Source organism: Spirosoma spitsbergense DSM 19989 (genome assembly GCF_000374085.1).
GTDB classification, from domain to species: domain Bacteria; phylum Bacteroidota; class Bacteroidia; order Cytophagales; family Spirosomataceae; genus Spirosoma; species Spirosoma spitsbergense.
Map to the genome: position 1 here is coordinate 1 of NZ_KB893583.1, position 43,310 is coordinate 43,310.

Consider the following 43,310-nt stretch of genomic DNA (forward strand, 5'->3'; position numbering starts at 1 on the left):
AGTGAGCCATGAGCGGAAATAGAAGCTGCGAGCAAAACTACAAAATTTGTGTCACCTTATTTTATCAGCATTCCTTATAAGAAAGCCCAACTTGTTTAAATAATTATGGGTGGTAGAAAACAACTAAAATCCCGACGGCAGTTCCTGCGCAAAACCTTGCTGGGTATCACCGGAACGTCAGTTTTGCCGAACTTGGCAATGGCGACTTCCACCGGTACGACCGTCCCCGGCAAGGATAAACATCCAGCGGTTGCTCCCAATCCGGTTGCCGGAACGCACCGCAATCTGTTCAACGGGGATACCTGCGTATATTTTTACAATCCCGAATTGTGGTTGCCCGAGGACTTTACCCTGAAAACGGTGACTAACGCCCGAACGGGTAAACCAAATCCCAAACCCACCCCCGAAGGCGGACCGTTCTCTGCGAAAGCGATTCATCGCTATGTAGCGATGCTGGCCGGGAGTGGCATTGATACGTTTGTTATCAACGCCAACGCGTCCCGGGCCTGGTACCCTAGCCGCACCATGCCGAGCATTCTGGATGGTTACCAGCGGGGCGACCGGGAGTTTTTTCGTGGTCACGCCGTTTGTGTGGGGGCTAAGAAACCGGAAGAAGAAGAAGCGTTTATCGACTCGATTATGCCGTTCATGAACCAGTATCAGGATCTTATTGATGCCGGAGTAGACTGGTTAGCGGAAACGTCCATCGCCTGTCGGGAGCAGAAAATTGCGCCCTGGGTCAGCATTCGCATGAACGATATGCATGGTGCCACCAACGCGGCCGGTAGTTTTTACAACGTACCCCTGCTTAAACAGCCCGGGATGCGACTCAAAAACTATTCGTACGGGCTGTATAACCTGCCCACCCGGCAGGGACTTAACTACGAGAAGCAGGAAGTTCGTGACTTTATGTTCGCCCAGATTCGGGAAGTTGTCGAGGATTACGACTTCGAGGGGCTGGAACTGGACTGGTGGCGGAATCCGCTCTGCTGCGAACCGAATGCGTCGGCCCAGACGCTCGCCATGATGACCGACTGGTTCCGTCAGATTCGTGCCCTGACGGAACGAAAGGCCCAAAAAAAAGGGCGACCGTATCCATTGGGGCTGCACATCCCGGGCCGACTGGGCATCCTGAAAAGTATCGGGCTGGACGTTGCAACACTCTGCCAGGAAGGAATTATCGACTTTATCAGTCCGTCAGGTTTCTGGTGTACGACCTGGGATATGCCCCACGATGCGCTTCGGCAGCAGGTCGGAAACCGGGTTGCTATTTACGGCGTCATTGAAGACGGGGTAAATAACCTGCCGACGATGGACCCGGTACGCAACCAGGCCCTGCCGATGCGCTACCTGTCGGCCAGTCCTGAACTGATGCGGGCCAATGCCGCCGGTAAACTGGCGATGGGAGCCGATGGTATCGAGTGGTTCAATTTCTACAGTACGGATGCCCCCCGCATACCAGGACTGCGGGCCGATTATCCGTCGATGCGTAACATCGATAAACTGGATTTTTTACGGGGTCAGCCCAAACAGTATTCGGTTGGCATTGGCGGGCGGAATAGCAATATGATCCCGTATGATTTGCCGGCTCAACTCCCGGTTTCCCTGGAGTTTAACGCACACCATGCCTTCAACGTCGCGATGTGCGCCGAACCAGCTTCGTCGGGGCTGGAACTAACCATTCAGATTATCACGAACGCAGCCGATGACGTGACCATCTTAGCCGTTTCCTTTAATGGCACCTGGCCTCAGACAAAACGTAACTGCGTCGAAAAACTCCTTTTCCCCTGTGGGCCGCTCACGCAGTTTACCAACCAGCACGTTGGTTATAATTACCAATTTCCCGTAGCATTGATACGTGATGGCTGGAATGAAATCGTGGTAGAAAACGCAGGTAAGCAACCCATCACCGTGGCTTGTATTGAATTGGGAGTAGCCTAGCCGGAATTCTTCTGGCTCCCTAGCGAAACTGCCCGTAATTTGTTCGTCAATCGGTTAACTTGCGGCAACAATATGAACGGTTTAAAGACGAATAGCTGACCAGCAAAATGACAACCACCGTTTTTGATTCACCGCTCGGCCTGGTTCGGATTACGGGAGATGAAGATGGTGTATCGGAGATTTCCTGCACCGACACCCCTACGTACAGCGAGCTACTGGACATGTCGCCCGATAGCCTGCTCGACAAACCGGTGCGACAGGCGGTTGAGCAACTGATGGCGTATTTTGCCGGGACGCGTCAAACGTTCGATTTTAGACTGAATCCCGTAGGCACTACCTTCCAGCAAACGGTATGGCGGGCGTTGCTCGACGTGCCATACGGCACCACCGTATCGTACCTGACTCTATCCCGACAGATTGGCGACGAAAAAGCGATTCGGGCCGTGGCGGCTGCCAATGGCCGTAACCCGCTCTGGATTGTAGTGCCCTGCCACCGCATCATCGGCTCCGACGGGTCATTGACGGGCTATGCCGGTGGACTTTGGCGCAAACAGTGGCTGCTGGAACACGAAGGTGCCTTTGCCCGGTCAACGCAGCTAACGTTGTTTTGACCCCATGGGTTTTGCTCACCATAATAGAAAAAGCCTGCTGAATCATCCATTGACCCCTTCCCGGACCGCGGAAGGGTACGTTTCGGAAGTAGTACCCACATCGACCGAGACGATGTAAGCGCGTCCGCCTTCCCGTTCGATGGCTTCGGCCACCTGTTCGGCTTTTTGGGGGGCATAGGCAAACATGCAGCCCCCTCCGCCCGAACCGTTTATTTTGCCGCCTAAAGCCCCGGCTCCCAGGGCAGCATCCAGCATCCGGTCGATTTTTGGGGTCGAAATGCGTTGGGCATCGCGTAGGTTAGCGTGGTGTTCGGTGAGTAGTCGCCCGAACTGCGCATCATCCAGCAACGAGCCATTGGATGCCCGGAGTAACGTCAGGGCTTCGCGGAGTAAATCCCGGTTGGCCAGCGTTCCTTTCAGCAGGATATAATCATCTTTCGGCAACATATCCCTGTATTCTGAAATCGCGGTGATGGGCGTGGTTTGCAGGGAGAATGCCGGGGTAAGTTCGGTTAACTGTTTGGCAATTCGTAACATACCGTATTTTACCCGGCCCAGGATACCGATGGTGTCCTTAGGCTCCTGCGAATTTCCGAGAACGAACGTGCCGAGGGTAGGGCGGTAGGATTCGAGGTGGATAGCGGGTTGTGATTCCAGGTAGATAACCCCGCCAACGGCGGTTGAATAGTGGTCCATCATGCCACCCGGTTCACCAAACTCCAGCACCTCGGCCCGGTAGGCCAGTTCGGCCAGCTGTGCGGGGGGTAACAGCTGCGGGTTGTCGGCCAATTGGCTTAGTACACTGAGCCAGGTAATCAGCAGGGCCGATGAACTCGACGCGCCCGCATTGATAGGAATGTTTCCCCGTACCTCGCCGTCAATGCCCGTACTGAACCGAAACCCCGTACGGACCAGTACGTTGACCGCGCTGCGGAAGTAATCGCGGTCGTGCTGGTAGGGGAGGGGTAACGCTGTCAGATCAAACTCTTCGGAGTGACCAATATTCGGTAGCTTTACATGAACCCGCTGTCCGGCAGTTCGTTCGGCGGTTAGCTGAATGCGACAGGAGATGGCGGCCGCAATGATGGGTAGTCCCAGGTAATCCTGGTGTTCGCCGAACAGACAGATGCGCCCGGGTGTAGATGCCGTAATAGTAGGGGTAGTCATAGGGGTTGAAATACGCTAAACGTATGACGAACATACGGTTTTTACAACAAAAGGCCGTGTCTCATTAGGTAATCGGGCGGTTTAAGCGCAGAAATGACCGATGAGATACAAGTCGATTCGTTACTACGACAACCCCGGCGTTTTCTGCACGGTGAGTGCTTAGCCTATAGGACTACCACCCGCGCCCGGCTCAGGTTCTGAATCCGGGCATACGGTTTTTTTATCGCCTTTGCGAAATACCACGCAACGCAATACATGCCGGGTTTATCGAACGTATGGACTGTTTTGACAGTGACGGTCCAATCATCTCTACCCGTGGCGGTAAGCTTTCCGGTCATTGGAAACGTACCTGCGCCATCAAAACTCCACAACCTTGCCGGTGTGGGGAGGCACGGCAACCTCGGCTATGAACGTGACTGGTTTGCCAACTTTTACCTCCGCCCGTACTCTACCATTCGCCTTCAGCGTAACTACCGGCTGAATACCTTTGCACCCGGCGGCCGTAGCCGGGCAAATACGCCGGGCTATCCGAACGGAATAGAACAGGGTTCGGTTTAGAGATGGTAGTGGCGTACGGCCATAGATAGCTGGAGAACAATACTTAGCTCATTAATCCTATACCCCAACATTGTACTTACCCATTGGTTAGTAGTCGCTTGATTATGAAAAAGAATGTAACCGTATCGGTACTGATGGCTGTTTATAATACAGATTTTTCGTTGGTAAAACGAGCCATTGACTCAGTACTGAATCAGGACATGGCTGATTTTGAGTTGATTGTCATTGATGACGGCAGCCAAAACGATCCGAAACATCAGTTGCTGGATTATGTTCGGCAACACGAAGACCGGGCCATTTATCTGCGCCATGCCAACTGTGGCCAGTCCAGGTCAATTACGCGTGGGATTCAGAATAGTGCGGGGGAGTTTGTTACTATGCTGGATGCCGATGATGAATACAAACCGTATCATCTGCGGGCCTGCCTGGAACAGATGACCGATACAGATTTGCTGGCTTCGACCACCGAGACGGTTGTGGATACGGATGATGATTATTACGTGCCCGACCGGCATGACCCGTATCAGTTGGTACACGTTGACGACTGTATTCTGTTCGCAACACTCTTTGGGCGAAAAGAGGTGTTCACCAACATGAAATTTCAGGACCGATACGGGGCCGATGCGTATTTTTATGAGCACGTTGCCCAAAACTACCGCGTCAAAAAAGTGAACCTGCGAACGTATATCTACTACCGGAACATAGCAACCAGTATCTGCTCGGTGGTTAAACGAAGGCACACAACGGTGTTCACCTAACGCTACTATGACTCTTTTGCCAAAGCACCTCGTCATGGCCTGTCACATTACCGGCGTTCATGACGTAAACCGGAACCAGATACTGCCCAATGATGCGTATGATATCGTTGCCGACTGGGTAACATCCATCAGGCAGTTGAAACTACGGGGTGTACTGTTTCACAACAATTTTTCGGAAGCCACCTGTGCTGCCCATCAGAACGAACACGTCGAATTCGTTAGAATTACCTACGATTCCCGTTTCAATCCTAATGTGTACCGGTACATGGTCTATCTGGATTTTCTGCAAGCCCGTGCCAGCGAGATTGCGGGCCTGTTCATAACCGATGTATCGGATGTGGTAGCAGTCAACGACCCATTTGTTCAGCCCCTGTTTCAGCGTAATCCTGATGCGTTGTTTTGCGGGGATGAGCCAGCGCGGTTACGCAACGACTGGATGCTGGTGCACGGCCAACACCTGCGTGAACAGATGGCCGAATACGCCAGTTTTGAAACACAATTTGCCGACAGTACACTCCTCAATTGTGGTATTATTGGGGGAAGTACGGCAGTAATGCTGTCGTTTCTTGAACAACTTTGTCTCATTCACCAACGGTACAACACGATCAACGAAACTGGTTACACGGGCGATATGGGTGCATTTAACTACATAGCCCGTACCCGGTTTAACGATCACCTACGGCATGGTGAACCAGTCAACACAGTTTTCAAAGGGTATGAGCACGACCGCACCGACTGCTGGTTTCGGCACAAGTGACTGGTTCGTTAAGTCCAGCTTTTTATTTTTCTGAAACAGAACGTACTACAAAGGGTTTGTTGTGAGACAGGGTGAAAATCGCCTGGTTACTTAACCAATCATTTGATACAGTACGCGTATGATTGTTCATAACACCAGCAAAGGCTGGGAGATTATTCACCAACAGGCACATGGCCTGCTGGCCTTTGAAATTGCCACCCACTGGCAAATTGACCAACGGCCCGCCTACTGGTTTAAAACGCTGTCGGCCCTGCTCGAACATGATGATGGGCAGAAACCGTATAAGGGTAGAAACCACCTCTCCGAAGCAGGTGCACCGGTCCAGTTTGCGCCTTATTCGGTGGAACAGTGCCACCGGATGATTGAAATTGCCCTGCAGAAAAGTCGCTGGAATGCGCTCATGGTATCGCACCACGCCACATTTCTGTATGAGCCAAGACGGGGCGAAGACAAAGCATTGGACGCGTTTCTGGATCAGCAAAAGGATAATCAGAAGCAATGGCGCACCGACTACGGAGCCACCCAGAAAGAGGTAATGTACGCTTACGAATTTTTGCAGTGGTGCGATGCCCTGTCGCTGATTTTGTGCCGCAGTGAACTGCCACCCGAAGGCCGACAGCTCGAAGTCAGCAAAGGTCCCAACGGAAAGCCTTATTTCATCCAGCAACGAACCGAGGATACGTCGCTGTGTGTTAGTCCCTGGCCGTTTGACAGGGACGAATTCAGAGTTAACATTGAGGTCTACCCCGTAAATCAGTTGACGTTTAAGAACGATAATGAGTTGTATAACGCCATCAACGATGCCCAAATCGAACTGCGGGAGTGGGTATTTAAAAAGTGACTACCGACTGCGTCAACTCCAGTTGTGACGTTGGGTTGATGTCGACACCAGGCCCCTTTGCTGAAGCGTTAACTCTCGTCCGCTCCCGGCACCCGTTACGACAACCGTTCTGTTGGCTATCTGCATATTTTTTTGATTTTAAACCTATTGAAAAGGCAGCAAGCGTCCGCTTTCCGTCTGCCAGAGGCAGGGGCGCGCAACGCAGCAGGGAATGAGGGGAACTTGGGCAGGAAGGCGGTTTTTATGCCCCCCTCCTGCGTTGAAAGCTAACAGTAACGAACAGGCTGTTACTGACTATTTTACCCGTTTGGCAACTGCGTCGAAGTTGTACACTTCGCCTTTGAGGGTATCCGCATCGACCTTCGCCAGGTTAAGGGCTAAGCCAGCCGCCTGCGGGGAGTCAAAATGGATAACCAGTTTATCGCCGTCCTCATCTATCTTGTCGATGGCCATTTTCGGCTTGGTCGCATCGACTGCATCGGTCAGTTCGCCGGTGAGCTTGCCATCTTTTCGGACCAGATCGGTTAGCAGCTTAACATCGCCACTGGGGGTTCCGGCAATCGAAATTTCCCATTTCCCGGCATAAAAGTCGGTGGGTGCAGCCGTCTGAGCAAATCCATTGACCACAAGACCCAGAAATAGAACGAAGAGAAGCATACCTGTTTTTTTCATTGTTGTACGTGATTAAGTATGAAATTTTATTGGTTTGACGAGTAGTTCACCGACTCAAAGCTGGTCAGGCGAATTAACCCGATAAAGGTAACAATGCATTTATATTGTCTGGTTTTCAGACAATATAAACGTTGCTAATCTATATGTTGCCGCATGACCAGATTTCTAGGAGACTGTACCGCCATTCCACACAGCGTCGGGTGGGGCAATGAGGGCGAGTTTCCCATCGCGGTCCTCGGCCATCAGGATCATCCCCTGCGACTCATGGCCCATCATTTTGCGGGGAGCAAGGTTAGCCAGAAACGTTACCTGTTTACCAATGACTTCCTCCGGCGTGAAGTGTTTGGCAATACCGCTCAGAATCTGCCGCCCGCCCATGCCATCGTCTACTTTCAGCTTCAGCAGTTTATCGCTTTTGGGTACGCGTTCGGCTTCGGTGATGGTTCCGATACGAATATCCATTTTGGCAAAGTCATCATAAGTGATCTCATCCCGAACGGCCGGGACAGATTTAATCTCTAGTTCATTCATGCGTTTGGCGTCCAGTAATTTCTGAATTTGTTTATTGATTTCGTCGTCTTCCAGTTTGGCAAAGAGCAGGTCGGCAGGCCCGGCAGGTGCCTTGCCAAGGACGTGGCCTTCGGTCAGCAGGTCGGCGCGTCCAGCGTTTGTCCAGTTAAAATCTTCCGTGATGTTAAGCTGGGTGCGTAGCTTTTCCGCCGTAAACGGCAGAAACGGTTCGCAGACGATGCTCAGGTTAGCCGAAATTTGCAGCGCTATGTTCAGGATAGTATTCGCCCGGAGCGGATCTGTTTTGATGGCTTTCCATGGTTCGGTTTCGGCCAGATATTTATTGCCCAGTCGCGCCAAATCGATCAGATAGCCCAGTGCCTCCCGGAACCGGTACTGTCCGATAGATTGCCCGATGCGGTCGGGGAACAGGGCCAGTTCATCCAGTACCTGCTGGTCATAGTCGGTTAGGCCGCAGATGGGCGGAACGTGGCCGTCCGTCATTTTGTGGGTCAGCACTACGGCCCGGTTTACGAAATTGCCGAAAATGCCGACCAGTTCGGCGTTGTTCCGGGTCTGGAAATCTTTCCAGGTAAACTCGCTGTCTTTGGTTTCGGGCGCGTTGGCCGCCAGCACATACCGCAGTACATCCTGCTTATCGGGCATTTCCTCCAGGTACTCGTGCAGCCAGACCGCCCAGTTGCGCGAGGTACTTATTTTGTCACCCTCCAGGTTCATGAACTCATTGGCGGGCACATTATCGGCCAGGATAAAGCTACCTTCGGCCATCAGCATGGCCGGGAAGATGATGCAATGAAAAACGATGTTGTCCTTGCCGATAAAATGAACCAGTTTGGTGTGTTGGTCGCGCCAGTACAGCTCCCAGTCGCGGCCCTGCTCGGCGGCCCACTCTTTGGTCATGGAAATATAGCCGATGGGGGCATCGAACCAGACGTAGAGCACTTTGCCGTCGGCATTGGGCAACGGTACGTTGATACCCCAGTCAAGGTCGCGGGTCATGGCGCGGGGGCGCAGGCCCTCTTTCAGCCACGACTGGCACTGACCAGCCACGTTGGTTTTCCACTCTGGATGGCTGTTGACGTATTTTTCAATGTCGGGCTGCATCCGGTCGAGGGGCAGAAACCAGTTTTTGGTCGAGCGCATCACGGGTTTCGAGCCGGACAGTGTGGAGTGCGGTTCAAGCAGTTCCGTGGGACTAAGGGCTGTGCCGCAGCGTTCGCACTGGTCGCCATACGCGTTCGGGTTGCCGCAGACGGGGCAGGTGCCCACAATGTAGCGGTCGGCCAGAAACTGCCCGGCCACCTCGTCATAGTACTGTTCGGTCACTTCCTCATCGAAATCACCTTTTTCGTAGAGTTTTAGAAAGAACTCCTGCGAGGTTTCGTGGTGAACCGGGCTGGATGTCCGCGAATAAACATCGAACGAGATGCCGAACCGGCTAAACGACTCTTTTATCTGCCCGTAGTATTTATCGACAACCTCCTGCGGAGTTATGCCTTCTTTTTTAGCTTTAATGGTAATGGGTACGCCATGCTCATCGGTGCCACTGATAAAAGCAACATCCTTACCCGTTGAGCGAAGGTAGCGTACGTAAATGTCGGCGGGCAGGTAGCATCCGGCTAGGTGCCCGATGTGAATGGGGCCATTGGCGTAGATAAGAGCCGCCGTAACGGTATAGCGTTGGGGATTTTCCAGCATCGGTTTGATGTTCATAGGTGAGGCCAGGCGTTAAGTGAGTTGGTAACGCCTGTCTCAAATTTGGGCAAAATTAGCAATTCAGGCCCGAACCTTGTTATGTTTACACAAAGAGAACCGCCGGGCCGCTATGGAGAACAACGCACCGAATACGAATAATTTCCTGAACTGGGTTGATATTAAAAACTTCAAGTCTATCAAAGACCTGCACCTCGACTGCAAACGGGTAAACGTCTTCATCGGCAAGCCAAACGTCGGAAAATCGAATATTCTGGAAGGGTTGGGGTTGTTGGGGGTTGATTATAAGGGTAGAAACTTCTTCAATGATTTTATTAGATATAAGGAGATAAGGGAATTGTTTTACGACAGTAATACTGCGTTTGACATTCAGATCAATACGGATAATAACTTATTATTGATTCGTAGCCGAGATATTGCTAATCATACAAGATTTGATTGCTTAAGCGGCCCCCAAAGTTTTGTCAGCACTCTCGAAAATGAGATAAAGACAGTCTATGATTTTTCGAATTTTGATCAAATACAAGAAAAGATTGCTCCCCTGTTTGGAGGTAAGCCATCCGGAAAAAATATCGCCTATTCTTATTCAATTGTTGATTCAATAGGAAAACAACTGTGGGGCATTTTTAGTCCAAACGAGATTAAAACTAAGAAATATGATTATTCCGAAGGTGAATATAATTCTTTGTACTTCAATGGCTATTTGATGCCACCAACCGGTAGCAATTTGTTTTACATGGTTGAGCAGAACCGTGAGTTAAGAAAGGAGATAGGGTCTTTATTTGAAGCACATGGTCTAGACTTTGTTATATCAACTCAAAAGAAAGAGTTTGAAATTCAGAGACGGGATGATGGATATGTATTTAACTATCCGTATTACACTATCGCCGACACCTTCCGGCGGTTCATATTCTACATCACGGCCATCGAGTCCAATAAAAACTCCGTCATTATTTTTGAAGAACCGGAAGTGCATTCCTTTCCGCCCTATACGCAGGATGTGGCTTATCGAATGATTTACAGCGAAGAGAACCAATTCTTTGTGTCAACCCACAGTCCCTATCTGCTACAGACGCTAGTGTCTAACCTGCCCGACGACCAACTGAATGTATTTGTCACGTACTATGAGAACTACGAGACCAAAGCAAAAGCGTTGACGCCCGAAGAACTCAGTTTTGTGCAGGAATACAGTACCGATGTATTTTTTAACCTTGACCGCTTTGTTCCTAATGCCCAATCTGCAAATCCTGCCTGAGTGTTACGCAGATACGGCTTTAGTGTCACAGTTTGTTAAAGACCGCCAGCGTGTTGTTCATATTTTTGGTATTCCCAACGTAGCAAAAGAAATGCAACAGGCAGCTACTCGTGATGATAAAAGCATACGAATTGGCTTCGTTGACAATGATAAACGAGTACCACCTTATCTGCTTACGTTCAACACTGTTTTTGAGCAGGACAAAGTTTTACTGAAGCGAAACGAGCAGACCAATCAGCATCTGATAGTGATTGATAAAGCCATCGAGTCGTTTCTACTTTGGAATACCAGACAGGTTGAATTGAACGTGGCGGATTATGGTTTCATACACGACGTTAAAGCGTTTGGCAAAGCGTTGAAAACGTCATCTATCGGCAGTAGTGCCAACTACCTCCGCTTACTCACCGACCTGCACATGCGCCGGGCACCCGGCTTCCTCACGCTCGAACGTATTTTGAATGACCTTATCACAATCAACTAAATCTGTATTTATTACCGGAGCCACCGGGTTCATCGGCTCCCATATTGCCCGGTGGTATCTGGCCGAAGGGTACACGGTTTCGGCTTTGTACCGGCCAGCCAGTGGCTATGGGCTATTGGCCGATGTAGCTGAACGTATCAACTGGCAGGAGGGCGATGTATTGGATATTCCATCGCTGGAAATCGCTATTACGCCAAACACCGACGTTATCCATGCGGCTGCGGTGGTCTCTTTCTTCCCCAAAGACCGCAACCGGATGGAGCGTATCAATGTGGAAGGGACAGCGAACGTGGTGAATGTGTGTTTGAAGGCTGGCGTTCGAAAACTGGGTTACGTTAGCTCGGTAGCGGCCATTGGTAGACCAGTTGATAAGACAGGAAAGCCGGATAAGCCCATGGTGCTCGATGAGGAGCAGAAGTGGGAAGAGTCCCCTAATAATTCGGGGTATGCCATCACCAAATACCAGGCTGAGCTGGAGGTATGGCGGGGCGTGACCGAAGGACTGAATGCCGTAATGATCAGTCCGTCGGTGGTGCTGGGCGTTGGCGACTGGAGTCGCAGCAGCCTGCAACTCATCAAATACGTCTACGATGAAAAACCGTTTTATCCGGCTGGTCTGGTCAATTACGTTGATGTGCTGGATGTAGCGGATGTATTGGCCCGGTTAATGCAGTCCGACATAACGGCTGAGCGTTACATCCTGAATGGGGGCACCATTCCCTACCGGTCTTTGTTAGAACAGATAGCCGGTGCCCTAAAAAAACGACCACCCGGCATACGGGTTGCTCCGGCATTAACGCGGCTTCTATGGCCATTTGAAGCCATTCGGGCGTGGGTGACGGGGAAGAATCCGCTGATTACGCGGGAAACTGCCCGGTCGTCGGGCGCGCTGTATGCGTATGATGGGCACAGGATAGAGCAGGTGCTTGATTTTCAGTACCGGCCACTAAGCGACACCCTGGGGCGGGTGTCGGATGCCTTTGGCAGGGGGAAACCGGGTTCGTAAATTTTCGGGCATTCGGTTGGAGGTTTGATTTTTTGAGTATATATTGAATGGCCAAAGGATAAATCGCGCCATTGGCGCGGCCCCTATCCGCCAAAACTTTTAAGGCAATAGCATGGAGCAAGAGTTCGAAGAACGAGAAGGCGATATCAAGGAAGCAATCCGGCGTTTTGAGCAAATGCTGGACCAACAGCAAAGCCAGTTTTTCGACCTGGATGTCTACGAGCAAATGGTTGAGCATTACCTCAACCAGGGCAACCTAGACAAGGCATTTAAAGCCGCCGAATCCGGTCTGGAAAACTTTCCTTATGCGTTGGAGTTGATGCTCGATAAGGCCCAGATTCTGGCTAATTTTCAACGATTCGACGAATCGCTGGATTTGCTGGAACGGGCTTCATTGTTTAATCCTGGTGACCTCGACGTGCCGTTCATGCAAGGCTCTGTGCTGAACATGGCCGGGCGATATGAGGAATCCATTCAGGTGCTGGAAGAACTGCTCGACCGGGCTGAAGACAAGGACGATATCCTGTTTCAGTTGGGTCAGAGCTACCAGAACTGGGGGAAATTCGATGAAGCCATCACGCAATACAAGAAGTCTATTGCGCTGAACATTAACAATGAAAATGCCCTGTATGAACTGGCTTTCTGCCTGGATATCACGGGTGAACTGGAAAACAGTCTGTCGTATTATCAGCAGTTGATTGACGCAGACCCGTATTCGTACAATGCCTGGTATAATATCGGTATTGCGTACAGCAAACTGGCGCGTTTTACCGAAGCGGCCGAGGCCTACGATTACGCGGTTATTATCAAGTCTGATTTTGCATCGGCGCACTTCAATCTGGGCAATACCTACATGAATCTGGGTTTGTTCGAGAAGGCTGAAGTCTGCTACCGGGAAACCCTGAAATACGAAGAAGCTACCGCCGATACGTATTGTCATCTGGGTGCCAGTCTGGAAAAACAGGACCGCGTTCCCGAAGCGATCAAGGAGTACCGTGAAGCGATTAAACTGGATCCCATGTGGGATGAAGCCTGGTACGGACTGGGTGTTTGTCTGAGCGAATCGGGGGAGTGGTATCAGGCCCTGCCTTTTCTGCAAAAAGCCGTAAAGCTGAACGACCAGAATGGCGAATATTACATTGCCATTGCCGAAACGGAGTACAAGATTGGGAACGTATTATCGAGCGTAGAGGCTTTCGAGAAAGCCGCCGAAGTGGACGCCGAAAACCCCGATGTGTACCTGACATGGTCATTGGTACCGTTTGATCAGGGCGATTTCCTGCGTGCCAACGATATCATTCAGGCGGGTATAAACGATATGCCTGCCGATGCCGATTTGTATTATCGCTCGGCGGTTTATCTGATTCATGCCGGTCATTACCGCGAGGCACTCATTCAGCTGGAAGCCGCTCTTTCGCTGGATTACGACGCACACGTTCAACTGTTTGAGTTCTTCCCGGAGCTGGAAAAGCAGAAGGCGCTGTACAAAATCATTCAGCAGTACAAGAAGGAAGAAACCGAAGGCGAGGAAGAATAAACGCATGCGTTTTCCCCGAATAAAGACCACCCATTTGGCCCGGCCGGATGGGTGGTCTTTGTTAAAGGGGGTTACCCGTACTAATCGTGATGGGGCTTTTTTGTCGGCGAAGTTGGGGCACACCGGTTGGGCATTCCCGTTGATTGAACGGAACAGCGTAAGAATGGGTTAGTCAGCAAATAAATCGGGGTGGTACATACTTATTACGCTACAAGGTCAAATGCCAACATGAACCCGTCGGGTCTTTCCTGCTTCCTGTTTTTGGGCTTCATCGGCACGCTGCTGGTTGTGCTTATCTCGCACAGCAGCTATGGTCAGCAACCTGACCCGGCCCGCATACCTGACCCAAAAACGGTTGTTCTGCAAACGGATACATCCGCGGATGTATGGGATGTTTATTACCGGTTTATCAACAGAAAAGGGTACCGTCGGGTAGAAAGTCAGGAGGCCGGATTCCAGCCTTTTGTGTACCCGGAAGTGGCCTATTCGCTGCAAACGGGCTTCGCCGTCGGTATAAATGCTAACCTGTCCTTTACGAGTAAAAACCCGGAACAGACTATTTCGACCATTGTCTCGACGCCCCAGTACACCCAGTATAAGCAGGTTATCATTCCGGTTGTGGCCAATATCTGGACTAAAGGGAATCGCTACAACATTCTGGGCGACTGGCGTTACTTCGATTACTCGGCGGATAATTATGGACTTGGCGGAAACTCCCGTTCCGATATAGACGACCGGCTGACGTATTCCTTTCTGCGATTGTACCAGTCCGTTTTGCGGCAGGTGACCCCCAACTTTTCGGCCGGTCTTGGGTACGCACTCGATTACCACTGGAACATTCAGGAAGTGAATGCGACGCCCCTGCTCAATGACGATTTTCATCAGTACAGCTCAGGAACCCGGTCGGTATCATCGGGGCCAACGGTCAGTCTTCAATTTAGCAACCGGCGCAATCCCAACAACCCACAAAGCGGATTTTACGGTAATGTGATGCTGCGGCCTAACCTGAGCTGGCTGGGCAGCGACCAGAACTGGCAGTCTGTTATCGCCGATATTCGCAAATACATCCCTCTATCGTCCGATTCCCGGCATATTCTGGCTTTCTGGAACCTGACCTGGCTGAGTTTCGGTAATCAGGCCCCGTATCTGGATTTGCCCAGCACGGGTTGGGATACCTATGCCAATATGGGCCGGGGTTACACGCAGGGTCGATTCCGGGGTAGGAACCTGGTGTACCTGGAGACAGAATACCGGGCTGCACTCCTCCCAAATGGTTTACTGGGCGCGGTTGTATTTGCCAATATGCAAACCTACAGCGATTACCCAAATGCCAGCCAGTTTGGCCGGCTGCTGCCCGGTGGTGGTGTTGGGCTGCGTATCAAAGTAAACAAACAATCAAACCTAAACCTGGCCATCGACTATGGCATTGGTATCGGCGGGTCGAAAGGGCTGTTTATCAATCTAGGCGAGGTTTTCTAGGCCACTGTTTTGTCTGGTTGATTTGTTTGTTGCTGGTCGGTCATTTTCTGTTTCAGGTCGAAGGTATAAGGTGGAAACATGAACAGAATGTGATTTTGCTCGAAAGTGCGTTTCAGGGCTATCATGGCTTCACTTTGTGCGAATAAGGCGTTGGTAGTGGCCGGATTAATCCAGAACCAGAGGATAAACTGGACGCTGTTATCCCCAAAATTCCGGTAGTGCAGGTCGACCGATTTGTTCGGCACCAGAAACGGCAGGCTGGAAATAGTGGCTTTGGCTACCCGCTGAACCGTTGCCAGATTATCCAGATACGACACCCCGGCAGTAATTTCGATGCGTCGCTGCCCCATCCGGGAGTAGTTGGTGATGGGTTTCTGAAATACATCTTTACTCGGGATTTCTACTGTTTGCCCTTTTCCATTATCAATCACGATGGAGCGCAGCTTGATGTCCAGCACGTTGCCCATAAACCCGTTTGTTTCGACCAGGTCGCCCACCTGAACCGGGCGGGCCAGTGCAATCATCGTTCCCGAAATAAAGTTGGCTGTCAGGTCCTGAAAAGCAAATCCAACGGCCAGCGCAATAACCCCGGCACCCGCCAGCAAGGAGGTAAGCGCTTTATCCAGCCCCAGTACACCCAACGCCACAAATAACCCCACGGCTATAATCAGGACGCGGATGAGTGCCCCCGACAAGTTTATCAGTGAGGCATTGTGACTGAACCGGTCAAATCCGCGCACGACCTGACGACTAACCAGGCGGGCCAGAAACGTAAAGACGACCAGAACCAGAATGGCGACGGCCAGATTGGGTAAGTAACGGACGGCGGTACGAATCCAGGTAGTGAGTTCGGCATAGATAAGGCCGGTAGCTTGCGTGAAATTCATTCTGGCAGGTGAAATAGCGATTGTGAATAGAACGATACCAACCTGATTGTGTTTCATCAATAAGCCGATTGGCTGTACCTTTGCACGCTATACAAACTCGATTAATCGATGACACCTCCTGCTGCCGTTTATCTTGATAACGCTGCCACTACCCAGCTTGACCCCCAGGTGCTGGAAGCCATGATGCCGCTCATGACGGCACAGTTTGGGAATCCATCCTCCATTCATAGCCACGGTCGGGCGGTGCGGACGGCCATCGAGAAAGCGCGTAAAGCAGTAGCGTCGTTACTGAACACATCCCCCGCCGAAATTTTCTTTACCTCGGGAGGGACCGAAGCGGATAACACGGCCATCCAGTGCAGTATCGAAACCTATGGACTGACGCACGCTATTTCCTCACCGCTGGAGCACCATGCCGTTCTGCATATGCTGCAGCATCTGGAAAAGCAGGGGAAAATTCAATTGAGTCTGGTCGACATAGACGAAAAAGGTCATATAAACCTGGCTCACCTTGAAGAACTGTTAGCGCAAAATAAACGGGTAGGTGCATCCCGCTCGCTGGTGTCGCTGATGCATGGCAATAACGAAATTGGGAATCTGCTGAATTTGAATCGGGTAGGGGAACTGTGCCGGTCATACGACGCTATCTTTCACTCCGACACGGTGCAGACGATGGGACACTTTCGGCACGACTTGCAGAAACTGCCGGTAGATTTCATGGTGGGAGCGGGCCACAAATTTCACGGTCCCAAAGGTGTCGGTTTTCTGTACGTCAACGCCAGTCAGGTGAAAATTCATCCGTACATCTACGGTGGTTCGCAGGAACGGAATATGCGGGGAGGCACCGAAAATGTGTACGGTATCGTTGGTCTGGCGAAGGCACTCGAAATCGCTTACCGCGACATGGAAGAACACCAACAGCACATTACGACGCTGAAACGCCGGATGATTGAGCGGCTGGTCGAAAAGATGCCGGAGGTACGATTCAATGGGGATTCCGCCGATGTCGATAATAGTTTATACACCGTGTTGAACGTAAGCCTGCCCGCGTCGGATATCAGCGATATGCTGCTGTTTAGCCTGGATATTGCCAAAATTTCGGCGTCGGGCGGGTCGGCCTGTTCGAGTGGGTCCGATGTGGGTTCGCACGTACTGGCCGCGCTGCCCGGTCTGGACGCTACTCGTGGCTATGTTCGATTCTCGTTTGGTAAGTACAATACGACCGAAGAAATTGACTACGCAGTCGATACGCTGGTGGGATTATACCAGAAAGAACTGGTGAAGTAGGGGCCTGATTTTCGACGAAAATCCCGATTTGTCGTCCCGTTAAAACAGGCCCTGACCCAGGAGGTACTCCAGCGAAACGGGCTTGTTGTTCAGGATGAAGAAGTAGACCAAACCGGCCAGCACGACGTAGCTGATAGCCAGCCATTTTTTCTTCTGGGCAAATTCAGTCGGGTTATGATAGTAGTCGTAAATCATGGAAGTCGATAGCGCCATCACCATCAGAAAGAACGAGAACACCCCGAAATCTGTTCGGTAAATGCGTACCGATTGCATAAAACGGGCACCCGAAACGATATAAAGTAACCAGGCCCCAAAGCCAGCCCGGTACAGATAAACGCTGAGCCGCCGGTCGTTTTTGAGGTCGAAGATATCGTCGGTGAATTTTTCAGACATGGCTTGTATACGATTGGGCAGATACACTGCCTGAGTGAAAATTAGCGATTCTTTTCTATAAACGCAAAAAAGACAATGATTGATTCACAACCAGTTGAAACAGTTCAGGAATATAAAACGATGCAGGTTGAGCTTGCCCGCGTCGATGATGCGTTCCATTTTGAAGCAGTGGGCATGTCGGGTGTGACGCAGCATATCGATGCGGCTACCGATATTGGTGGGCATAATGCCGGAGCAAGACCCATGGAACTATTACTGATGGGACTGGCTGGCTGTTCGGCTATCGACATCGTTTTGATTCTGAAAAAACAAAAGCAGGTAGTCGATGATTTTCGGATGAAAGTAGATGGCCTGCGGGAGAAGGATGCTATGCCGTCGCCCTTCAAAAAAATTCATATTACGTACCTGTTGACAGGGCAACTGGACCCGGAAAAAGTAAAACGGGCCATTGATCTGTCGATGGATAAATATTGCTCGGCAACGGCTCAGTTCCGCCCATCAGCCGATATTACGTATTCGTTTGAGATTAATGCAACTAGTTGACCTCCTTGTTTTACCGCGGAGAACGCCGAGTTTAAACGCAAAGGTCGCCAGGGGTAACTCCTTTCGCGACCTTTGCGTAAAATCTTTGCGTGCTTCGCGGTAGAAGTCAGGTGAAACCCATGATAAAGAAAGGTATGAACAGCGTCAATGGCAGCGCTTGCTGGTAAATTCCTGTCGTTTTACATTGTCCATTCTTCGTTGAATAAATTCTATGCAACAATACCACAACCTGCTCCGCCATATACTTCAGCATGGCACCCGCAAAACCGACCGCACCGGCACCGGCACCATCAGTGTATTTGGCTATCAGATGCGCTTTGACTTACAGGCTGGCTTCCCGCTCCTGACGACTAAAAAAGTGCATACCCGCTCTATTATTCACGAATTACTGTGGTTTATCAAGGGCGATACGAACATCAAATACCTGAAAGATAACGGGGTATCAATCTGGGATGAGTGGGCCGACGAAAATGGCGATCTGGGGCCAGTATATGGTAAACAGTGGCGTAGCTGGGCGGCTCCCAACGGGATTGTCATTGACCAGTTGACCGATGTGTTGAACCAGCTCAAAAAAACGCCCGATTCACGCCGGATGATTATATCGGCCTGGAACCCGGCCGATGTGCCGAACATGGCCTTGCCTCCGTGTCATTTATTGATGCAGTTTTACGTGGCAGATGGTAAACTGTCCTGCCAGTTATATCAGCGCAGCGCCGACGTATTTCTGGGCGTACCCTTCAATATTGCCAGCTACGCCCTGCTGACCATGATGATTGCGCAGGAATGCGGCTACACGGCGCATGAGTTTATCTGGACCGGTGGTGATACGCACCTGTATCTGAATCACCTGGAGCAGGTGGATACCCAACTGGCCCGTCAGCCCCGCCCACTGCCAACCATGCGGTTGAACCCCGACGTGAAATCGGTTTTTGATTTCACTTATGCCGATTTTACGCTCGAAAACTACGAGCCATACCCGGCAATTAAAGCACCCGTGGCCGTATAGGTAGTAGCAATGGAGTATTATAACCAGATTTTCGATCAGACGTTTCCGGCACAATGGACAGGTCAGGAATTTGAGGAATGTACGTTCCGAAAGCTGGATTTGTCCCGAACCGCATTTACGAATGCCAACTTCGTCAACTGCCACTTTGAGGCCTGTAATCTGACGCGGGCCGAACTAAAAAATACGAAGTTATACGACGTCCGCTTTTCCGGCTGTAAACTGGCGCATGTGGATTTCAGTCCCTGCAATGCTTTTGGGTTTTACATCAGTTGCCAGGAGTGCCAGCTCGACTACACCATTTTTATTGACCGTAAGCTAAAGAAAGCGCAGTTTGTCGACTGCTCTATCAAAGAGGCGCAGTTTATCAAATGCGACCTTACCGGAACGGTGTTCAGGCACTGTAATCTGGAATTATCCCGTTTTGAGGGCAACAATCTGAGTCAGGCAGACTTCACCAGTTCGTATAATCTGGAACTGAATCCTGACGATAACAAGGTAAAAAAGGCCCGGTTCTCGCTCCACAACTTACCCGGTCTTTTAACCAAATACGACCTCATAATTAGTCAGTGAGTGGATTGTTTGCCGGATTACAAGATAGGTTACCCTAATTCAGCTTTGAAAAGACGTAAGAAGGGCGATGTAAGATGTTGATCTTATGTCTCCCCTCTTCCGTCTTTTTGATCCCATTATTGCTGCTGATTGACAAGCTTCTGGTACTCGTTTTCAACCATATTTCGTTCGACACCACCCCGGTAAACGGCGAAGTAATGCGATACCAGGCCAATGCCCCAGCCAATCATGGGGAAAAGTGGCCACGGAAAAATCCCCCTGAAATGGGTTGAGGAGAAAAAGGCGTAGCTACTTAAGGCCCATATAAGCCAGAAACCGGCATTGACAATCAGATACGTACGCAGGTGCATTTTAAAGCCAACGCAGGCTTTGGCCTGCTTCCAAAGATAAGGGTCACGGTTGGGGGTGGTTGGGGTGAGCTCCATAGACTTTTTCTTATTTTTAAGGGTTAATTGATACCGTTTGTCGGCTGATGGGATAAAGGTATAATTACCCGTAGCCGACTTCCACGAAAATCTGACCGATTGCCTAACTTGCCGCGTAAACTGCCATTTTTCCATGACCAATGCTGATATCGTTGACCTGCTCGAACAAACGGGCCGGTTAATGGAACTCCACGAACGGGATGCGTTTAAAATCCGTACGTTCCAGAATGCCGCTTTTACCCTCGATAAATCTACTGTTGATATAGCCAGCCTTTCCGTCGACGAACTGGTCAAGCTTCCCGGTATCGGGAAGTCCATTGCCCAGAAGATCCGCGAAATTATTGACACCGGTCACCTGACCGAACTCGATGAACTACTGGCGCAAACGCCTGCCGGGGTGCTCGACATGTTTCGTATCAAAGGGCTTGGTGTTAAAAAGGTACATACCCTTTGGCGGGAATCCGGCATTGATAACCTCAATGGCCTTCGTTTGGCGGGTGAGCAGGGCGAGATTGCAAAGATTAAGGGGTTTGGAGCCAGTACGCAGGAGAAAATTCTGGCTGCGCTGGACTTTCTGCAGGAGCAGCAGGGTAAAGTACGGATGGATAAAGGGGCCATGATTGCTACACTCCTGCATGATGAACTTAAAAAGCATTTCGACCGGGTTGAAATCAGCGGACAGGTTCGCCGGAAAGCGCAGGAGGTCGATACCATACAATTACTTATCCAAACCAGTAACCCCGTTTCTGCCATGCTGACCATCAATCAGGTTTCCAGTCTGGAGCAGAACGGGCAGGAATCGTCACCGTTCATCTGGCGGGGCCGGTTAACCGGTTTCGATGTGCTGGTGGAGCTGTTGCTCTACCCGGCCGAGCAGATAAACCGGCAGTTATTTATTCATACCGCTACTGATGCCCACCTGCAACAAGTGACCGACGGGGGCGCGCCGTTGATGCAGGTCGCGTACACCAGCGTTGTTTCGGAGACTGCCGATGCGCCAACGGAGGAAATTGAACAGGCCATCTACGCCAGGGCGGGTTTGCCTTATATCGTGCCCGAAATGCGGGAGGACACCTTTGCCTTCCAGTGGGCAAGTCAGCACCAAAACGACGAACTGGTAACCTGGGATGACCTTCGGGGTACGCTCCACAACCATAGTACCTGGTCGGATGGGAAAAAATCGGTGGCCGAAATGGCCGCGTACAGTCGCGAACTGGGCCTGACATATTTCGGTATTGCCGACCACTCCAAAACGGCGTCCTACGCCAATGGTCTCGACGCCGACCGGGTACGCCAGCAACAGATTGAAATTGACCAGATCAACGCTGGTTTTGGTGATGACTTTCGGATTTTTAAAGGCATTGAGTCCGACATCCTGGGTGACGGTTCGCTGGATTACGACGATGCTACGCTCGCTACCTTCGATTATGTAGTGGCGTCCGTTCACCAAACCCTCACCATGTCGCTGGAGAAAGCCACTACACGTTTGCTAAAGGCTATCGAAAACCCGTATACCACCATTCTGGGCCACCCAACGGGCCGGTTGCTGCTAGCTCGTGAAGGCTATCCCATCGACCATCGTGCCATTATTAATGCCTGCGCCAAACACAACGTCGTTATCGAAATCAACGCCAGTCCCTACCGGCTCGACATCGACTGGCGGTGGATTGACTACGCCATGCAACAGGGCGTTTTGTTAAGCATCAATCCCGATGCCCACGACCTGCCCGGCTTGCTGGACATGCACTACGGGGTAGCCATCGGCCGTAAGGGCGGTCTGACCAAAGCCATGACCTTCAACGCTCTGACACTGGCAGAAATGACGGCGTACCTGCAACAGCGCCGGGGGCTTATTCGTACTACTGAATAGCAGGAAATTAATTATCGGTTAATGAATACCGTCTGGTAGGGTAAATAGGGCTGCTTACCCCTTTATAGTATTAACTCATAATCTTGCCAGTCGTTGTGATTTACTTCCAAATCCACTCTATGCGCTTATACGGTGTACTGTTATTGTCATTTTGTCTACTCAACGGTGTAATAGCTCAACAGAAAATCAACCCGACTGGCCCTACGTATTCCGCAACGGGGTACGTGAAGGATGCTAAAACCGGCAAACCCATTCAGGGGGTCAATATCGTTGTGCTGGATGTGTCGAAAGGATACATAACTGCTAAAGATGGTTTTTACATTGTCCAGTTACCACCCGGTAATTATGTACTCCGGTTTTCCCACGTAGGGTACCGCTCCCGGCAGGATACCATATCCCTGCAAAAAACACTCTTCCGCGAAATAACGATGGAAGACGATTCCAAAGATTTAGAAGAAGTTGTGGTTACAAGCGAAGCCCCAGACCGCAACGTCCGTAAAATTGAGATTGGCGTATCACAGTTGAGTATCCGCAGTATCCGGCGCATTCCGCCGTTGATGGGTGAGGTCGATGTTATACGTAGTCTATTGCTCCTACCGGGGGTAACAACGGTAGGAGAGGGGGCACCGGGTTTCAACGTTCGGGGGGGGAGTACGGATCAGAACCTGATTTTATTCGATGAGGCTCCCGTTTTTAATGCGAGCCACCTGCTGGGTTTTTTCTCCGTTTTCAACCCCGACGTAGTGCGCGACGTAACCCTGAACCGGGGGGGCGTCGCGGCAGCGTATGGGGGCCGGGCCTCGTCGGTGCTGGACGTGAAGATTAAAGAGCCGGATGCCGAGAAATGGGGTATCAATGGGGGCGTTGGCATCATATCGAGTCGGCTGGGGGTCGAAGGACCAATCATCAAAAATAAGTTGTCTTTTCTGCTGGCAGCGCGGGCCTCGTTCAACGATTTCCTGTTTAAGCTGGCTCCTCCAAAGCTACGCGGTACAACCGCCAACTTTTATGATCTGACCACCAAGTTCAAATACCAGCCTAACGAAAAAAATACAATTACGTTAACGGGTTACCTAAGTACAGACGTGTTCAAACTGGCCTCCGATTCGCTGTCGGGGCAGGAAATAAATGCCTCGTCAACCAAGTTCAATTACCAGACCATGAATGGCGTTTTGCATTGGAACTACTTCATGAGCAAGCGGGTAAACCTGGCTACTGCCCTTATTCTGAGTCGCTACCGGGCCGACCTGTCTTCGCCCGATTCGTCCAATGCCTTCCAGCTGGAGTCAGGCATCCTGCATCGGCAGATAAAATCAGACCTGACGTATACGCCCAGCGAAATACATCAGTGGCAGGGCGGCATTAGTGCTATCGATTACCTGGTTCAGCCCAATACCCGTACGCCCGGCCCTTATTCCAACATACTCCCGGTGGATCTTGCCCGCGAACGGGCGTATGAACTGGCCGCTTATGTGCAGGATGAGTGGAAGCTGAATGCCGATGTCGCCATTATTGCCGGATTACGGTATTCGATGCTGCTCAACCGGGGGCCGGCAACCGTAAGGACGTATCAGGAAAATGGACCCCGTCAGGACGAAACCGTTTCCGCTACCCAACCCTACGGAGCGGGGACTATTTACCATACGGCGGGTGGGCTGGAACCTCGTTTGGCCATCCGCTGGTCGGTGGGAGAAGGGAGTGCCATCAAGGCTGGCTACAGCCGGTTGCGCCAGTATCTGTTGCAGGTGACGAATACTACGGCGGCACTGCCTACTTCGCGCTGGCACCTGAGCGATATGTATACCAAACCAACCATTGCCGACCAGTGGTCGCTGGGCTATTTCCGGAATACCGCCGATAATGCCATCGAAGCATCGGGTGAGGTATATTACAAAACGCTTATCAACGCCATCGACTACCGCGATGGGGCCGAACTGCAACTGGCGCAGGCTGTTGAAACCCAAATCGTGCAGGGTAGTGGTCAGGCGTATGGTTTTGAAGGATTGCTACGGAAAAACAAAGGCCGCTGGACGGGATTCATGAGCTATACCTACGCCCGCACGTTCCTGACTATGAACAGCCCGTATGCCGATGAGCGGGTAAACAACGGGAATCCGTACCCGGCCAACTACGATAAACCCCATACGCTGAACGTGCTGGCTACCCACCGCCCCGCAACCTGGTTTAGTATGTCGCTCAATTTTACGTATAGCACGGGGCGGCCAACGACCCAGCCATCAGCCATTGCCCGCGTGGCCGGCGTAGCGGTGCCCATCTACCTCGACCGGAATCAGCAGCGCGTTCCCGATTACCACCGGCTCGACTTCTCGATGACCTTCGAGCAGAATGCACTCACGCGAAAACGGAAAAATGAGAGCAGCTGGGTCTTCTCTATCTATAACGTGTATGCCCGGAAAAATGCGTATTCCGTCTTTTACAAACTAAGCCCGGCCTCCGCAACTGATGCGTACAAACTGTCTATTTTTGGCACGGCCTTTCCGTCTCTAACCTATAATTTTAAATTCTGATGAAAGGACGGAGCTGGCTATATGCCCAGGTATTGTTGTATGGATTACTGGTTGTTTCGTGCGTAACGGAGTTTGAGCCAGGCAGCGTCAGTATTCCCCCTTCGCTCATTGTAGAAGGGAACATCACGGACGCACCGGGTCCCTACGTGGTCAAATTGACACGTACGGCCGATTATTCGTTCAAAAGCCTGAACCTGCTCGAAACGGGCGCTACGGTTGTTATCCTGGATAACCTGGGTAATCAGGAAACGCTGAAGGAACAGGCATCCGGCGGAGTCTACCAGACCGCATCGACGGGTATTCGGGGGGTGGCAGGCCGCACGTATAAACTGATCATTCAAACCAAAGCGGGCAAGCGGTACGAGTCCCAGCCCGAAGCCCTGCAGGCCGCACCACCCATTCTGGATCTGTACTACACGTATACGAAAGAGCAGGGGAATGGTAGTTCGGCAAAAAACCAGGGATGGAACGTGTACCTGGATACCAAAGACCCGGAAACACCGGGCAACTACTACCGCTGGATCTGGACCCACTACCAGTTTACGGAGGTATGTTCCCAACGGGAACTGCCCAACGGGACCATTACGGGGCTGGGGTGCTGCTCCAACTGCTGGAATATCTCGCGTTGTTACAACTGCATCAGCGTTAGTTCCGATGTGAACATCAACGGGCAGGCTATCAGCGGACAGTTCATTGCCCGGGTGCCGTACAAATCAACGAGCATATATTATCTGGAAGTGCAGCAACAGGCACTCAGTAAGGGCGCTTATGCCTTCTGGAAAAGCGTGAAAGGACTGGTTAGCAACACTGGGGGGCTTTTCGATGCGGCTCCCGCTACCGTGCGGGGTAACCTGCGTTGCGTGAGTGATTCAACGGCCTACGTGTACGGCTACTTCGGGGCAACCGGCGTATCGGAACAATATATCAACGTAGACCGCAGAAACGGTGAGGGCGCGCCGGATCTGGACCCTCCTGTAGTTGTTCCCCAGCCTTCGGCCTGCGTGGTGTGCGAAAACAGTATCTATCGAACCCCCAACAAACCCCGATGGTGGCAGTTCTGATTTGTTTGGTGAGTTGATGTAAATGGGATATTTTTGTATAAATGATCATACCATGACTCGTGCGGTAAAAATATTGGTTTTGCAATTTGCGTCTATCGGCGATGTGGTGCTGACTACACCGGTCCTGCGCTGTTTAAAGCAGCAAATGCCGAACGCGCTTGTCTGCTATTGCACAAAAGGAGTTTATCAGCCAATCATTGATGCCAATCCATACATTACGAAGGCGTATTACCAGGACGGAAGTGTGTACCAACTGATCCGCCAGCTTCAGGCCGAGTCGTTCGATTACGTCATTGACCTGCAGAACACATTTACAACCGGGTTGATTAAGGCCGTTCTTGGCGTTCGTTCGTACAGTGTCGACAGGCAACATCTGCGGCAGTGGGCTTATATCCGGTGGAAACTGAACGCCATGACCGATCAGCACATTGTTGACCGGTTTATGGCCACGGTTGCACCATTGGGTGTTGAAAACGATGGGCGGGGACTGGATTATTTCATTCCCTACCGGGATGAAGTAGAAACGGACTGGCTTCCCGAAACGCACCAGCAGAATTTTGTAGCCTATGCCATTGGCGGGCAGAGCCTGACCCGTCGGCTACCCGTATTACGGATGATTGAGTTATGCCTTAAGATAAACTACCCGATCGTGCTACTGGGGGATAAGGATGACCGCAAGACCGGCGACGAAATCGTGCGGGCCGTTGGCGAACGGCACATTTATAATGCCTGTGGCCACTATAACATCAACCAGTCGGCCTCCCTGCTCCGGCGGGCGCGGGTCGTGTTCAGCCACGATACCGGGCTCATGCACATTGCAGCCGCTTTCCACCGGAAAATATACTCTATCTGGGGCAGTACCACGCCCCAATTCGGCTTTTATCCCTACAAAACCCCGCACGTTCGGCTCGAAACACCCGGCCTGGGGTGTCGGCCCTGCTCGGTAACCCCAACCGGTAGTTGCCCCATGAACCACTTCAAGTGCATGAATAACCTCCCGTTCGACTTTGAAGTAAAAGAATTAAGGACGAAGAAGAAGTTTGACTGATTCGTTCGTTAACGGGCTGTACTATGCCCAAAAAACGACGAGTCAGTACAGGCTGGATCATTGGGAAAACAGGTTTTTGATGCTGTCGAACAGGCGTTCAAGCACCCGGATATCGTTTGTAATCACTTCCGCAGTTCCTTCCAGTCCATACCGAAACGGTAGCTTCTTGTTGACCGTAGTGGTCAGTCCTTTAGGTAGCGCCACGTACAGCTTATAGGCGGTCTGGGGCTGGCCACCCGCGGTTAGCGTAGTGCTGATGTCGGCTACGGTAGCCACTTGTCCCCGCAGCATCCCAAACTCTTTTTTGCTAAAACTCAGGAGAGTAATAGTAACGGCCTGCCCCACCGCTACCTTTCCGGACCCGGAGGGTTCAATGAATAACTCCCCTACGTAGGGGCCAGCCAGTTCCGGCACGGCCCTTCCCCGTCCGCCTGGGTTGGTATCCGGATTAGGAACAATCCCGGCTATCTCCTGACCCGCCACCAACACGGAATTCTCGTGCAGAAAATTGAGGTAGTTTAACCGGCCGGCAATGGGAGCTTTCAGCACATAGCTGTTTTCCCAGGCGGTAATGGCGTTCAATAAACCCGTAAAGGCATCGCGCAGACCGTTGCGGGTGGCCAGTTGCCGGTCGGTCTGGTCAAAATCATATTCAGCCTTCTGACTGCGAAGGGAAATAATCCGATTGTCGTTTTCGGCAATAGCCGCACGGGCGGCTTCAATGGTCTTGGACTTGCTGATTAACTCGTCGCGTTTGGTTTCGAGTTGTTCAATTGAAATACTGCCCGATCTCTGGAGGGGTTTATACCGGGTTTCGTAGGTTCGGAGCAGTAGCCCATACTCCTGCTCAAGCAAGTCTATTTGCCGGTTCAACCGGTTGCCAACCTGATTCAAACCGCTGATCTGCTCATTAACGATCCCCTTTCGCTGCTGATTGCTGTTACCGCGTACCGCCAGTGCCTGCCATTCCTTCCAGCGCAGCAAAAGTACGTTATAGGGCGCCTGCAACTCGCCAAGTTCCAGCCCGTCGGGGAGCAGGAGTGTGGAGGATTGGTTGGTTTCCAGGGCGGGCTGGAACAGGTCCAGGGCTTGCCGCAGGGCCAGCACGTCGGTATAACGGGCTGTGCCGCCAATGGTAGCGAATACTTCATCGGCCACCAGCATGGATTTGTCTGCGCTTAGCAGATGAATAGGGCCGCCGGTTCTGGCCACTACCGTTGCAGGCGGGGTGTTTGTCGTTATTGTGATTTTACCTTTAATGACATCGGGGTATTTGATAAACCAGGCCAGCCCCAGCATCAGCACAACAACGCCAAATAGCAGACTGATGCCCCAGCGCAGGGGCCAGCCGGGCATTTGAGCCAGCAATTCGTCAACATCATCCGAGTGGTATGTAGAGGTTATTGGCTGAGGCATACTACGGTTAGTTTAGGTTACCCACCAGTTGTTTGGCGTCGGCTTCAATGAGTTTGAGCGCATATAAGGCCTGTAACTGGTTCAGTTTTGCTTCCGTATAGGCCAGTTGTACGGAGCGGTATTCGATTAGATTGGAAAAGCCGTTTTGCAGCCGATTGCGGGCAATGACCAGGCTGCGGGATGCATTGGTCGTTAATAAAGCCGACAGTGCTACAATTTTTGCCTGTGTCTGGTACGAGCTGGCCAACAGTTCCGCTTCGACCTGCAACTGGCGCTCGGTGCCTTTCAGCGCGATTTCCGTCAAGCCCCGTTCCAGTTCACTTTGCCGAATGGACCGTTTTGTTTCACGACTCCGTACCAGGGGCATGGATACGGATAAACCCGTCAAGAGCAAATTTGTCGAATTGCCATTGATCCGTGGACTATCACTGAATTTTGTCCCTGTGAAACTCTGGTAAAGAGACGAATTGAGTCGTACTGTAGGGCTGAAAGCTGTCTTTTGTATTCGTATACTATTATCAGACACCAATAAGCCCATTCGCTGACTTCGGAGGTCGTAGTTCAGACTCATCAGTTTACCATTCAGGTTAGCAAATGCTGGTGGTTGTGGGCCTGGCACCAGGCTATCCGTCAGGATTAAGGGCTCGAAGCGATTCCATCCTATGGTCGTATGGAGCTGGCTCTGAGCAATTTGAACGTCGATTTCCTGCTGAAGATAGGTAGTCGAATCCGTGAGAAACAGGTTTTCGGCCTGTAGCACATCAAAGGTGCTGGCTTTGCCCAGCCGTTCCTGCTCTCTAAAATCGGTAAACCGGGACCTGGAAAGTCCTACTCCTTCTGCTCTGACCGTTAACCTGGCCAGCTCCACCACAACGCGGTAATAAGCGGCTACCAGTGCCCGGCTCACGCGCTGGCGTACTGCCTGTCTTTCCAGGGTTGCCTGCTGGGCTAACTGATCGAGTCTGGTCTGACTCAGGCCTACCCGACCGCCGTTATACAGGAGCCAGCTACCGAAGATACCTCCATTAAGAGCGTTATCCTGATATACGCCCCGCACATAGCTGGTAGGAGAATTGTATTGATTGAAATAGTTATTCTGACTGATACTCAGATCAAGGGAGGGTAGCCGGTCTGGTACGCCAATATGACGGTTGCTGGTGGCAATGGATTCGCGCTGAATGGCCGTTTGCAGGTCGGTATTGTAGAGCATACCCAATCGCAGGGTTTCGGCTAACGACAGGGAAATTTGTGCCTGACCCGTATGCCCGGCCAGCAATACACTCAGCAGTAGCCACCACCGGCCTGTATGGTACAAGCCGAAGGTTGCGCGTACGTGCCGATATATACAGCCGATTCCTGAAAAGAGGTAACTATACACCATGCCGCTAACTGCTAAGTTCCAACTGGTTATGCACCAGGGTATAATAGTAGCCCTGTTTGTTCACGAGTTCGAAATGCGTACCCGTTTCCACAATCTCACCCTGGTGCAGTACCACAATCTGGTCCGCATTGCGCACGGTGCTGAGCCGGTGAGCAATCACCAGGACCGTGCGCCCCCGGGTAAACTCGGATAGATTGTTCATGATAATCTTTTCATTATTGGCATCAAGGGCACTTGTCGCTTCATCGAAAAATAAAAACGTTGGATTTTTATAAATAGCTCTTGCCAGCAGAACCCGTTGTTTCTGACCAACGCTCAGTCCAACGCCCTCGCCCCCGATTTTGGTAGATAAACCACGGGACAGGTTCTGAATAAGGTCAGACAGGTTGGCGGCATAGATCGCGTAATTAAGTCGTTCCTCGTCGGGAGTTTCGTCGCTGGCAATAATATTTTGCCGGAGGGTGTCCGAGAAAATGAACCCTTCTTGCATAACCACGCCACACTGTCCACGCCACCAGCCACTGTGAAGGGCCTGTAGATTCTGGGTGCCAATCAAAATCTGACCATTGCCGGGGGTATGAAATTTGAGCAGCAGCTTCATCAGCGTCGTTTTGCCACTACCACTGGCACCGACCAGCGCTGTCGTTTTGCCACGCGGTAAAAACAGGTTGATGGATTTTAAAACCGGGGGTGTACTGGGACCACCGTAGGAAAAACTAAGATTCTGAAACGTAATACCTGACCAGGCACCCAGTTTGGTGATTCGATCCGCTTGCACCGGGTCTTCGTCTTCTTTTTTATTAACCTCCCCCAGGCGGTCCAGGCTAATTTTGGCATCCTGGGCCGACCGCATAAAGCTCAGCAGATTACCCAGTGGTGAATTGATTTGCCCCACAATAGCCTGAATGGAGAGCATCGTACCCAACGTAATCTGTCCGTCAATAACCAGCTTGGCCGATAAGTAGGTGATTAGAATATCTTTTAGCTGACCGATAAAGAACGTGCCCATCTGCTGCACCTGCATCAGCTTCATATCTTCGACGTTGATTTTAAACAGCCGCGCCTGCACCTGCTCCCATTTCCACCGTTTCTGATTTTCGATGTTCTGGAGTTTGATTTCCGTAATGCCCGCTACAATTTCCAGCAACGATCCCTGATTATCGGCCATGCGGTCAAACCGGCGCAGATTGATGCGTTTGCGCGCGCCCATGAAGGCCCACGTCCAGCCAATGTACGCCAGGGCACTGATGAAAAACACCGTGAAAATAGCCCCATTATATAGCCCTAGTACCAGACCAAATACCAGCATATTAAACAGGGAAAAAACCACCTTGAGTGACGAACTGGTTAAAAAGCGTTCGATAATTTCGTGATCTTCAATACGCTGGAGGATGTCGCCTGTGTTACGCGTTTCGAAGAACGAAATGGGCAGTCGCATGAGTTTGGTCAGAAAATCCGAAATCAGCCGAATACTGATTCGGCTGCTGATGTGCATCAGAATCCACTGCTCAACGAAGTCGGTAATAAGCTGGCATAAGAAGATAGTGAGCTGGCCAATGAGTAGCAGGTTCACAAAACCGATATCCTGATATTCAATGCCCCGATCCACAATGGACTGCATTATAAACGGGATAATAAAGGTCAGGACAGCGCTTAGCAGGACGCCAATGCCAATTTGTACCAGATACCGACGGTAAGGACGCAGATACCCCCAGAAATAACGTAGCCGAAGCCCCTCCTGCTGGTCGTCGGGATCGGTATAAAATGTCTGGTCCGGTTCCAGCAGCAACACAATGCCGGGTACATCAGCCTGTGTCGGTTGCCCGGTCCAGCCCTCTAAAAACTCCGCGTGCGTATATTTAACCAGACCCTGAGCCGGATCAGCCACAAAAATGTGTTGATTGGTGCTGGCATACACTACTACAAAGTGCCGTTGACGCCAGTAAGCAATTAGTGGTTTGGGTGCTTCGGTAAGCAGAATCTGGAGCGTTATTCGAACAGAAATAGTCCTAAAGCCAACGGCCTGTGCGCCGTCACTGATACCCGCAACGCTCACGCCGGTTTTTCGGATAAAACAAACATCGCGCAGGTGTTCGAGTGACAGCGTTTTGCCGTAATACTTGCCAATCATCCGCAGGCAGGTTGGCCCACAGTCAACTAAATCTAACTGGCGATAAACCGGAAATTTTTTGATCACGCAAAACGGTGCCTGGCCCCGGCCTGTGTAGCCGCCGAACCACAGCCATTATAAGAGGTTTTTTTTAATTGCTCAGGGGCTGGAATACTGCCCACTTTGCTAGCATTCCGGATGCTGCGCATGTCGTTTAGACGCCTGTTTTTCCAGACCGTCACCAATTTTCTGTCCAGTTTTAACCAGGTATCTCCCTATTCAGCGAGTGCCCAAAAACTTCATGAAGTTTGCCAAGTGTAGAATATGACGCTTTTAGTGACTATATTTTTGTTAACGTAAACATTTTATTTGCACTAATACTATATCAAATTAACCGGGCTACCGTATAATAAATATTTAATAAATAAACGACATTTTCATATGTCAGATTAAAATGAGATACTAGTTTAGCATCATTCTAAGAAGAAATTTTTAGAATAATCTTATATTTTTTTATCTAACCCAATTAAATGTCATGATGAATCTGCAAACATTCCAAGCGCGCTTAGGCCAGCTGGACATTCTGTCTGTTGCCGAAGCAAATGCCGCCATCGGTGGCGGTGGCTGCAATCCGAAGTCGAACAAGCAAAAGTCGAACAAGCAGAAGTCGAATAAGCAAAAGTCGAACAAGTCGAACAAAGGTGGCTATTGCCCACCACCACCATGCTGGTAGTCGGTAAGTAGTCTACGTGATATGGCAGCCAGTTGACATCAACTGGCTGCTGTTTTTTCACCGCATCCTATTTTCCTTCTATGGAGATTGTTTACAGCCTTTCCGCCAACGTTGAATTTATAGAACGTACTTCCCTGACGAATACTGATTTCGATGCGGGGTTACTCAATAAATCGTCGGGTACCGTATTGCTGCTCAATACAGAGTTGACCGCTTTGCTGACTTTATTTCGGGAGCCTGCTTCCGTGGCCGCTGCCGCTGCACTTTTCGCACACCAACTGGATGCGCCTATCACCGACGTACAGGCGGTTATCCAGCACTCCGTTGATACGTTTGTGCAACAGGGTATTCTGGTAGACGCTGAACAACGTCAGCAGACAGTAACCCATTCCTTTCCGACCCTACAGCCCGGCACCCGCATTGGGGACTATACCGTTCTGAAAGAGTTGTCTGCCACCCCCCCGGTGGGCATTTATCTGGTCCGGAATCAGGCGGGTAAACGATTCGTACTAAAGAAACTATTCAGTCATCCTAAAGCGTCCAGGGACGTAATTCGCTCCCAGAAGAAGGAGTTTGCCTATGAGTTTCGGATACTTGAGAAACTCCGGGACTGCCCTCTGGTGAGCAGACTCGTTGCGTATGTTCCCCGCGAAGGTATTGGGGTAATTGATTACTTTGCCGGTGTCAGCCTACGCCGTTTTGTCAGCACGCACCACGACACGTTGTTGCCTGACGACCGGATTGCCCTGTTTAATCAGTTGCTGGACGGAGTGGCTAGTCTGCATAGCCGGAACGTACTCCACGGCGACCTGCATTCCAGTAATGTACTGGTGAACAAAAAGAAACGAATACTGCTCATTGATTTCGACCTGGCCTTTCTCTGGCGCGACCGAAACAAAAGAAGCATCAGGTATGGCGGTATAACGGAATTTATACCCCCCGAACGGTTAACAGACAATGTTTTTCATCAATCGGTTGGTCCCCCTGATTTTCGGGCTGAGGTGTATCAGATTGGGGTACTGGGCTATTTCATATTCCACGGGACACTGCCGTTTGATGGTCATACCTGGCGGGAACAGATTGAGGCCATCCGGCATGTCAGCCCTGTTTGGAACGCAACGGCTCCGGACCCGGTTCGACACCTTATCGAAACGGCACTGCACAAAATACCGGCTCAGCGTTTTGCCTCTGCAATGGCAATGAAGGCGGTCAGCGCACAGGCAGTGTAACTTGCCAGTACAAATCTATATGTCGTTAACAGCTGTCACGGGAGTAGTCTTGCCCGATAATGACCTGATGCCCGGCCGGAGGGTAACGATTGGAAATCGTTATCTTTGTTGTATGAACGAGCGATTCAAATTGTGGCTTAAACGCGTGGGGTGGCTGGGTTTTCTTTTCTTTCTTGTCAAAGGCCTGCTCTGGCTGTTGATCCCTTACCTGATTGCCAAAGGTTTTCTGTCGAAATAAACTTCATCCGGTCGACGCGTTTTTTGAAACAATGATATCCTTTTTGCCGTAAAGTAATAGACTGGGTCGGCCTGACCAACTATTTTGTAAATCTGCGTATAGTCAATTGAGTGTCAAGCATACGTATTGAATCTGGTACTGGTATCATGCATTTGGGGAGGAGAGGAGTATTCCGTCGGTTTGGCGTAGGCCTGTTGCTAGTCATGGCCTGGTTACTCTCACTGGAGGGTCGGGCAAACCACATTATCGGAGGTGATGTAAGCATGCGGGCTGTTGGCACAACGCCGGGCCTGTTTACGCTGTCATTAAATCAATATTGGGATGCAACCAAAACGTCCGTTGGCAATCAGGATCCTACGGTAACGCTGCTGGTGTATCGAAAAAATAACCCCGTTCTGGTTGAACGGATTACGCTTCTCCTCCGGGAAATTGTGCCGCTCACGTTCGGGAATGCCGCCTGTGCTTCCCTGCGTCAATTGAGTTTTACGCAGGGGCGTTACTATGCCGACTACCAGTTTGACACAAAGTTGTATACCGACCCCGGCGGCTATTATATGGTTTGGGAGCGGTGCTGTCGGAATGATGCGCTCACCAATGTCGATAGTTTTATTGCCAACGGGGTGGCTATGGCGTTTTACCTCGAATTTCCGGCCATGCTCAAAAATGGGACGAATTTTTACAACTCGTCGCCTGATTTTCGCCTGCCAAATGGCGACTACATCTGCATTAATAAACCCTTTACGTTTGATGTGGGCGCAACCGATGCGGATGGTGACCAGCTTCGTTACTCCCTGGTAACTCCCCTCAATGGGTACACAACAAGAACATCGCCTACCGTTACAGACGAGTCGCCCAGGAGTAGTTATCCAACCATTAACTGGAAGTCGGGGTATACTTTAAGCAGCATTATTCCGGGAAATCCACCCCTGAGTATTAACCCGGCAACGGGTGTTTTGAGTGTTCGGGCTACGGAGGTTGGCCTGTATCTCTTTACCGTACAGTGCGAAGAGTTTCGAAATGGGGTACGCATTGGCGTTGTCAGGCGGGATTTTCAGCTCCCGGTAGTCGACTGCTCTAAAAATACCCCGCCACCGGCCGTGGTAACGGCAAATGGCAAAGTATCCAATGACGTTATCTGGTGTGCCAGCCAGCCGCTGGTGCTGTCGGTCGATAAAAATCCGCTCTGGGCCTACCAATGGCAAAGGGACGGGGCCAACCTGCGCGGGTCTACCAGCGATACGCTACAGGTACGTACACCGGGCACATATACGGTCATTAAAAGTCTGGCTAATCAATGTGCCAGTGATACCGCTTCGCAGGGGGTGAAAGTGACATTTGTAACGGCTCCGCTGGTTACCTTATCGCTGGCCAAACCAACCCCCTACTGTGCCGGTGATACCCTCACGTTACAGGCCAAAGGACAGCGTGATTATCAATATCACTGGCGACGCGATGGGAAGGATATAATGGGCGAGCAGCAATCGTCCCTCCGGGTATATCAGTCGGGGGTATATGAAGTACTGGCCCGGCCTTCGCTGGCCCTCTGCGATGGGCAGGACAGTGTTCGGGTGGTAATAAACCCCAAACCGGCCGCTCAGATACAGCCGGCCTCGTTAACCTTCTGTCCCGATGAATCTGTTTCGCTGATAGCCCAGGATATGGTCGGGAATCGGTACCGGTGGATTCGGGATGGAGTAGCACTCAGCGATACCGTCAGTCAGGTAGTGGCGAAGCAGGGTGGTACCTATCAGGTTACGGTAACAGGAGCGACGGGCTGTACGGCCCTGTCGCCGGGTGTTTTGCTGACGCAGGCCGCCCGGCCCGTCATACAACTGGATTCCATTGCTCCCATCTGCCTTTCTGCGGGCGTGTCTGTATCGCTAACCGGGCAGCCGACGGGTGGTATATATACCGGGCCGGGGGTGCTGGGAACTCAATTCAGTCCCGAAAGGGCGGGGGTAGGCAAACATCAGCTAACCTATACCGTTGTATCGAACAATGGTTGCCGGGCCGAAAAAAAACAGTGGGTCGAGGTGTGGGATTCGCCCCGGCTAACTGGCTCAACAACGTATTTTCTGGTGAAAGGCAAAAGCGTTCAGTTGGTGACCCAGGCCAGTGGACCCATTAGTCAATACCAGTGGGAACCGCCAGCGTCATTAAACCAGGCGGATATAGCCAGTCCGCTTGCCAGTCCGGAAAGTACGACTCCTTACTCCCTAACGGCTACCAATGCCGCCGGTTGTACGGCTACGCTGGCCGTGTTGGTGGAGGTAACCGAACTGCTCTTTATACCATCGGCCTTTTCGCCCAATTCGGATGGGCTGAACGATTCCTGGATCATACCGAATATCCGCCTGTTCCCGAACAATAAAGTAACTATTTACAATCGTTGGGGTGAGTTGGTTTTTTCCTCTCAGGGATATGCTACTCCCTGGGACGGCACCTATCGGCAGGAACGCGTCCCGCCCGGTTTATACACCTACCAGATTCGTACGGGCGATGGCCCGCTGGATACAGTTTATCGGGGGCAGTTGATGGTTGTTCATTAACGGGGGCCGGGCCATTCGCTCAAATTCATGTCCACAAGGCAATTTTTACGGGCCTGACTACCGTTTAATCAATGCGATGAAGCGGTAGCTTCAGGCTCGTCGGCACGACGGGCCGTATGTTCCATTTTTAACAATACGCAAAATGAACAGGAAATTTCGGTTAAGCTCGGCACTGGCATTCGTGCTTCTTGCCGGTACGAGTGCATCGGTTTTTGCCCAGAACCAGAACGCAGGTACGCAAACCCCGACAACCACCAATGCAGACATGAATGCTGCCGCCCCTACCCTCAATACTACGGGCAAAGACCTGGCTATCAGTGCTGCGAAGTCGGCAAACCATACCATTCTGTTTCGGGCATTGCGGGTATCCGGTCTTACAGAGCAAGCCAGTGGAAAGGGACCTTACACCGTATTCGCCCCCACAAACGAAGCCTTCGATAAATTACCAACCGGTACGCTGGATGAGTTGCTGAAACCAGCCGCCAAAGCGAAACTGCAAAAACTGCTGGCCTACCATGTGGTGAAGGGCGAGTACACGGCCGACAAGCTTCAGGACGGACAAAAGCTTAAAACCGTAACAGGTGGAACGCTGACTATCAGCAAACAGGGCGATACCATGACCGTTACGGATGGGGCTGGTAATAGCGCTGCCATGAGCCCGGAGGGAGCGGAAGCTACCAACGGAATCATCTATTCGATCGATATCGTGATGATGCCAACCAGCAAATAGGAACCGGGCGGAAAAGGAAAAGTCTGGGTCTCATGGAGTTGTATCGATGGATTGAGCCGGTCGCAAACATTTACTTCTACAGCGGGTTTAAGTACGTGTAGCCTACTTAAACAAAAACGTTATGGAAAAGCAAGGAAAAGACGCGATTGATATGGATGAGTCGAACCGGGAAGATATAATTCGTGCCAAGCAGGCTATATCACCCGATGGGCTGGAGGATCAATCCGTTGAAGGAAACAGTGGCGTCGGTAGTGAGGTGATAACGAAAAAGTTACCCCCCGATGAACTCGAAGACAAATACATGGATGGCGACGAAACTGCTGCTAACGTTCGGGTGAACAACCCGAACCGAAACCCGGATTCTAAACCGGATATTGATAAACCGGCGTATAGCTAATCGAAAAAGGCAACTCGTTCAGGGTTGCCTTTTTCATGGATACGTGTCAACAGGGTTCAGCACCGAATCAAAAACAACACCCGATCTGGCGGGTTAGTATAACCGGAAAGACTGCTTACACTACACATGGATAACGAGAGTAAAAAGAAAATTGGCATTGGAGTGGCTATCACAGCCGGTATAGTGCTTTTGTTTTTTGTTGGAAAGTGGTTCATCACACGGCAGGCGGGTGAACCGACAACAACCGCCGGGAACGATGAAAAGAAGGTCGAACAGGCGCAGTTTAGCCTTCATGCCCTCTGTCGGTATGCCGACTCGGTTGGCATCGATACCGCGCGCTACAGTGTTAAACCAACCAGTACGGACGCCGAAATTGACGATAAACGGGCTGATCTATTGATGGAGATTCGCTACGGTAAAAAACCATCGCGACTAACTTTTAGCGGTCTCAAAGAAAAAGTAGACTCGGCCTGGGCACCAAAAGCTGACGCCACCGACATGGTAGAATCCGTGGCTAAACTAACCACTTTCGGGCCTTACAATCAGTTGGTTGGTCATTATAATCGAATTCGCCGGGGAGGTCGGTCAAACTCGCTCACTGCCGATACACTGCGTTTGATTCGGCAAACACTCAACTTCTATCGGTACACCAACCGGTTCGATGCCGATCAGTTTGTGGTGGTCAATATACCGGCGGCCGAACTGAACGTGTTTGACCGGAAAGGTACCCGATTACTGCCCATGGACGTGATTGTAGGGAAACCGGACCGACAAACGCCCTGCATGACTACATACGTACAAAATGTGGTTGCTTACCCGTACTGGAACGTGCCCCGCAAGATAGCGCTGGAGGAAGTATTACCCCGTATGCAAAAGAATATTGCGTATGTGTACAACCAGAATTTCCAGATTATAGATGAGAAGGAACAGGAAGTTGACCCGGAGGAAGTGGACTGGAACAGCTTGTCTGCTACTAATTTTCCGTACCGTATCCGGCAGGCATCGGGTTGCGAGAACTCGCTGGGTTTGCTAAAGTTTGTGCTGGCCAATCCACTGGCTATCTACCTGCACGATACCAACAGCCGGGATTTGTTTACGCAGTCGGCCAATCGCTGGCGCAGCCACGGGTGTGTACGGGTACAGAAACCGGTCGAACTGGCAAATCTGGTACTCGGAGCTAAGACCTTTACGCCCGATTTTATGAATAAATGCCTGATTGACCAGAAACCGCGGCAACTGGACATCCCAAAAAAGTTTCCTGTATTCATTGCCTACAACATTGCTGATGTTGATGCGGGCGGAAAACTGACGTTTTATAAGGATGTGTATTCGCTCGATAAATAAGCGGAACGCTTGAGGTAATCCAAATTAGGGGCGTATACAAACAGACAGGAACCACCCTTAACCGCCTGAATTATCCCCTTCGATTCGGCGTACGGAACGGCCGGGCAACCCTGGCTGCGACCCAAACGGCCGTTTTTACGAATGAACTCCTCGCAGGCATAATCGGCTCCGTGCAGAACAATGTTTCGATTGTAGACGTTGTCGTTGAAACCCTTCTCCAACCCTTTCAGTTGAAGGGAAAGGCCATGTTTGCCCATATACGTATTCAGCGTTTTGTAGAAACCAAGGCTGGTTTGAAAGGAGGACTGTGTATTGGAAAACTGGTTGGGGACCAGATCGCCGGATTTCTGACCGTGTGCTACGTAGGTATTGAAAAGAAGCTTCTTATTCGCCAAATCAACGACATACAGGCGTTTATGCGTGGAGGGCTGGCTAAAGTCGACAATGGTCAACATCGATTTAGCAGTATCTATTTTCTGCCAGCCGTGCAGGGCATAGTCAAAAATGTTTTTCTTCAAACCAGCCTGTTCCAGGTTCAACTGATCGTACAATGAAGGCCGACCAACTGAACTGTGCAGATGGGTTGCTGAATCAGGGGAGACAACGGGAGTAACGGTTCGGGAGGCTCTATAGCCGGTGCTGGCAAAGTAAACGAAGACCAGAGCGAACAAAAGAAAAAGGACATTCTTCATACCGGCAACTGCCATTGGAGGTTTAGGAGGATGTAGGCTATGAACACCCTTTGAGCTTTTTTAATTCGATGAAGATACAGGTTTTTCGCTAAAAATAGACTCGTCCATGACTCCTTATAAACAAGCCGTCCAAACGGAACTGATGCGGTGGCAACAGGCTATGCAAAAGCCACCATCCAGATTTGGAAAGCTATCCACGTCGATACAGCATCGAATAAACCGGTTTATTCCCAATCGGATTCATGCCGTTATTACGGCTACAATCAAGCAAATGACCAGGGCTGTCCTGTTCGGGGCTGGCTATCTGACCAGTGCTCCTACGGAGGGTAAAACCCTTGTTCAGCGGGATGCTGCTGTAGCAAAACGCATTGAATTCTACAAAAAAACGAGTGCCGCCGAGGGGGGCGTTACGGGGGCGGGAGGCTTTCTGCTTGGTCTGGCCGACTTCCCCATCCTGCTGGGCCTGAAAATGAAAATGCTCTTCGAGATTGCTTCGCTGTACGGTTTTCCGGTCAGCGATTACCGCGAACGGGTCTACATTCTCTACGTTTTTCAACTCGCCTTTTCCAGTCAGGAGCGTCGTCAGATCGTGTATCAGCACGTGGTCAACTGGGAGGAACACAGCCGCCAGTTACCGGATGATATCAACCAGTTTGATTGGCTGACTTTTCAGCAGGAGTACCGCGATTATATCGATCTGGCCAAGATGGCGCAATTGATTCCGGGCATCGGGGCGGCTGTGGGTGTCGTGGTCAATTACCGGCTGGTCAACCAACTGGGTCGCACGGCCATGAACGCCTACCGAATGCGGCTATTGCAGGAGAAACCCTCCCTGTTTATTGATTAATACTGACAGGGTGTCTGCCCATTGAGCAACGACTATTACGTTATATCCAGGTCTATTCGGACACAAACGGGGGTACGGGAATCAAACGCCGGATACGGTAACTGCCTTTTTTAGCTGCGCTGCCCGAGATACCACAAAACGCCGTTAACCAAGGCCATTTCCAAAACCCGGGCTTTAAGGTTCTATGTCAATTACACCCTACCAATCATCCGGTTGTGGCTCCTTATCATGATTGATCAAGATAATTGGGTAGGGTAGATGGGGGTTCACTATACGCACCCGCCAAACAACAATGGCTGTCCTTATGCGGGACAGCCGTTGTTGATAAAAGGGAGGAACCAAGTGTTACTTCTTTGCCGAAGCAATCAGGTCATTGGCCATTTTTACATAGTCTGCATTTTTGGCTTCCGTTGCCAGGGTAACGGTTTTTTCAGCGCTGGCAATGGCATTGTCTTTTTGGTTTAATTTCAATTCAATCCTGGATTTCAGCAGCATGATCCAGAACGCTTTCGGATTTTGTTCCGTGGCTTTGGTCACCCAGCCAAGTGCCTGTTTCAAATCCCGGTTGGTATCGTAGTAGTAACTGGCGGCCTCAAAATAAGCGGGCTTGTCCGACGCCATCGAAGCCTCAATGTTCTTCACGATTATTGGATCGACATCGGCGGTAATGGTAACGGGAACGCGGGTTTTATCCCACATAATTTCCAGTACGGCCGAGTTGGGCAGAATATCGGCCAGGTTGATGGTAAAGGTCTCTGCCTTGTTGGCCAGCGTAGTCGGTTTCACCTGAACCCGTACTACTTCGTTCTCTTTTTTGTAATCACCCACGTTAGCCCCCAGGTTCAGGTCTTTGGACAGCATGACATCCCAGGTGGTTTTCCCCGGAATGGTAAACAGGCCGTAGGTACCTGCTTTCACCTCTTTACCCTCCAGTTTCACATCGGACGAAAACGTAATTTTGGAGGTGGCATTGGCACCGGTACGCCATACTTTGTCGTAGGGGACCAGATCACCGAAAATGGCCCGACTTTTCACTGCCGGTCGGGAGTATTCGAGGGTGATATCGCCCAGGGCGAAACTCTGTTTGGTGGTTTGCAGCGGGCTGGCAGCCGGTACTTTAAGCTGTGCCTGTGCGGTAGCGAGTGTACAAAGCGTCAGCAGAATGGCCCCGGCTATTGCGGGTAAATGTAGTTTCTTCATGATGAATAAACGATGAAATTATTCCTTATGCGTTTAGTTTTTGAACGCCAAAGATAAGGTTTATTGCGCCAGGTATGCATCTTCCCGAATCAGGTACACGGCAAACGCATGATATTTAAGTAAAGAGCTTTTTGAGGTAATTCACATCATAGGTGGCCTTCACCCGCCGTTTTTGTAAACTCAATTTATCCTTCTGCTGGCTGACTACTTGCAAGGCCAGTTTACGTAAAGTGGACAGGTTCTCTGGTCCATAACCCGTGCGTACCCAGCAGGAATCTTCCTTAAATGTAACATCCAACGGGGCCGCCCGCGCGGTGCCAGTGAAGATGGTTCTCAATACCCCAGTGACCTCTAGCTAACTTGCTGAAATATACCGCACTTTCTGGTAATTCATCACTGATATAGTACCGCGTTTGACGACTTTGTTTAGCTCCTTAGTAGCGAACCGACTCGATCTTGACCAACGTTTGCAAGCCAGACCAAGACTTTATAAAAGAAGCGTCGATACTGGAAGCCGCCGACAGAATAGAACAGGTGCGGGTTTCAAATCGACTCCGAGCATACTCCCATTCCTCTGATACTTCCTGTGCTTTAGACGCTTTGAAAGCACATTCAACCTCTTCTAATAAAGCACCTTGATTCCCCTTTAGTGCTACCAAATAATGTCCTCTTTGTTGCCGAATTTGTCTCAATACGGCTATTTGACAGCCCATCGCATCAATCGTGACAACCGCATCGGTGATATCTAACTGAGCAATTAGGGGGGTAAAGCGTCAATTTCGTTACTCTTATCCTCTACTTTATGTTGGCCCACACATAAGCGATTCTCACCTACCCAAGCGTTGACAATAAATAAGCCACTCATGCCTTTCGAATGGGGTGATACTCCTCGAAGTTTTTTACCATCCAATGCAATTTGTTTATGGGCCAGGATATCCAAAATGTCCTGCCCATACTTACCTAAAAGCTACCTAAGTGATTCAGAGTTAAGTAGTTGAAAAGTCCTGTTAAAGGTATCATGGGAGGGGATGCCATTGGGAAAATCCAGTAAATCTCCTAATTGTGAGCCTTTGGATTGAGCAAATAAAACCGCACGGGGCGGCCCCGCATGTCTTCGTAATCCTGCCCATTGCTAAGGTAGGTGCAAATGCCAATTAAGAGAATATCCGATAAGCGATGCCTGCACTTTTTTGCTTGTCTAAAGTCCTTAATTTGTTGGAAGTATTCTTTGATCGGTTGGCTCATAGGGTCAAATCTACCCCTACTGTACCCTGCTAAAATTGGGATGAAAAAGGGAAAGTTGGATTTTTGTAGTTCTCAAGCTCCAAATATCCCCCTTTCCCATGAAGCAGAACTTCATTGACCAAATTACAACACTCCTGCATAAAGCACCAATTGTAGCCAATTTAGCCCGTAAAAAGTTCGTCGCTCAGTTTATTATTGGGCTCATAAAAAGCAGAAATACACAATTTTGTGAGATTGCACAACATCTGAACGACAAAGTCAAGTTAGCCTCCAA

Annotated in this window: 40 protein-coding genes and 1 pseudogene; 27 read left to right on the forward strand and 14 right to left on the reverse strand. The window is 50.7% G+C overall.

The features are described from left to right. Window positions 1–105 precede the first annotated feature (105 nt). Both B157_RS0127110 and B157_RS0127115 read left to right on the forward strand, forming a co-directional pair. The gene (locus B157_RS0127110; protein WP_020606457.1) at window positions 106–1,941 is read left to right on the forward strand and encodes a hypothetical protein; all 1,836 of its coding nucleotides are present in this window, start codon (window positions 106–108) and stop codon (window positions 1,939–1,941) included. A 107-nt stretch (window positions 1,942–2,048) separates the two neighbouring features. Next, window positions 2,049–2,552, forward strand: a complete 504-nt coding sequence (locus tag B157_RS0127115) for a methylated-DNA--[protein]-cysteine S-methyltransferase (protein ID WP_020606458.1) — start codon at window positions 2,049–2,051, stop codon at window positions 2,550–2,552. Window positions 2,553–2,594: 42 nt separating this feature from the next. Here the strand turns inward: B157_RS0127115 and B157_RS0127120 are convergent, their stop codons facing one another. Then, a complete protein-coding gene (locus tag B157_RS0127120; RefSeq protein WP_020606459.1) occupies window positions 2,595–3,719 on the reverse strand; it encodes a GHMP family kinase ATP-binding protein in 1,125 nt (374 codons plus the stop codon). Between the two features lie 315 nt (window positions 3,720–4,034). On the opposite strand from B157_RS0127120, the gene B157_RS0127125 reads away from it, so the two are divergent. The 4 genes from B157_RS0127125 (at window position 4,035) to B157_RS0127140 (ending at window position 6,633) form a co-directional block, all read left to right on the forward strand. Further along, complete coding sequence (locus tag B157_RS0127125; protein ID WP_020606460.1) at window positions 4,035–4,277, forward strand: hypothetical protein; 243 nt, start codon at window positions 4,035–4,037, stop codon at window positions 4,275–4,277. 104 nt (window positions 4,278–4,381) lie between these two features. After that, window positions 4,382–5,035 carry a glycosyltransferase family 2 protein gene (locus tag B157_RS0127130; protein ID WP_020606461.1) on the forward strand — a complete coding sequence of 218 codons (654 nt, stop codon included), beginning with the start codon at window positions 4,382–4,384 and terminating at the stop codon, window positions 5,033–5,035. A 7-nt stretch (window positions 5,036–5,042) separates the two neighbouring features. Then, complete coding sequence (locus tag B157_RS0127135) at window positions 5,043–5,792, forward strand: hypothetical protein (RefSeq protein ID WP_157618606.1); 750 nt, start codon at window positions 5,043–5,045, stop codon at window positions 5,790–5,792. A gap of 118 nt (window positions 5,793–5,910) precedes the next feature. After that, window positions 5,911–6,633, forward strand: coding sequence for a DUF3891 family protein (locus tag B157_RS0127140; RefSeq protein ID WP_020606463.1), 723 nt, complete (start codon window positions 5,911–5,913; stop codon window positions 6,631–6,633). Between the two features lie 294 nt (window positions 6,634–6,927). Here B157_RS0127140 and B157_RS0127145 read toward each other — a convergent pair whose 3' ends face one another. Continuing rightward, window positions 6,928–7,305, reverse strand: a complete 378-nt coding sequence (locus B157_RS0127145; RefSeq protein ID WP_020606464.1) for a hypothetical protein — start codon at window positions 7,303–7,305, stop codon at window positions 6,928–6,930. Between the two features lie 165 nt (window positions 7,306–7,470). After that, a complete protein-coding gene (metG, locus tag B157_RS0127150; protein ID WP_026308992.1) occupies window positions 7,471–9,534 on the reverse strand; it encodes a methionine--tRNA ligase in 2,064 nt (687 codons plus the stop codon). Window positions 9,535–9,661: 127 nt separating this feature from the next. On the opposite strand from metG, the gene B157_RS0127155 reads away from it, so the two are divergent. From B157_RS0127155 to B157_RS0127175, 5 genes are all read left to right on the forward strand, one after another. Further along, the gene (locus B157_RS0127155; protein ID WP_020606466.1) at window positions 9,662–10,804 is read left to right on the forward strand and encodes an AAA family ATPase; all 1,143 of its coding nucleotides are present in this window, start codon (window positions 9,662–9,664) and stop codon (window positions 10,802–10,804) included. Beyond that, window positions 10,779–11,285, forward strand: coding sequence for a hypothetical protein (locus B157_RS0127160; RefSeq protein ID WP_020606467.1), 507 nt, complete (start codon window positions 10,779–10,781; stop codon window positions 11,283–11,285). Before B157_RS0127155 ends, B157_RS0127160 begins: the two co-directional genes overlap by 26 nt. Next, window positions 11,263–12,291, forward strand: a complete 1,029-nt coding sequence (locus B157_RS0127165) for an NAD-dependent epimerase/dehydratase family protein (protein WP_020606468.1) — start codon at window positions 11,263–11,265, stop codon at window positions 12,289–12,291. The genes B157_RS0127160 and B157_RS0127165 overlap by 23 nt, the downstream gene beginning before the upstream one ends. A gap of 112 nt (window positions 12,292–12,403) precedes the next feature. Further along, window positions 12,404–13,828: a tetratricopeptide repeat protein gene (locus B157_RS0127170; RefSeq protein ID WP_020606469.1), complete on the forward strand. Its 1,425-nt coding sequence runs from the start codon at window positions 12,404–12,406 to the stop codon at window positions 13,826–13,828. A 228-nt stretch (window positions 13,829–14,056) separates the two neighbouring features. Beyond that, window positions 14,057–15,307, forward strand: a complete 1,251-nt coding sequence (locus B157_RS0127175; protein WP_020606470.1) for a BamA/TamA family outer membrane protein — start codon at window positions 14,057–14,059, stop codon at window positions 15,305–15,307. Here the strand turns inward: B157_RS0127175 and B157_RS0127180 are convergent. Next, window positions 15,304–16,194, reverse strand: coding sequence for a mechanosensitive ion channel family protein (locus tag B157_RS0127180; protein WP_041952295.1), 891 nt, complete (start codon window positions 16,192–16,194; stop codon window positions 15,304–15,306). The genes B157_RS0127175 and B157_RS0127180 overlap by 4 nt on opposite strands. 108 nt (window positions 16,195–16,302) lie before the next feature. Here B157_RS0127180 and B157_RS0127185 point away from each other — a divergent pair, with 108 nt between their 5' ends. After that, window positions 16,303–17,481, forward strand: coding sequence for a cysteine desulfurase family protein (locus tag B157_RS0127185; protein WP_020606472.1), 1,179 nt, complete (start codon window positions 16,303–16,305; stop codon window positions 17,479–17,481). Window positions 17,482–17,520: 39 nt separating this feature from the next. Here the strand turns inward: B157_RS0127185 and B157_RS0127190 are convergent, their stop codons facing one another. After that, window positions 17,521–17,874: a hypothetical protein gene (locus B157_RS0127190; protein WP_020606473.1), complete on the reverse strand. Its 354-nt coding sequence runs from the start codon at window positions 17,872–17,874 to the stop codon at window positions 17,521–17,523. Between the two features lie 75 nt (window positions 17,875–17,949). Between B157_RS0127190 and B157_RS0127195 the strand changes: the two genes are divergently transcribed. The 3 genes from B157_RS0127195 (at window position 17,950) to B157_RS0127205 (ending at window position 19,993) form a co-directional block, all read left to right on the forward strand. Next, entirely contained in the window at window positions 17,950–18,417 is a 468-nt protein-coding gene (locus B157_RS0127195; RefSeq protein WP_020606474.1) for an OsmC family protein, read from the forward strand. A gap of 211 nt (window positions 18,418–18,628) precedes the next feature. After that, a complete protein-coding gene (locus B157_RS0127200) occupies window positions 18,629–19,423 on the forward strand; it encodes a thymidylate synthase (protein WP_020606475.1) in 795 nt (264 codons plus the stop codon). A gap of 9 nt (window positions 19,424–19,432) precedes the next feature. Continuing rightward, window positions 19,433–19,993 carry a pentapeptide repeat-containing protein gene (locus B157_RS0127205; RefSeq protein WP_020606476.1) on the forward strand — a complete coding sequence of 187 codons (561 nt, stop codon included), beginning with the start codon at window positions 19,433–19,435 and terminating at the stop codon, window positions 19,991–19,993. A 116-nt stretch (window positions 19,994–20,109) separates the two neighbouring features. Here B157_RS0127205 and B157_RS0127210 read toward each other — a convergent pair whose 3' ends face one another. Then, window positions 20,110–20,418: a 2TM domain-containing protein gene (locus B157_RS0127210; RefSeq protein ID WP_026308993.1), complete on the reverse strand. Its 309-nt coding sequence runs from the start codon at window positions 20,416–20,418 to the stop codon at window positions 20,110–20,112. A gap of 133 nt (window positions 20,419–20,551) precedes the next feature. Here B157_RS0127210 and B157_RS0127215 point away from each other — a divergent pair, with 133 nt between their 5' ends. From B157_RS0127215 to B157_RS0127230, 4 genes are all read left to right on the forward strand, one after another. Further along, complete coding sequence (locus B157_RS0127215) at window positions 20,552–22,288, forward strand: helix-hairpin-helix domain-containing protein (RefSeq protein WP_020606478.1); 1,737 nt, start codon at window positions 20,552–20,554, stop codon at window positions 22,286–22,288. A 119-nt stretch (window positions 22,289–22,407) separates the two neighbouring features. Next, window positions 22,408–24,816 (forward strand): TonB-dependent receptor, encoded by a 2,409-nt coding sequence (locus tag B157_RS0127220; protein WP_020606479.1) that lies wholly within the window; start codon window positions 22,408–22,410, stop codon window positions 24,814–24,816. Beyond that, window positions 24,816–25,877 (forward strand): DUF4249 domain-containing protein, encoded by a 1,062-nt coding sequence (locus B157_RS0127225; RefSeq protein WP_020606480.1) that lies wholly within the window; start codon window positions 24,816–24,818, stop codon window positions 25,875–25,877. The genes B157_RS0127220 and B157_RS0127225 overlap by 1 nt, the downstream gene beginning before the upstream one ends. 52 nt (window positions 25,878–25,929) lie before the next feature. Next, window positions 25,930–26,925, forward strand: coding sequence for a glycosyltransferase family 9 protein (locus B157_RS0127230; protein ID WP_020606481.1), 996 nt, complete (start codon window positions 25,930–25,932; stop codon window positions 26,923–26,925). 57 nt (window positions 26,926–26,982) lie between these two features. Here the strand turns inward: B157_RS0127230 and B157_RS0127235 are convergent, their stop codons facing one another. Genes B157_RS0127235 through B157_RS0127245 form a run of 3 tightly spaced genes read right to left on the reverse strand, consistent with a single transcriptional unit; the run spans window position 26,983 to window position 31,919 of the window. Continuing rightward, window positions 26,983–28,341 (reverse strand): beta-barrel domain-containing protein, encoded by a 1,359-nt coding sequence (locus B157_RS0127235; RefSeq protein WP_020606482.1) that lies wholly within the window; start codon window positions 28,339–28,341, stop codon window positions 26,983–26,985. Between the two features lie 7 nt (window positions 28,342–28,348). Next, complete coding sequence (locus B157_RS0127240; protein ID WP_020606483.1) at window positions 28,349–29,722, reverse strand: TolC family protein; 1,374 nt, start codon at window positions 29,720–29,722, stop codon at window positions 28,349–28,351. Window positions 29,723–29,726: 4 nt separating this feature from the next. Next, entirely contained in the window at window positions 29,727–31,919 is a 2,193-nt protein-coding gene (locus tag B157_RS0127245; RefSeq protein WP_020606484.1) for a peptidase domain-containing ABC transporter, read from the reverse strand. A 448-nt stretch (window positions 31,920–32,367) separates the two neighbouring features. On the opposite strand from B157_RS0127245, the gene B157_RS0127255 reads away from it, so the two are divergent. The 7 genes from B157_RS0127255 (at window position 32,368) to B157_RS0127285 (ending at window position 39,052) form a co-directional block, all read left to right on the forward strand. Further along, window positions 32,368–32,565, forward strand: coding sequence for a hypothetical protein (locus B157_RS0127255; RefSeq protein ID WP_020606486.1), 198 nt, complete (start codon window positions 32,368–32,370; stop codon window positions 32,563–32,565). 80 nt (window positions 32,566–32,645) lie between these two features. Then, window positions 32,646–33,794 carry a protein kinase domain-containing protein gene (locus B157_RS0127260; RefSeq protein WP_020606487.1) on the forward strand — a complete coding sequence of 383 codons (1,149 nt, stop codon included), beginning with the start codon at window positions 32,646–32,648 and terminating at the stop codon, window positions 33,792–33,794. A 19-nt stretch (window positions 33,795–33,813) separates the two neighbouring features. Further along, window positions 33,814–34,032 (forward strand): hypothetical protein, encoded by a 219-nt coding sequence (locus tag B157_RS38580; RefSeq protein ID WP_157618607.1) that lies wholly within the window; start codon window positions 33,814–33,816, stop codon window positions 34,030–34,032. Window positions 34,033–34,235: 203 nt separating this feature from the next. Beyond that, window positions 34,236–36,581 carry a T9SS type B sorting domain-containing protein gene (locus B157_RS0127270; RefSeq protein WP_245565293.1) on the forward strand — a complete coding sequence of 782 codons (2,346 nt, stop codon included), beginning with the start codon at window positions 34,236–34,238 and terminating at the stop codon, window positions 36,579–36,581. 142 nt (window positions 36,582–36,723) lie between these two features. Beyond that, entirely contained in the window at window positions 36,724–37,311 is a 588-nt protein-coding gene (locus B157_RS0127275) for a fasciclin domain-containing protein (RefSeq protein WP_020606490.1), read from the forward strand. Window positions 37,312–37,432: 121 nt separating this feature from the next. Beyond that, window positions 37,433–37,708, forward strand: coding sequence for a hypothetical protein (locus B157_RS0127280; RefSeq protein ID WP_020606491.1), 276 nt, complete (start codon window positions 37,433–37,435; stop codon window positions 37,706–37,708). Between the two features lie 126 nt (window positions 37,709–37,834). Beyond that, window positions 37,835–39,052 (forward strand): L,D-transpeptidase family protein, encoded by a 1,218-nt coding sequence (locus B157_RS0127285; protein WP_020606492.1) that lies wholly within the window; start codon window positions 37,835–37,837, stop codon window positions 39,050–39,052. On the opposite strand, the gene B157_RS0127290 is transcribed toward B157_RS0127285, so the two are convergent. Beyond that, window positions 39,022–39,744, reverse strand: a complete 723-nt coding sequence (locus B157_RS0127290; protein WP_026308994.1) for a murein L,D-transpeptidase catalytic domain family protein — start codon at window positions 39,742–39,744, stop codon at window positions 39,022–39,024. The two genes, B157_RS0127285 and B157_RS0127290, sit on opposite strands and share 31 nt — an antisense overlap. A gap of 106 nt (window positions 39,745–39,850) precedes the next feature. Here B157_RS0127290 and B157_RS0127295 point away from each other — a divergent pair, with 106 nt between their 5' ends. Next, on the forward strand, window positions 39,851–40,591 hold the full coding sequence (locus B157_RS0127295) for an EcsC family protein (RefSeq protein ID WP_020606494.1): 741 nt from the start codon (window positions 39,851–39,853) through the stop codon (window positions 40,589–40,591). Between the two features lie 345 nt (window positions 40,592–40,936). On the opposite strand, the gene B157_RS0127300 is transcribed toward B157_RS0127295, so the two are convergent. From B157_RS0127300 to B157_RS40625, 4 genes and pseudogenes are all read right to left on the reverse strand, one after another. Then, window positions 40,937–41,791: a DUF2911 domain-containing protein gene (locus tag B157_RS0127300; protein WP_020606495.1), complete on the reverse strand. Its 855-nt coding sequence runs from the start codon at window positions 41,789–41,791 to the stop codon at window positions 40,937–40,939. Between the two features lie 434 nt (window positions 41,792–42,225). Continuing rightward, window positions 42,226–42,549, reverse strand: coding sequence for an ISAs1 family transposase (locus B157_RS40615; RefSeq protein WP_211225021.1), 324 nt, complete (start codon window positions 42,547–42,549; stop codon window positions 42,226–42,228). Between the two features lie 209 nt (window positions 42,550–42,758). Beyond that, window positions 42,759–42,866, reverse strand: a pseudogene (locus tag B157_RS40620) (hypothetical protein); the annotation flags it as partial. After that, window positions 42,848–43,036, reverse strand: coding sequence for a transposase family protein (locus B157_RS40625; RefSeq protein WP_211225020.1), 189 nt, complete (start codon window positions 43,034–43,036; stop codon window positions 42,848–42,850). The gene B157_RS40625 and the pseudogene B157_RS40620, both read right to left, overlap by 19 nt. Window positions 43,037–43,310 lie beyond the last annotated feature (274 nt).

Excerpts from the sequence above, each read along its gene's own strand:
- B157_RS0127110 (WP_020606457.1), top strand. The coding sequence starts at position 106 with ATGGGTGGTAGAAAACAACTAAAATCCCGACGGCAGTTCCTGCGCAAA.
- B157_RS0127115 (WP_020606458.1), top strand. The coding sequence starts at position 2,049 with ATGACAACCACCGTTTTTGATTCACCGCTCGGCCTGGTTCGGATTACG.
- B157_RS0127120 (WP_020606459.1), bottom strand. The coding sequence starts at position 3,719 with ATGACTACCCCTACTATTACGGCATCTACACCCGGGCGCATCTGTCTG.
- B157_RS0127130 (WP_020606461.1), top strand. The coding sequence starts at position 4,382 with ATGAAAAAGAATGTAACCGTATCGGTACTGATGGCTGTTTATAATACA.
- B157_RS0127135 (WP_157618606.1), top strand. The coding sequence starts at position 5,043 with ATGACTCTTTTGCCAAAGCACCTCGTCATGGCCTGTCACATTACCGGC.
- B157_RS0127140 (WP_020606463.1), top strand. The coding sequence starts at position 5,911 with ATGATTGTTCATAACACCAGCAAAGGCTGGGAGATTATTCACCAACAG.
- B157_RS0127145 (WP_020606464.1), bottom strand. The coding sequence starts at position 7,305 with ATGAAAAAAACAGGTATGCTTCTCTTCGTTCTATTTCTGGGTCTTGTG.
- metG (WP_026308992.1), bottom strand. The coding sequence starts at position 9,534 with ATGCTGGAAAATCCCCAACGCTATACCGTTACGGCGGCTCTTATCTAC.
- B157_RS0127155 (WP_020606466.1), top strand. The coding sequence starts at position 9,662 with ATGGAGAACAACGCACCGAATACGAATAATTTCCTGAACTGGGTTGAT.
- B157_RS0127160 (WP_020606467.1), top strand. The coding sequence starts at position 10,779 with ATGCCCAATCTGCAAATCCTGCCTGAGTGTTACGCAGATACGGCTTTA.
- B157_RS0127165 (WP_020606468.1), top strand. The coding sequence starts at position 11,263 with ATGACCTTATCACAATCAACTAAATCTGTATTTATTACCGGAGCCACC.
- B157_RS0127170 (WP_020606469.1), top strand. The coding sequence starts at position 12,404 with ATGGAGCAAGAGTTCGAAGAACGAGAAGGCGATATCAAGGAAGCAATC.
- B157_RS0127175 (WP_020606470.1), top strand. The coding sequence starts at position 14,057 with ATGAACCCGTCGGGTCTTTCCTGCTTCCTGTTTTTGGGCTTCATCGGC.
- B157_RS0127180 (WP_041952295.1), bottom strand. The coding sequence starts at position 16,194 with ATGAATTTCACGCAAGCTACCGGCCTTATCTATGCCGAACTCACTACC.
- B157_RS0127185 (WP_020606472.1), top strand. The coding sequence starts at position 16,303 with ATGACACCTCCTGCTGCCGTTTATCTTGATAACGCTGCCACTACCCAG.
- B157_RS0127190 (WP_020606473.1), bottom strand. The coding sequence starts at position 17,874 with ATGTCTGAAAAATTCACCGACGATATCTTCGACCTCAAAAACGACCGG.
- B157_RS0127195 (WP_020606474.1), top strand. The coding sequence starts at position 17,950 with ATGATTGATTCACAACCAGTTGAAACAGTTCAGGAATATAAAACGATG.
- B157_RS0127200 (WP_020606475.1), top strand. The coding sequence starts at position 18,629 with ATGCAACAATACCACAACCTGCTCCGCCATATACTTCAGCATGGCACC.
- B157_RS0127205 (WP_020606476.1), top strand. The coding sequence starts at position 19,433 with ATGGAGTATTATAACCAGATTTTCGATCAGACGTTTCCGGCACAATGG.
- B157_RS0127210 (WP_026308993.1), bottom strand. The coding sequence starts at position 20,418 with ATGGAGCTCACCCCAACCACCCCCAACCGTGACCCTTATCTTTGGAAG.
- B157_RS0127215 (WP_020606478.1), top strand. The coding sequence starts at position 20,552 with ATGACCAATGCTGATATCGTTGACCTGCTCGAACAAACGGGCCGGTTA.
- B157_RS0127220 (WP_020606479.1), top strand. The coding sequence starts at position 22,408 with ATGCGCTTATACGGTGTACTGTTATTGTCATTTTGTCTACTCAACGGT.
- B157_RS0127225 (WP_020606480.1), top strand. The coding sequence starts at position 24,816 with ATGAAAGGACGGAGCTGGCTATATGCCCAGGTATTGTTGTATGGATTA.
- B157_RS0127230 (WP_020606481.1), top strand. The coding sequence starts at position 25,930 with ATGACTCGTGCGGTAAAAATATTGGTTTTGCAATTTGCGTCTATCGGC.
- B157_RS0127235 (WP_020606482.1), bottom strand. The coding sequence starts at position 28,341 with ATGCCTCAGCCAATAACCTCTACATACCACTCGGATGATGTTGACGAA.
- B157_RS0127240 (WP_020606483.1), bottom strand. The coding sequence starts at position 29,722 with ATGGTGTATAGTTACCTCTTTTCAGGAATCGGCTGTATATATCGGCAC.
- B157_RS0127255 (WP_020606486.1), top strand. The coding sequence starts at position 32,368 with ATGATGAATCTGCAAACATTCCAAGCGCGCTTAGGCCAGCTGGACATT.
- B157_RS0127260 (WP_020606487.1), top strand. The coding sequence starts at position 32,646 with ATGGAGATTGTTTACAGCCTTTCCGCCAACGTTGAATTTATAGAACGT.
- B157_RS38580 (WP_157618607.1), top strand. The coding sequence starts at position 33,814 with ATGTCGTTAACAGCTGTCACGGGAGTAGTCTTGCCCGATAATGACCTG.
- B157_RS0127270 (WP_245565293.1), top strand. The coding sequence starts at position 34,236 with ATGGCCTGGTTACTCTCACTGGAGGGTCGGGCAAACCACATTATCGGA.
- B157_RS0127275 (WP_020606490.1), top strand. The coding sequence starts at position 36,724 with ATGAACAGGAAATTTCGGTTAAGCTCGGCACTGGCATTCGTGCTTCTT.
- B157_RS0127280 (WP_020606491.1), top strand. The coding sequence starts at position 37,433 with ATGGAAAAGCAAGGAAAAGACGCGATTGATATGGATGAGTCGAACCGG.
- B157_RS0127285 (WP_020606492.1), top strand. The coding sequence starts at position 37,835 with ATGGATAACGAGAGTAAAAAGAAAATTGGCATTGGAGTGGCTATCACA.
- B157_RS0127290 (WP_026308994.1), bottom strand. The coding sequence starts at position 39,744 with ATGAAGAATGTCCTTTTTCTTTTGTTCGCTCTGGTCTTCGTTTACTTT.
- B157_RS0127295 (WP_020606494.1), top strand. The coding sequence starts at position 39,851 with ATGACTCCTTATAAACAAGCCGTCCAAACGGAACTGATGCGGTGGCAA.
- B157_RS0127300 (WP_020606495.1), bottom strand. The coding sequence starts at position 41,791 with ATGAAGAAACTACATTTACCCGCAATAGCCGGGGCCATTCTGCTGACG.
- B157_RS40625 (WP_211225020.1), bottom strand. The coding sequence starts at position 43,036 with ATGAGCCAACCGATCAAAGAATACTTCCAACAAATTAAGGACTTTAGA.